Genomic DNA, 57,671 nt, shown 5'->3' with positions numbered 1-57,671 from the left:
GCGAAAGACGTCCCTCCGTTTTTACTATAATTTTTGAACAAAGTAGTTAAAGAGTGCTTGGGATTTGGCATCACGTGCGTACATTAGTTCAGGATGCCATTGAACAGCTAATAAAGGCTGCTGTTCATTTGTTGATTCCACTGCTTCTGCAAGGCCATCAGAGGACCAAGCAGTAACGCGTAAATCTTTTCCTAAAGTATGTAGTGCTTGGTGATGGTACGAGTTGACTTGACCAGTTGTACCATATATGTTTGATAATTGACTGTCTGGTTCAACATCAATACGATGCGTCGCAAAGATTGGTTGAGTGGGTTGTTGTCCGTGCTTAACTGACCATTGAGGATACATCGATAAATCTTGATATAATGTGCCACCTAAAGCAACATTGACTAATTGCATTCCACGACAAACCGCAAAAATAGGTTTGTTTTGTTTTAAGGCTTCTTCAATTAGGGCTAACTCAAACTCGTCACGATCACGATTCGTTTCTTCTAATTTTATATGGGGTTGTTGTCCGTAAAATTCAGGGGCAACATCTTGACCGCCTGCTAAAAGTAGTTTATCAATTTGTTGTATATACGTAGCGGCTAATTCTTTGGGGCCAATTGGCAAAACGAGAGGAACGCCACCTGCGGCTTGAACAGCGCTGACAAAACCTTGTGGGGTGTACGTCACTTGGTTACCGTGAAACACTTCAGCTGCCTGCAAAAGTTGATTGCCAGCGATTCCAATAATTTTTTTTGTCATAATAACATCACATCCTCAATAAATTCATACGTTCTATTGTAGCACTTTTTTTGAAAAAAGTGTTTGAGAAGAAGTCGAGACAAGTTTTGTCTCGGACAGCTCTCAAACACAAAAAGCTCAGTAAGTGAACAAGTGAAACTTTTTAACGTTCACGAATGACTTCGATTTTATAACCATCTGGGTCGACAACAAAGTAATAAGATGGTGCAGTTCCAGGTAAGCCTTTTAAGTCAGTGACAGTAAAGCCAGCCGCTTGATGTTTTTCGTGTAATCCTTCTAAATCATCTGTACTGATGGCGATATGACCATAACCGTTTCCTAAATCGTATGCTTCATGATCATAATTATAAGTTAGTTCTAGTTCGTAGTCGTCTCCTGGTAAAGTTAAATAAACCAAAGTAAATTTATTTTCTGGAAAATCACGACGGCGACTTTCTTCAAAATTGAAGGCTTTTTGATAGAAATCTAATGATGCCTCTAAATCTTTTACACGCACACATGTATGAGCCATTTTCATAGTTAAAAACTCCCTTTCAAACTTAATTATATTTCCAACGTTAATAGTAGCATAGATAAACGTGAAATGTAGAGAAAAACGCTTGGTTTCTGACTTGTTCTAAAGGAATTTCTCAGGTAAAATAGATGAAAAGAGAAGAGGTGCGCCAATGAAAACGCCAACGTTTGGAAAAAGAGAAGAGACATTGACCTATCAAACAAGATATGCTGCATACATTATTGTTTCAAAGTCAGAAAATAACACAATGGTTCTGGTACAAGCGCCAAATGGAGCTTATTTTTTACCAGGAGGCGAAATTGAAGGCACCGAAACGAAAGAAGAAGCGATCCATCGAGAAGTGCTAGAAGAATTAGGAATTAGTGTAGAAATTGGCTGTTATTTAGGGGAAGCTGATGAATATTTTTATTCGAACCATCGCCAAACGGCCTATTATAATCCTGGCTATTTTTATGTAGCGAATACTTGGCGGCAACTTAGCGAACCCTTAGAAAGGACCAATACTTTACACTGGGTTGCACCAGAAGAAGCAGTCCGTTTATTAAAAAGAGGAAGCCACCGCTGGGCCGTTGAAAAATGGCTAGCGGCAGCATCATAAAATAACGAATAACCCTCAATCTATGTTGATTAGATTGAGGGTTATTGTTATTGACAAGAATGTTTAAATTAAAACCATTTTTTCAATAATTTGAGCGACACCATCTTCGTCATTACTAGTGGTATGCACATCGGCAATTGTTTTAACATTTTCTGTCGCATTGCCCATCGCAACACCAATCCCAGCGTAATCAATCATGGATAAGTCATTTTCATTGTCACCAATGGCCATCACTTCGTCTTTATTTAAGCCTAAATGGTCTGCCAATTTTGCTAGAGCATTGCCTTTGCTAGCATTTTTATTCATGATTTCATAGTAAAAAGGCGTACTTTTAACAGTCGTATATTTTTCGGTAAAATGTAATGGTAATTTTGCAATGGCAGGATCTAAAATTTCCGGCTCATCAATCATCATCATTTTAATAATGTTCATCTCTGGTGTCATTTCATCCACCGTACGATATTTCAAAGGCATGTTCACTAAAGATGCTTCGTGAATCGTATATTTACCAATATTGCGATTGGCAGTGTAAATAGCGGAATCATCAATTGTGTGCAAGTGAGCGCCGACTTTACGAGAATACATTTCAATTTCTAAAAAATCCTCATAACTCAAGGTATAGCGTGAAATAATCGTATTATCTTTGGTTGCTTGGACAAGCGAACCGTTGTAGGTAATCACGAAATCATTTTCACCATATAAGGCTAATTCATCCAATTGTTCTTTCACGCCTGGCAAAGGACGGCCTGTACATAAAACAATACGAACGCCTTGATCATTTGCTTTTTGGAGCGCTTCTTTGACCCGTGGGGTAATCTTGTGTTGTGAATTTAGCAATGTTCCGTCGATATCAATAGCAACTAACTTAATTGACATAGAATCCTCCTAGAAAGCCTATTTTTTTAAAACTAACGCACCATTATGAATGTAACTTGAAAACTCACGATACGTCTCATCAAATAAATCGTAATGTTTTTTATTTCCTTGGTCAAGCATTTCTTTAGGAAAATAGAAACGTTCATCTCCTTGACTCTGACCAGCAAGTGCTGCAACTAGGGGACTGACCGTTGCCAATTCCACTAATGAGCCATCTTTTTGCATCAATTCAATTTGTGTACGATGACGGTCTTTATTTGGACGATAAAAATCGTAAGGTAAATCATAGCTTGAATTAATGGCAGTATAATATTTAGGGTTGAAACCAACTTTTTCAATCAATTCCCTTAAATAAGCAATCGTTGCTGCGCTCTCTTTTTCGTTCGTAAAGGTGGCTGACTTCAGAGGCTTACGCATAAGGAAACGTTTGGCTAAATCACCTAGAATTGAATCAGGCACATCCATCCATTGTGTAAAGTACGTAGAGAGGACGCCATCATCCAATTTTAAATATTCTTGTAAGGTGAAGTCCCCTTTAAAGAATGGTACAAGCAGAGAGGCTTGTAAATCATAGTCAAATTCAGGGTTTTCAAATAATTCTTTCGCCCGATGCAATAAATGATCAAGAATCACTTCCATCCCACGAGAAACAGGGTGGAAATAGACTTGGACATACATTTGGTAACGACTAACGATATAGTCTTCCACCGCATGCATCCCATTCATAGCAAAGGCAATGCCTCCTTTGTATGGTCGAATCACACGTAAGATTCTAGTTAAATCGAAGGTTCCGTATTCCGTCCCTGTAAAGTAAGCATCACGTAACAGATAGTCCATGCGATCGGCATCAATTTGACTAGAAATCATTTGCACCACTTGAGGATTTGGGTATTGTTTAGTAATAACGCTGGCGACTTTTTCAGGAAAATCTGCCGAAACACGGTTTAAAATTTGATAGACTTCCGTTTCTGGTGAGGTGATGATTTGGACCGTGATTGCTTCATGGTTTGTATCAAAAATATGCTCGAATGTATGTGAATAAGGACCATGACCGACATCATGTAATAAAGCTGCGCAAAGTGTAATCAGGCGCTCGTCGTCATTCCAGCCGTTTTCACCTAATCGTTCCACAGAGTAGTTACGTTGGAAAATCTCACAAATCCGACGTGTAATTTCGTAAACACCCAAAGAATGGGAAAAACGACTATGTTCGGCACCGTGAAACGTAAAAGAAGAAGTACCTAGTTGCTTAATGCGACGTAATCGTTGCACTTCAGCAGAATTAATAAGGTCTAAAATCACTTGATGTTGGACATGAATATAATTATGGACGGGATCACGAAAAACTTTTTCGATTGGTAATCGTTGCTCTTTATACGGAATCGTCATACGATCTCTCCTTTAATTAAGGCGTTTCGTTGCGCCATTTTTTCCAGCTGGACAGTTAAATTTGTTTGGAACCATTCTGAGGTTATAATTGGTTCGGTTAAGTTTGGATCAATAGATTTTTCAAATTGTTGAGGTAATGCTTCGATTAAACGGGTTTTTACGGCGTCTATTGTTAATGGAGTCTCAATCAGGGTTTCTAAATTTGCCATCACTGCTGGATCAACGGGTGGATAGCCATTTTCACCAAATTGTTCTTGTAACCCAGCAAGGTAAAAGTCTCGAACCACTTCTCCACGAGCAAGTTGATTGCCGTTAACGCTGATGTAAATCATGACAGAAATACCGTCTTTGACGCGTCGTTGGGCAATCCCAGCAAACTTTTGACCGCCAATACTTAAATCATAAGTACCGGGACAATAGGATGTAGTAATTTCAAAGGCGTCAATCTCTTTCTCCGGAAAACTCTGACGGAGCCAAGCCCACATTAATTCATAAGCCGCATCGATACTTAATTTGTGTTCAGAATTATTTGGTAAAATAAGTGAAACATTTAAAATACCCGAATCGGCAATCACCCCTAAACCGCCGGCATTGCGAACGACTACAGAATAATCGTTTTCTTGCAGAGAAGTGATGCCTTCTTTTAGATGTGGTACACGGGTATCTTTCATGCCAAGAATCATTGCTTGATCCAATTGCCAGAAATGAATGATTGGTTGGTGCTGCATTCCTGAAAAAGTAGTTAAAACATCGGTCAAGGCAAAAGGTAAAAAATAGTCACTGTTTGTTAAACAACCTGAATCAAGGAGCATAAATGATTCGGTGTGAAGGGGAAAAGTTGTGCTCATAAAAAACGTCCTGTCTATTTATAATTACGTCATTTAATACGTTTATTTTCTTACTCTCTCTTATATTATATACAAAAAACGCAAAAAAGCATGTTATATAAACGAATTCTGAAGGAATTCTCTAAAATAGTAAACGGTTTTCTTATTAAATAGATGAAACAAATGCTTGCAACCCGTGAAAAGAGCTTATACAATAAGAAAAGGTACATAAACAAGGAAAAATTGACTTTAGTTGACAAATATATTGAAAAAGTCAACAATAAGAAAGTTATATTTTGGAAAAGGAGTGACCATTATGGATTTATCAACAGGCGTTCCTGTATCGATTCAACTAAAAACGATTGTCCAACAAGGCAACGAACAAAAAGATTTTTTCTTTGATTTAGAAGGTCAATTAGTAAAAATGGGTGATACATTATACATTCGTTACAAAGAAGAATTATTAGAGGATACAGAGCCAACCCCCGTAACCATTAAAATTGAACCAGACGGGCATGTTCAGTTGATTCGTGCCGGTGAATTACGGATGCGTTTAAGATTTGGCTATCAGGAAAAATTAGATACAAGTTATCGAACCCCTTATGGCTTGCTACAGATTAGTACGTTTACACATAATTTGCGTGTTAGTTTAAAAGATCAACCAATGTCTGGTAAGATTTTAGTTGATTATGATTTATACTCTCAAACAGAGCGAATCGGAGAATATCATTTAGAATTAGAATTTACTGCATAAATATTGCAGAATAGAATTGATTTTTTTTCAATGTTTTTGTATGATAAGGAGTAGACTGTGAAAGGACGTGTACCTCTTGGAAATTAATGTATTTGAAGGGTTAAACAAAAAAGAATTATCCATGATTGAAGTAGCACACGCTATTTTAGAACAACATGCAGATGTAATGGATTTTTCTGATTTAGTTAACCAAATCCAAAATTATCTTGGCAAGTCTGATAGTGAAATTCGTGACCAATTAGCACAATTTTATACAGATTTAAACATCGACGGTAGCTTTATCTCATTGGGAGACAATCGTTGGGGCTTACGTTCATGGTATCCAATCGATTCAATCGATGAAGAAGTTACACATGGCTTGGAAGAAGACGAAGAAGATGCACCACGTCGTAGAAAACGTAAAAAAGTAAATGCCTTCATCACTAATCCAAACGATGAAGATGTAATTGACTATAACGATGACGATCCAGAAGATGCTGAATTAACAAATGATGATGAAGAAGACATCTTGTACGATGATGAAGAAGATGAAGATGAAGAAATCAAAGCATACAACTCTGACTTACAAGAGATTGGTGCAGATTCAGACGATGATGAAGAAGATATTCCGCAAATCGAAGAAGATTTAACGATCATTGATGACGATGATGTTGAAGATGAAGACGATTTTGATGACGAATATTCTGAAGAGTAAGAAACCAAAAAGCTTGATTCCTAAGAAGGAGTCAAGCTTTTTAGTTGAATGCTTAAGAAAAATGAGAAAATAGAAAAAATTATTTTCTTGAATAGAAGTACTTGACCTGATGTTCGTTTGCTTGTATTATACTACTTGGGCACCTTTAAGAAGGTCAGAAGTTTGAACGAACTTACAAGCTCCCTATTCGTAATGGATAGGGAGCTTTTCTATTTTTGTTTCTTTTTTATTTGGAGAAACGTAAGAGTCTCAAAGTTGTTTTACTTCTCTCTACAAAATATTATCAAAGAAAGGGTTTTTAACTATTATGACAAAATACATCTTTGTTACAGGTGGCGTGGTTTCTTCTATCGGAAAAGGGATTGTCGCAGCATCTTTAGGACGATTATTAAAAAATCGTGGATTAAAAGTAACGATTCAAAAATTCGATCCATATATTAATGTGGATCCGGGGACAATGAGTCCTTACCAACATGGAGAGGTTTTTGTCACAGATGATGGTGCCGAAACAGATTTGGACTTAGGTCACTATGAACGTTTTATTGATATTAACTTAAATAAATACTCAAACGTAACCACTGGAAAAATTTATTCAGAAGTCTTACGTAAAGAACGTAAAGGGGAATACTTAGGTGCAACAGTGCAAGTTATTCCACACATTACCAATGAAATCAAAGAAAAAATCATGCGTGCAGCGAAAATGACGGATGCCGATGTGATTATCACAGAAGTAGGTGGTACTGTCGGCGACATCGAATCATTACCTTTCCTAGAAGCATTGCGTCAAATGAAAGCTGATATGGGTAGTGACAACGTAATGTACATCCATACAACCTTGATTCCTTACTTAAAAGCGGCTGGCGAAATGAAAACTAAACCAACACAACATAGTGTCAAAGAATTAAGAAGTTTAGGGATTCAACCAAATATTTTAGTGGTCCGTACGGAATTACCTGTTTCTCAAAACACTAAAAACAAATTAGCACAATTCTGTGATGTTAATCCAGAAGCGGTAATTGAATCTCGTGATGTTGAAACATTGTACTCCATTCCATTAGCACTTCAAGCACAAAACATGGATCAAATTGTTTGTGATCATTTAAAATTGGATGCACCGGCTGCAGACATGACTGAGTGGCGTGCATTAGAAGAAAAAGTTCTTAACTTGAAAAAGAAAACAAAAATTGCGCTGGTTGGTAAATATGTTGAATTACCAGATGCCTATATTTCTGTTGTAGAAGCATTAAAACATGCTGGGTTTGATTTTGATTCAGATATCGAAATTGATTGGGTTGATTCACAAGAATTAACTGCTGAAAATGTCGCTGAAAGAATTGGCTCAGCAGATGGTATTTTGGTTCCTGGTGGTTTTGGTGATCGTGGAATTGAAGGAAAAATTGAAGCGATTCGTTTTGCTCGAGAAAATGACGTACCATTCCTTGGTATTTGTTTAGGTATGCAAATGGCCTGTGTAGAATTTGGTCGTAACGTTGTGGGCTTAGAAGATGCTGGTTCTGCAGAAACTAATCCTGACGTGACAAATAACATTATTGATTTAATGGCAGATCAAGAAAACATTGAGAATTTAGGTGGCACACTACGTTTAGGTTTATATCCATGTAAATTGAAAAAAGGAACGAAAACTGCGGCAGCATACGGAAATGAAGATGTTGTCCAAGAACGTCACCGTCATCGTTATGAATTTAACAACAAATACCGTCAATTATTTGAAGAAAATGGCTTAGTCTTCTCTGGAGTTTCACCAGATAATCGTTTAGTTGAGATTGTTGAAATTCCTGAAAAACAATTCTTTGTGGCTTGTCAATTCCACCCAGAATTAATTTCTCGTCCAAATCGCCCACAACGCTTAATCAAAGGATTCGTTGGTGCAGCTTTGGCAAATAAAGAAAGTAAATAAGTAAAAATGGACGAAGTGATTCAGTTCACTTCGTCCATTTTTAATCTAAAAAAGTACGGGGCTCATGATGAGCCCCGTACTTTTTATGCTGCTTTATTTTCGTCTGGTTTAGAACTACTTTCAGGTGGTTGCGGTGGTTCTTGTGAACTAGAACTTGATGGTTCAGGTGGTTGTTCCGATGTTGCCGGTTGCTCTGCTGAGGAAGAGCTTGCCGGTTGTTCGGTTGATGGTGGCGCTTCAGAGGAAGAAGGCGCACTTTCTGAACTAGAACTTGATGAACTTTCCGCTTCTTTTGTGGAAGAGGATTCCACCGTACTGCTAGATTCCGGCTGTGGTGCTGAAGAGGTAGTACTTGGTAAAACTTGTACATTTGGTACCTCATAGGCATCTTTTACGTATAATTCATTACCTACCCGCACAACACTGTCTGGCTGCACCCAGTCATCGTTTGAAACATTTTGAGACAAGTAACTCATTATTTCACGATAAACATCTGAGGCAATTCCATAGTATTCTTGATAGATTGGTGTATTTCGATCATTGTATCCAGTCCAAACAGAAACGGCATAGTGTGTTGTATAACCAACAAAGGTACTATCCGGGGCAATTCCTTTTTCTGCTGTGCCCATTCGCGCTAAATCTTCATCAGTATAGTTAGAAGTCCCTGTTTTGGCCGCTTGGATTAAGCCTGGAATGGCGCCGTTAAATCCTGTTCCGCCGTTTAAAACATCTTTTAACATATCCGTCATCATATAGGCGGTAGAGTCTTTCATCGCACGTTTACCATCAGGTTGATAATCAACGCTAGTTCCATCATTGAAAACGACTTTGTTTACGTAATACGGTTTGTTATAAATCCCGTTATTGGCGAAAGCCGCATAAGCTGCTGCTAACTTCAATGAGGAAATCCCGTATTTATCGCCATCTACATCGCTTGTGTTACTTGAAATGGCATTTGACGCTTCTAAGTTTTTATAGTCAATTCCTAGTCCTTTAATGAAAGGCATGATGTTTTCTTTACCAACTTCATCAAACGTCTGGACCGCGGTTGTGTTACGAGAACCCATAATCGCACGGCGCATAGTAATGACGCCTTGATATGTTAAATCAGAGTTGAAGACATCAATGTCGGTACCAGGATATTTCGTTGGTTTATCCACCATGAGGCGACCTGTCGAATAATTTAAATTCTCAATTGCGGGACCATAATCCATGATTGGTTTCACGGTTGAACCAACATCACGTTGGGTGTTAACAGCTAAATTGTTTCCTAATTGCACATCATCAGGAATGTGACGACCACCAATTTGTGCTCGGACTTGTCCAGAGGCAACATCAATAACGGTTGAAGCCACTTGCATTTTATCATCTGGAAACGCAACGTATTGATCACTGTTGACAATATCGTAAAGTTGTTTTTGGGCATTCATATCTAAGTTTGTGTAGATATCTAGTCCGTCTGTGTAAACATTTTTACCAGTTTTTGCTTTCACTTCATTGATTACTTCTTTGACGTAATTATCTACGACTTTTCGATTGTCATCACTGGCTTTTAATGGCACTAAGCCTTCATCGATTGGGGTAGCTTTGGCTTTTTCGTACTCTGCTTTCGAGATTTTTTTATTGTCGTACATTGTGTAGAGTACAACATCCCGGCGTTCTTTAGCAGTATCTGGTTTTGTATAGGGATCGTATGAGTTTGGCGCTTGTGGCATTCCTGCCAGTAGGGCCGTTTGTGGTAAATCAAGTTCAGATAAATGTTTACCATAATAATTTTCAGCCGCTGTTTCCATTCCATAAAAACCATTCGCCATGTAGACTTTGTTAATGTAGTAAGTTAAAATTTCTTCTTTTGATTTTTCACGTTCTAAACGAACAGCCATCCATGCTTCTTGTGCTTTCCGTTTCAAGGTTTGGTCAGATTCTTTTGTAGAGAAGTAGGACAATTTAATTAATTGTTGGGTTAAGGTACTTCCGCCTTGTAATCCACCATTTTTGACATTTGAAAGGGCAGAACCGATAATCCGAATCGGATCCACACCAATGTGTTTATAGAAACGACGGTCTTCGACAGAAACAATGGCATCTTTTAATAATTGAGGCACATCATTTGGTTGAATTAATTCACGCTTTTCTGCGCCTAAATCCTCAAAAATTTCATTATTAATATCGTAAAGCTTCGATGAAACTGTCGCATTCAGTTTGTCATCTTCTAATTTTGGGGCTTGTCGTGCATAGAACCAAAAAAGACCAACGCCTGCTAAAAAAGCGACCATCCCAGCGATAAGTAAGCCAAGAAAGATTTTTAAAACAAGCCGTTTTTTCTTTTTCGGCGGTTGTGTCTTTTTCTTGTAACTCGACTTCGATGAGGTGTTGGATGCATGTCTAGCAGCTCGCGAGCCTGAATTTGAGGTTGGCATAAATAGCAACTCCTTTGTTATACTTTCAAAACTTTATGAATCTAGTGTGTCTGAATATATTGTTCCACTGCGTCGAGATAAGGGATTCGCGGTGCGATTCCAAAAGATAATTCAATTCCTTCTTTCTCGATGAGTGCAAGCGGCATAGTTTTTTTTCCAGTAACTGCTTGGTTTTTCCAATGCGTTATTAGATTTTCACCACTAAAAAAGAAGCAGCGTTTTAAGCTTGAAAACCATAATAGCACAAAACAAATCCCTTGTTGTGCTATACATTGTTCCATATGATCAATTTGATGTTGATGAAAATTTTTAAAGGGAAAGGACGTGGTGTTTTTCGTTTCTTTCGCTTCAAAATCTATGTAACGGCCTTGATATACACCGTTATAATCAGTCGTTGAAGCTTGTCTAAAGTAGGCCTCCTTAATAACAGCCGCACTTCGTTTGGGATAATCTACTTTAACAATTTGAACAGGAGTGGGTTTCTTATGAACGACTGCTTGCTTATTCAATAGATAATATTGATTGCTTTGATTGATCGCTTCTTCGAAATCCATCCCACGATTACCAAATTCAACGGGGCGTTTCTTTTTTACTTGTTTTTTTGGTGATTGTGCTTCATGATGATTATAAGGTATTCCGTTAGGATAATGGAACGTCACGTTTATCACACTCCTAGCCTGTATTATACCAAAAAAAAGACCTGAAAGAAAAGGGATGACTTATGGAAATGATAAAAACCCTCTATGTCACCGGTTATCGCAGCTTTGAATTGGGGATATTTCAAGGAAAAGACCCGAAAATCACAGTTATTAAAAATGTCTTAAAAAAAGAGTTAGCCAGTTATATTGAAACGGGAGTAGAATGGATTTTGATTTCTGGTAATTTAGGTGTTGAACTTTGGACAGCTGAAGTAGTTGGGGAATTAAAAACGGAATATCCAGAAGTTCAGCTAGGTTTACTTTATCCGTTTAAAGACTTTGGCAATAATTGGAATGAACAAAATCGAGAACTGTTAACGAAAGCGGAAAGTTTGGCTGATTATATCAACTCAGTAAGTCACCAGCCCTATCAATCGCCAGCACAATTAAAAATGCATACAAAATTTCTTTTGGAACATTCTGGGGGCAGCTTACTTATTTATGACAAAGAGTACCCTGGCAAAACGGAGTATTTTTTAAAGGATGCACAACATTTTTCGGAACGAGAACCCTATGATATTCGCTTAATTACAATGGATGATTTACAAAACTCGGTGATTGATTAGAGAATCTGTTTGATTTTCTAGCTATTTTTCGTTACAATAGTATTTGTGGAACTATGAAATTTTCTATCGTAAATAAACAAATGAGGTGTAAACATGGCAAATTTAGTATATAGTCCTAAAGACATTTTACAAAAAGAATTTAAAACGAAAATGATGAACGGGTATGACCCAATTGAAGTAGACGAATTTTTAGACAATGTTATTAAAGACTACGAAGCTTATAATAAAGAATTATTAAGCTTGCAAGAAGAAAACAGCCGCTTAATGGCAAAATTAGACCAATTATCAAAAGCCCAACCAACGCCTCGTGTTGCTCAAGAAGTACCAAAAAGTGCAGCAGTGACCAACTTTGATATTTTAAAACGTTTATCAAACTTAGAGCGTGAAGTTTTTGGTAAAAAGTTAGATGAAACACCTTCAACGCCTGTAACGCCTTCTGCACCGTCAATGACTGCAGAACCAGCGAACCATGATGTTGATAATGCACAAACACGTCAATTTTAACAAGACAATTTAAGTCAAGTTTTCACGAGGAACAGAAAGCATTTGTTAGAATAGCGGACACTTGTTGTAGTGTGTAAATTTTTGCTGTTCGTTTAAACAGATTTGTAATTTTCGGGTGATCGCGGTTTGCTTTTGCAAGCTGAGGAAAGTCCATGCTCGCACAAGCTGAGATGCTTGTAGTGTTCGTGCTTAGCGAAATCATAAGCTAAGGTACTCTTTTAGAGTAACGGCAGGAAAAATGACTAAGGTTTCGACTATGTCAAAGTATCCTTGAAAGTGCCACAGTGACGAAGCGATGTGGGAAACTCCATCGGTGGAACGCGGTAAACCCCTCGAGCGAGCAACCCAAACAATGGTAGGGGCGCTCTTCTAAAGGAAATGAACGAGTAGAAGAGGCAGAGTTTACTCTGCAGATAGATGATGACCGTCACCAATTTTTCCTGAAGAATTGGTGATACAGAACATGGCTTATAGAAAATTACAAGTAATTCAGGAAGACCTTCCAACGTAGTTGTGAAGGCTTTTTTTACGAAAAGAATAAAAAAATGTTAAAATAAAGAAACTGAGATAAAAGTAGTAAGCTGTCTGTTCTAAAGAGGCCGGGACAGGACCGTTTAGTTCAGAGAAAGCGGACAATTACAAAAAACAAGCGGAGCAGTAGTCGGCAGGACTGTTAGCTTCAGACAATAAAAAAGAGTCAAGAAGGAGTTTTTATGACGAAAGAAAAAACATTCAAACTTGTTGCAACAGCTGCTAGTGGCTTAGAAGCATTAGTTGGAAAAGAATTGCGTGATTTAGGGATTCCCTGTGAAGTAGAAAATGGCCGGGCCGTCTTTGAAGGCACTGTTGAAACAATTGCTACTGCCAATTTATGGCTACGGACAGCAGATCGGATTAAAATCGTCGTTGGCGAATTTAACGCCTATAGTTTTGATGAATTATTTGAAAAAGTTAAAGCACTTCCTTGGGAAGATTATTTGCCTTTAGATGCAGAATTTCCAGTTGCAGGTAAATCAATTAAGTCAAAATTGTATAGTGTTCCTGATTGCCAAGCCATCACCAAAAAAGCCATTGTTAACCGTTTAAGAGAAGTTTACCATCGTCCAGCGACGGTGCCTTTAACCGAAACAGGAGCTTTGTTTAAATTAGAAGTGGCTCTTCTAAAAGATAAAGTGACGTTGACGTTGGACACGACTGGGCCAAGTTTATTTAAACGGGGCTATCGCATTGAAAAGGGGGGCGCACCTCTTAAGGAAAACATGGCAGCTGCTTTAGTGATGTTGACCAATTGGCGCAAAGATCGTCCTTTTTATGATCCAGTTTGTGGTTCTGGAACAATTTGTATTGAAGCAGCATTAATTGGCCATAACATTGCCCCTGGCTTTAATCGTAGTTTCACTTGTGAAACATGGGATTGGGTTGATCCAGCAATTTTTGAAAAAGTACGTAACGAAGCCGAGGCAAAGGCAGACTACGATGTTGAGTTAGATATCTGTGGTTCAGATGTTGATGGGCGAATGATTGAAGTCGCACGAGCGAATGCTGAGGAAGTTGGTTTAGGTGATTCAATTACCTTTAAACAATTGGCCTTAAAAGATTTTACAACCGAGAAGGAATATGGTGTAATGGTAGCTAACCCGCCTTATGGTGAGCGTTTAGGAGAAGAGGAAAGTGTTCGTCGTTTGTATAAAGAAATGGGCCATGTTTTCCGTCCGTTAACTACTTGGAGCAAGTATATACTGACGAGTGATCTTGCTTTTGAAGAATATTATGGTGCCAAAGCTACTAAAAAACGGAAGCTTTACAACGGAGCCTTACGAACAGATTTATTCCAATACTGGGGAACACGTCCACCAAGAAAACCACGGGAAGACTAAGAAAGCTGGTGTAAAAAAATGAAGGAAGCTGTATTTTTACAAGAAGTGAAAGAAATTCAATTACTAAAAAATGCCTTGACATTATTAGACTGGGATTCATCAACTGGGATGCCAGAAAAAAGTAGTCCTTTTCGAGGAGAAGTAGAAGGGTATTTAACCGGATTATATTTTGAACGAAGTATTGGCCCAGTTATTCAAGAAGCATTGGCCTATTTTGAGACACGCCCTGAAGAATTATCTGAATTAGGGAAACTGGTTTTTGAAAAAGTAAAAGAAGAATATGCTTTGAATAAAAATGTTCCAGCTGAACGTATGCAAGAATATGTTAAAGTATTAAACCAAGCACATACAGATTGGCTAAAAGCACGCGCTGCACAAGATTTCGGCTTGTTAGAAGAAACCTTAACGAAGGTCGTTGCGTTCCAAAAAGAGTTCATTCCTTATTGGCAAAAAGAAGAAAAAACACCGTACGATGTGTTATTAAATCAATTTGAACCGGGGATGACGGTTGAGAAGCTAGACCAAGTATTCGACCAAGTAAAACAAGGGATTCAAGAGATTCGGACCGTTTTAGAGGAAAAAGGTACGCCGCCTAGAACTGACTTTTTATCTAGAAAAATGACCAAAGAACAACAACGTCGTTTTGTGATTGGTGTGGTTGAGCAATTAGGCTATGATTTTTCAAAAGGCCGATTAGATGATACAGTTCATCCATTTATGACAGCTCTAAATCGAAATGATGCGCGGATTACTACGCGCTGGGAAGAAAATAATTTCTCAATGGCAACATTTGGTGTGATTCATGAAGCGGGTCATGGGATGTACGAACAAAATTTTGATCCTAAATTTGACTTTACGCCACTAAGTGAAGGCGCCTCTATGGGGATTCACGAATCACAATCGCTCTTTAATGAAATTATCATTGGTAGCAACCGGGCTTTTTGGCAAAAACAATACCCGTTTTTCCAAGACTGCGCAGAAGGTACTTTTGATGATATTGCTTTTGAAGATTTCTATGCTTCTTTAAAAGAAACGAAAGCAAGTTTGATTCGGATTGATTCCGATAGTCTCACCTATCCTTTGCATATCATTATTCGTTATGAAATTGAGAAAATGTTGTTTAATGGTTCTTTGGAAGTCGCTGATTTGCCAACAGTGTGGAACGAAAAATACCAAGAGTACTTAGGCGTATCACCTGAAAATGATTTAGAAGGTGTCCTTCAAGATGTTCATTGGTCTGGAGGTAGCTTTGGTTATTTCCCATCTTATGCCTTGGGTTATATGTATGCCGCGCAACTATTTCACGCAATGAAAAAAGAATTATCTGTTGATGAAATTTTAGCTTCGGAGGATTATTCTGATATCCGTAAATGGTTAACACAACATATTCATCAGTACGGCGCTTCACGTAAACCAAATCAATTAATTTATGATGCAACGGGAGAAGAATTGAATCCTAGTTATTTAATTGATTATATGAAAGCTATTTATTTTGATGTTTATCAAGTGCAATAAGTGAAACAAGCAAGGGGAAGTGGACAACAACAATGTTATCAATTCGTGAATATTTAGAAGCTGGTGAAACAACAATCTCAAACTTACTATTTGATCATTACCAAAAAATTGGTTTGAAAGATGATGAATTTCTCTTTTTACTGCAACTTTTTCGTTCGCAAAATGCAGGCGATTTATTTCCAGACTTAATGGCGATTGCAGAGACGATGGGTAAAACGCCAGATACGATTTATAAGTTGTTAAATCAATTGGTTTCTCGCGGATTTATTCGAATTGAAACACAACAAAACCAAAAAGGTCAAATGATGGATACGTATGATTTACTGCCTGTTTTTCAAAAGATTCAATTATTTTTACAAACGAGCAAAGAAAAACAAGTTGTCGCAAACCACGAAGATGAAATTAAACAGCTTTACCAAGGCTTTGAAAAAGAATTCGGACGTCCACTTTCACCAATTGAATTAGAAATGATTGGTCAGTGGTTGAACACGGACCATTATTCCCCTGAATTAATCCGGTTAGCGTTGCGAGAAGCCGTTTTAAATCAGGCCTATAGTTTGAAATATATTGATCGTATTTTACTTGCGTGGGAGCGTAAAAATATTACCACCAAAGAACAAGTGGCTGCTGATCAGAAAAAACGAAAAGATTCTATGATTCAAAATGAGATTGAACAACAAGGTCAGACACAAGAATCGTTGCCAAAGGTTACATTACACAATTGGTTAAATCCAGAAGACAGTGAATAAAAAGGAGGTGGGCCATGCTATCAAAAGAGAAAACGATGGAAGCTATTGAAATTATGTATGAGATGTTTCCAAATGCAGAATGTGAATTAAAACATAAGAATCCTTTTGAATTATTAATTGCTGTGATTTTAAGTGCGCAAGCAACCGATGTATCGGTAAATAAAGCGACTCCTGGTTTATTCGCAGCTTTTCCAACACCAGAAGCTTTAGCAGCTGCGCCGGTGGAGGAGATTATTGCTAAAATAAAAACCATTGGCTTATATCGCAATAAAGCAAAAAATATTAAAGCATGTGCACAACAACTTTTAGAACGTTTCAATGGAGAAGTTCCGCAAACCAGAGATGAACTGGTCAGTTTACCTGGCGTGGGGAGAAAAACAGCCAATGTAGTAATGGGAGATGCTTTCGGCGAACCGGCTTTTGCAGTAGATACACACGTGGAACGAGTGTCCAAGCGCCTTAGAATTTGTAAGCTAAATGCGAATGTTACTGAAGTTGAGCAGACCTTAATGCGTAAAGTTCCGAAAGAACTCTGGGTGAAAACGCACCATACCATGATTTTCTTTGGACGTTATCACTGCCTAGCAAGAGCGCCTAAATGTGAAGCCTGTCCGCTACTCTATATGTGTCAAGAAGGCAAAGAACGGATGAAAGGGAAATAACACATTTTTTCCTAAAAAAGCGAGCCACAAGTCCAACCGACTTGTGGCTCGCTTTCTTTTTTTTGATTTTTAAGAAACGCAACAAATGATTGCGGTTTCTTAAAAATTGATTTAGTATAGACAGTGTGGTATATACTAGAAAATTTATTTTTTTGAAGAAAGATAGGCGATGAAATGACAGAAAATGCACCCAAATTTAAGCAAATTTCTGCAGAAATTGAAAAGAAGATTCGAGACGGTCTGTATGTAAGTGCACAAAAATTACCTTCAGAATATGATTTAGCTAAAGAATATAACTGCAGTCGCTTGACCATCCGTAAAGCGATTGATGATTTGATCCGCAAAAATATTTTGGTAAAACGACATGGTAAAGGTAGTTATGTGATGTCGCAAGCGAAAATTCAAAGTGGTCGCGCTGGCTTACAAGGTTTTACTGAGGCAGCCAAAGCTTACGGGAAAAAAAGTCAGACAGAAGTCATTTCCTTTGAAGAAGTAGTACATCCCGCTGAGAAAATTCGGGAGGCGCTCCAAGTAGGCAAAAATGAGGCGATTTATGAACTGATTCGCCGCCGAATGTTAGACGGCGAGCCAATGACAGTTGAAAAAATTTATTTGCCACAGGCATACGTACAAGGCCATACGAAGCAAGACTTCGAGGGCTCTCTTTTCTGCTTAATCGAGAAGAACGTCGAGATTGCTTATTCGCATCAAGAAATTGAAGCAATCTTAGTTGAAGCGGAAATTTCAGAATTATTGAATGTTCCTGTGGGCCAACCACTTTTACAAGTCCACTCTATCACCTATGCGCTTGATGCAACTCCTATTTTATATGATGTCTCTTTATATCGAGCAGATCGGTACACGTTTAAAAACACACTGACCCGCTATAGCCCGTCTGAAAACAACCAAGTGGAGCTAGGAGGTTCTTGGAACGAATGAAGATAAAAGAAGAAATAGCCGCTCAAAAAGATTTATTTTATGAAGACTTAAACAAAATTATCGCGATTCGAAGTGTGAAAGGGTCGCCTAAAAAAGAGGCGCCTTTTGGCGAAGAACCGAAAAGAGCCTTGGAAGAAACGCTGAAACTGGCAGAGCGTTATGGCTTTCAAACTGAGATTGTCAATGACGCAGTTGGCTATGCGCAATGGGGAACAGCGGAAGAATATCTGGGAATTATTGGTCATTTAGACGTAGTACCAGAAGGGTCTGGCTGGTCAGTGCCGCCCTTTCAATTAACGAAAAAAAATCAACGTTTGTATGGTAGAGGAATTCTAGATAATAAAGGTCCTATCTTGGCTTGCCTGTATGGAATGAAATTACTGAAAGAACTTGGTTACCAACCAAAGAAAACCATTCGCTTAATGTTTGGCACGGATGAAGAAAGTGGGAGTGGAGATATCCCCTTATATTTAGAGAAGGAAAACGCACCCGTTTTTGGATTTACTCCAGATTGTAAATATCCAGTAGTTTATGGGGAGCGAGGGATTGTTAATTATGAAATCACAACGACCATCCCAGATGATTCAAGTGAACAAATTGGTCAGATTATGGGTGATCAAGCAAAAGACCACGTACCTGATCAATTAAGTGTGGTGATTGCGGGAAAAACAACAGCAATCATGGGAAAACGCGCCCCTTCCAATGCGCCAGAACTAGGCAAGAACGCGATTACTTTATTGGCACAGAAAATTAGCGAGGAACAGTTAGTCAAAGGAAATTTATTACAGTATTTCGACTGGTTAACCGCTAGTTTTCACGAAAAGCACTATGGCGAAGGAGTAGCTCTAGACTTTAAGGATCAGGATAGTGGGCAATTGATTTTAACGCCCTATGCGTTGGAAAAACGAGGACAGCAATTGGTGTTATCATTGGCCGTGCGTTATCCTGTTTCTATTACAGAAAACGAAGTAACCACGCAGCTAACGAAGGCACTATTTCCAGAAAGTGAAGTGACCGTCATCCGCCGCCTCCCTAGTACGCTGTTTCCAAAAGATGAGCGCAATGTTCAAAAATTAACCAAGGTTTATGAACAAATTACTGGCTTAGATGGGACGCCAGTCACAACTACAGGTGCTACGTATGCTCGTTTTATGCCGAATATCGTTGCTTTTGGTCCATCATTTCCTGGTCAAAAAGGCATTGCGCATAACCAAGATGAATATATGGATGAAAAAGATTTACTGCTTAATCTGGAAATCTATATGCAAGCGATGATTGCATTAACAGAAGCGTAAAACCAATAGAAGATACACGTATGAGAAGAAGCCAATGTGTTTCGTAGAGGTCGCATACGTGTATCTTCTATTTTTCTGTATAAAATTTCATTTTCAGTATATACAAAACAGTATATACTAGTTTATAATGGTGGAGAAATGTAAGCGTTAACGAAAGGGCGGATGGAAAATGACTTGGGGTGCAATTGCGACATGGCGGATGGCACATGATGGGTTACTAAAAGCTACAGAAGAATTACAACAAGGAGGTGCTGCAGGCACGGCCGTGGAACAATTAATTAAAGAAGTAGAAGACTATCCTTTTTATAAGTCAGTGGGCTACGGCGGTTTACCTAATGAGGAAGGGATTTTAGAAATGGATGCTGCCTATATGGATGGAGACACATTTGCAATTGGTGCTGTGGCAGGAATTACAGATGTTAAAAATCCGATTTCAGTGGCTAAAGCATTAAGTAAAGAGAAGTTTAATAGTTTTCGTGTTGGCACAGGTGCAACGAAATATTCAATGTTGCACGGTTTTGAAAGAAAGAATATGTTGACAGAACGCGCTAATCAATGGTGGCAAAAGCGTTTAAAAGAAATTCAGGAAAATCAGTTGAACCCCTATGATGGGCATGATACCGTCGGCGCTATTACGTTAGACCAAACAGGATCAATGGCAGCTGGCACTTCCAGTTCGGGACTCTTCATGAAAAAAGCAGGACGTGTTGGTGATTCACCACTGTCAGGTTCTGGTTTTTATGTTGATAGCGAAATTGGTGGTGCTGCGGCTACAGGCTTAGGTGAAGATTTAATGAAAGGCTGTCTTTCTTATGAAATCGTTCGTTTAATGGGGGAAGGGAGCTCGCCACAACAAGCATGTGATCAAGCCGTCTATGCTTTTCACGAAAAATTGACCCAACGTTATGGGAAAGCAGGAGCTTTTTCACTGGTGGCCATGAACAAACAGGGAGACTGGGGCGTAGCTACGAATGTGGAATTTACTTTTACGGTTGGTACTGATATGCAGCAACCAGAAATCTATATTGCAAATCCAGGCAAGAATCATACCACAGAGATTCAGCCGATTTCACAAGAATGGTTAGCGGCCTATGAAAAAAGAATCAAAGCACCAATTGAATAAATGAGGAGAGTGAAGGAACATGAGTAAAAAACAAATTTATCTTTTTTGTGATGCAGGGATGTCTACAAGTATTATGGTGAATAAAATGATGGAAGTGGTGGAAAAACATCAAATGCCTTTAATGATTACTGCTTTTCCTATTGCAAGAGCACAAGAAGTGGTTGAAGCAGAGAAGCCTGTTGCTATTTTATTAGGACCACAAGTCCGTTTTTTATTAGAAAAAACAAAAGAACAATTTGCTCCTCAAGGGATTCCTGTCGCTGCAATTGCGCCAGAAATTTATGGCATGATGGATGGCGAAAAAGCATTGAAAGAAGCGCTGCGGTTAATTAAGCAAAATAAAAAATAATAGATAGGAGTGACGACCGTGCAAAAATTTTTGGATTGGTTAGAGCGCGTATTGACCCCTTTGGCAAAAGTGATAGGAGAAAATAAGTATTTAGTAGCGATTCGTGATGGCTTCCTTTTATCAACGCCCTTGTTGATTGTTGGTTCGGTCTTCTTATTAATTGCTAATTTTCCTTTGCCACAATGGGATACTTGGATGTCTCATTTGCTTGGTAAAGACTGGGCGACAATGATGTCTGTTCCAGCTAGTGCTAGTTTTGATGTAATGACTATTCTGGCCGTTGTCGGTATTGCCTATAGTTTAGGGAAACAATTCAATGTGGATGCAATGCAAGCAGGAATTATCGCATTGGTTTCATTTTTTATTGTAACGCCTTATCAAACATTATTTACACCGGAAAATAGTTCAAAGGTTTATGAAGTTACTAGTTTACCTTTAAAATGGATGGGTTCCAGTGGCTTGTTTTTAGGAATGATTGTCGCATTAATTGCGACTCGTTTATTTGTGGCCATTGTTCGTAAAGGGTGGACAATAAAAATGCCAGAAGGAGTGCCACCAACAGTGGTTAAGTCTTTTGAGGCCCTGATCCCGAGCTTTTTAGTTGTTACTCTCATGTTTTTAGTCAATTGGCTGGCTGCTTTAACTCCTTATGGTAATTTACAAGATGTTATTTTTGAATTTCTACAAACGCCCTTATTGAGTCTTGGTAATACCTTAGGTGCAATGAGCATTGCTTATTTATTTTTACACTTCTTTTGGTTCTTTGGCATTAACGGAGGTAGTGTGGTTGGCGCAGTCTTTAATCCTGTTTTGCGGGCATTATCTGTTGAAAATTTACAAGCATTTAAAGACGGTCATGAAATTCCCAACATCATCACTGGACAATTTCAAGATATGTTTGCAACATTTGGTGGCGCCGGTTCCACACTCTCATTAATCATTGTGATGGTCTTATTCTGTAAAAGTCAACGAATTAAAAAGCTTTCGCAACTTTCACTAATTCCTGGTGTTTTTGGGATTAACGAACCAATCATTTTTGGGTTACCAATTGTTTTAAATCCAATCCTTTTAATTCCATTTGTATTAGTACCTGCGATTAATATTATTATTGCCTATTTTGCTATGGATTGGGGCTTAGTTCCATTGACGAACGGTATTCAATTGCCGTGGACGACCCCGCCAATTATCTCAGGATTTTTAGTCAGCGGTTGGCAAGGATCAATTCTGCAAGCTCTCTTATTGGTACTAGGAATGTTCATTTATTATCCTTTTATTCGAGTTATGGATGACCAATATTTACGTGAAGAATGGAAAGCACAAGAAGAAGAGAGTGAAGAAATTGATTTTGATTCCTTTGACTTCGATGATTTATAAAAAAGGAGGAAATAGGCGTGAAAAAAATCCTTTTAGTCTTAAACCACAGTTTAGCAGGATTTGGCAGTGATGAACAAGCTCAGCTGAAACCAAGTGGTAAAAAAGCTCCCTTAGGTCCAGGGGTAACATTGCTACCATTTTTACAGAAGCAAGGAGCGGAAATTGTTGCGACACTTTATTGTGGTGACCAATATTATTTGGAAAACGAGGAAGAGGTAGCAAAGAAATTTATTGGCTTTGCAAAAAAGTTTCATGCCGATGCGGTTCTTTGCGGACCTGCCATGCATTATCCTAATTTTGGAGAAATGGCCGCTCATCTAGCTTGTAAGTTTAATGCTGCAGGCATTCCTGCAATTGCAGCGATGGCAGAAGAAAATCCAGCAGTTAGTCACTATTATCAGCAAGTACCGATTGTGAAGATGCCCAAAAAGGGCGGCATTGGTTTAAATAATTCGTTTAAACAAATGGCGCAATTGGTCGTGGCAAAAGCAAATGGAAAAGAAACCAAACAGTTAGAAGAAACAAGTTGTTTTTAATTGTTGATAATCTAAAGAGAAATCCAGAATGAACACATGATTGTGTTCGTTTTGGATTTTTTGCTTTTGTTTAGCGAATGTATGTTCTATAATAGGGAGGCAGATAGGTGGGATTACGTGAAATCAACGAGAAAAATTGCGGTTCGTCAAGTGGTCGAATTTATTTTAAGGCGGGGAAGTATCGATTCTCGCCATGTGAGTGAACATACACCACAAGAAGGTAGTCGCCTTCATCGAATGTTGCAAAAGGAAGCGGGGAGCCTTTATCAAAAGGAAGTATCTTTAAAAATTGAGGTGCCTTTAAATGGCCATAATTATTGTGTAGAAGGTCGTGCAGACGGCATTTTTGTGAAAGAAACTGGGCAAGTGGTCATTGATGAAATTAAAACATCCGAGCCAGCGTTTGAAGAATTGCCGCCAGAAAAGGTCGAATTGTTTTGGTATCAAGCGATGTGTTATGGTCACATGTATTGCCAGCAAGAACAACTTTCTGAAATAATGCTGCAACTCACTTATTATCAGACCACCACAAAACAAATCACACGACAAGAACGCCATTTTACAGAAGCTGCATTAGCGGAGTTTTTTACTGATTTGATGAAGCGCTATGAACAGTGGGTAATTTTTAAAGAAGAGTGGCGTATTTTGAGAAATAAATCATTAAAAAATCTTAGTTTTCCTTACGGGGAGTATCGCAAAGGGCAACGAGAATTGGCGGTAGCCGTTTATAAAACAATTCTTAGTAAACAGCGGCTCTTCGTGGAAGCACCAACTGGAACAGGTAAGACAATGTCCACTCTTTTTCCAGCGATGAAAGCAATTGGTGAAGAAGAAGGTGAACGGATTTTTTATTTAACAGCTAAGACCATTACGCGGCAAGTGGCTGAAGATGCTGTCAAAGCGCTGTCCGAAAAACAAGCGCAAACTAAGAGTATTACGTTAACAGCAAAAGATAAAATTTGTTTTTTAACTGAACGAAATTGTACACCAGAATATTGCCCGTTTGCTGACGGCTATTATGATCGTTTAAATGAGGGACTGTGGGATTTATTGCAACATGAAAATCATTTAACGAGAGAGGTTATTGAACGGTATGCACAAAAGCACCAATTGTGTCCATTCGAGTTGTCGCTAGATGCAAGTCTTTGGTGTGATTTAATTATTGGCGATTACAATTATCTATTTGATCCAACGGTTTATTTACGGCGCTTCTTTGAAGAACCCCAAAGTGCAGAAGAGAATATTTTTTTAGTGGATGAAACCCATAATTTGGTTAATCGTTCACGGGAGATGTATTCGGCCGCTATTTCTAGGAATGCGGTTTTGCAAATTCAAAAAAGATTGCAAAAAGAATCTGTTCAATTAAAAAGAGCTTGTCAAAAAGTCTTAACTACGTTTGATGATATTGAAGCAATCTGTGAAGAAAAAGACACGGATTTTTTTGCCCAACGCGCGCCAATTGATTCATTAGTTAAACAGATACATCGATTAACAGAAGTAATTGCAGAATGGTTGCCAGAAAATCAACACATTGAGGAATTGGCGTCGATTCTCAGTTTTTATTTTGATTGTTTAAGTTATCTTCGAATCAGCGAGTATTACGACAACGGCTTTTATACGTCTATTTCTTTGCGAAACTATGACTGCGTTGTGAAACAATTTTGTGTCGATCCTGCTTATTTATTGTCACAACGATTAGATAAAGGGAAAGCGAGTATCTTATTTTCGGCAAGTTTAACACCTCTGAATTATTATCAAGAAGTGCTTGGTGGAGGTGAAGAAAGCCTACGTTATAGGATTCCGTATCCTTTTCCAGAAGAAAATCAATTGTTGATGATTGGTAGTCATCTTCAAACAACCTATAAAAACCGTGAAAAAAGTTATCCACAGATTAGTGAACTTTTAGGGAAGTTAAGTGAAACAAAAACAGGTAATTATTTAATTTTCTTCCCTTCTTATGCCTATATGGATGATGTCTATCAAGTATTTAGCCAACGCTACCCGCAAGTAAAAACTCAAATTCAGGGAACGGACTTAAACGAAAAAGAGCGAGAAGCATTTTTAGCTGAATTTAAAGAGAATCCTCAAGAAACTTTCATCGGTTTTTGTGTTTTAGGTGGTATATTTTCAGAAGGAATTGACTTGAAAGGTACCCGATTGATTGGTACGATAATTGTTAGTGTCGGGCTACCACAAATGAATCCGGAGCAAGAACTGATTCGCACTTTTTATCAAGAAGAGCGAGGGCAAGGGTTTCAATTTGCGTATCAAATTCCTGGCATGAATAAAGTCTTGCAAGCGGCTGGACGTGTCATTCGAGATGCGCAAGATAAAGGCTTTGTGTTGTTATTAGACGAACGATTTGAATTACCAAGTGTCCAGCGTTTCTTTCCGCCGCATTGGTTGGCGCATCGAAAGGCAAACACCAATGAACAACTCATTCAACAAGTGAAACAATTTTGGTTAAAAAATAAAGAAAACAAAGGAGGAAACAAATGAAGACCATTTTAGTCCTTCATACAGGTGGGACCATTTCCATGTCGAAAGTAGCAGGAGGAAGTGTTGCCCCGAATGAAAAAAATCCGTTGATGGAACAAGAAGCATTATTTTCTGGCAAGGTTCATTTAGTTGTCGAAGATATTTTTAATATTCCCTCACCACACGTGACCTTAGAACGGATGTTTCAATTAAAAGAACGGATTCAAAAAGCTTATTCTGAACCAATTGATGGCGTGGTTATTACGCATGGAACAGATACATTAGAAGAAACAGCTTATTTTTTAGATATAACCTTAGAGAAAAAAATCCCCATTGTTTTAACAGGAGCAATGCGGTCAAGTAACGAAATCGGTAGTGATGGCTTGTATAATTTCATCAGTGCTATTTGGACTGCTTGTTCAGACGAATCGTACGATAAAGGTGTTTTAGTCGTGATGAATGATGAAATTCATACGGCGCGTTATGTGACAAAAACACATACAACGAACGTAGCGACGTTTCGGACGCCAACTTTTGGACCAATAGGAACCATTGCGAAAGAACGTGCTTTTTTTGCGAAAGAGGTCTTACCGCAAGAAGTTTGCGATGTTTCTTCTGTGAAAGGAAATGTTCACGTAGTGAAGGCCTATGCGGGGATGGGTGAACGAATGTTTGAATTATTAAACACCCCAGAAACGGATGGGTTAGTAATTGAAGCGCTAGGCGCGGGTAATTTACCGCCAGAAACGCTCCCAGCATTACAAAAAATGCTAGACAACGGGATTCCAGTCGTTTTAGTTTCTCGTTGTTCCAATGGCATTGCTGAAGATATCTATGATTATGCTGGTGGTGGCGTTGGCTTGAAAAAAATGGGGGTCGTTTTTGCCCGTGGTTTAAACGGACCGAAAGCGCGGATTCGTTTAATTGTTGGTTTAAACAGCGAAAAAAATCCTACAGAGTTAAAAGAATTTTTGGAACAGTAACTAATTTTAAGGAGAAAATAAATGAAGCTGTTTGAACGCATTCATCAGGATACTGAAATTCGACAAATTTATGATGCAATTGGTCAAATGGAAGATGAAGAAGCTGGGTGGGCATACCATAATTGGTTTCATGTAACCAATGTCGTAGCCATGACGGAAATGATTTTGAAACAACTTGCTGTTTCAGAGGAGTATTTAGAGGCGGCAAAAATTGCGGCACTGCTCCATGATGTGGGTGCGCTACAAGGAAAAGCAGGACATGCACTTCGTGGGAAACAATTTGCAGAAGCATATTTTCGTAAGCAAAAGATTTGTTTGCCTTATCAAGAAGAAATTTTATCTTCTATAGAAAATCATAGTAATGGCTTTGATTCGGAAGAGTTAATGACACTAGCGCTAATCATTAGTGATAAATTAGATATTACAACCTCTCGTGTTGCCAAGGCTGGTTATTTCGTGCCAGGAATGCGGCAATTTCAATTTTTAAAGAAAATTGAAATTATGCTTTCAGAACAAGAGGTTTGTGTCTCGTTTACGGCAGAAGAAGAACTGGATTTAGAAGAATTAAATGCGTTTTATTTTATGCCAAAGGTTTTCAAAGCAATTGCCGCTTTTTCAGAAAAAATCCAACGCCGACCAATCGTTTTATTGAATAATCAAGAATGGCCGGTACCAAAACTAAAAAATCCTTCAACTGTTAATGAACAGTTGAAGGATTTTTTTAGCGATAATTATTAAACTCAAGAGCCATTGGTAAATCTAATTCTCGTAAAAGAGCCATGACTTTTTGTAAATCATCCCGACTTTTTCCAGTTACCCGAATTTTGTCTTCTTGGATTTGTGACTTAACTTTAATACCAGAGTTTTTGATAGCTGTGTTGATTTTTTTCGCATTTTCTTTATCAATACCACTGATTAAATCACCATATTGGCGAGCAGTACCGCCTAAGGCTTTTTCACTTTCTGAGAAATGAATATTTTTAATCGGAACATTGCGTTTGACTAATTTTCCAAATAAAATATCCTTCACTTGCTCGACTTTATAATCATCTTCAGCTACGACTACTAGTTTATCGTTTTCCAATTTAATATCAGCAATTGACCCTTTAAAGTCAAAACGATTTTTCAATTCTTTCAAGGCAATTTGAATTGCGTTTTTGACTTCCTCCATATTGACCTCTGAAACTACATCAAAACTTGCTTCTTTTGCAGCCATGTAAAAACCTCCTAAAATATTCTTTGCTTCATCATATCATGAAATAGTAAAAAAGGTTAGGCTAGAATCATTTTGAATAGAGAAATAAGAAGATCAATTTTTAGGGATATCTTCTCGCATTCTTTCATGGAAACGTTGCAAAAAAATTTTTTTCAATGTTCGCTTTTAGCCCCTTTTCTTTTAGGATAGAACCTGTTATTCTAAGTCAGAAGAATAGCGAAGGAGCGAAGAAAAATGAGTCGATTGGTTAGTACTTACCAAAGGAATGAATCGATAAAAAAAATAGCAGTGATGGCGATAACCGCTTTGACTTCTGCGGTCGGTTTGAATTTCTTTTTGATTCCGGCAAAAGTTTTTTCGGCAGGGATGAACGGAATTGCGCAAATCATTGCTACATTATTATATACAAATTTAGGAATCCATATTAATACAGGGATCTTCATTTTATTTTTAAACATTCCCGTCTTCATTCTAGGGTTTGTAAAATTAGGGAAACAATCAACGATTCTTAGTTTCATCAATGTTATTGGCATTTCCGTTGTCACTATGTTTGTGCCAATCGTAACAGTCACAACGAATCCTTTGATGAACGCAATTATGGGTGGTGTCTTAGTCGGCGTTGGCGCAGGGCTTTCATTGAAAATGGGCTTTAACACTGGCGGCATGGACATTATTTCACTGATTCTTTCAAAAACAACAGGGAAAACCGTTGGTAATTTTATGTTCTTATTAAATGGTATTATTGTGCTGTTGGCTGGTTTTGTATTTAACTGGGAAAGTGCGTTGTATACTATTATTTCTATTTACTGTTTGAGTCAGGTGGTCGACATGATTCATACCAGTCACCAAAAAGTCACAGCAATGATTGTCACTACGAGACCAGAAGCCGTTGCCTTAGAAGTTTCTCAACAAATCGCTCGTGGCATGACCTTGTTGCCTTCAATCGGCGGCTATTCAGGTGCAGAAGGTCGGATGATTATGATGGTCATTACTCGCTACGAACTCTATGATTTAGAACAAGCAGTTTACAGTATCGATGAGAATGCCTTTGTAAATATTTTACCAACACAATCGGTTTTAGGGCGTTTTGCCAATGAAGATGAACAACGGATTTTTCATAGTACAGGAACATTTCCTGAGCTTCAATCCTACAAGGTGAAACGTTATCCGCCAAAGAAAAAATTAAAATAGCAAGTCGGCCTTCAGGTCCCAAAGTCTTAACGGGAAAACTGGAGGTTTTTTTATAAAAATGAAGGTTATGTGAAAGAATAGACAAAAATTTTCTGAAAAAGGGAATTTTACTAGAAAAGTGTCAGGAATTCTGCTAAAATAGAACCGTTGGTTAGGGAACACCTAACAAATAAAGTTTTTAAAAACTTAGGAGGAATTTTTTATGCCAGTAGTATCAGGAGCAGAATTCTTAAAAGCAGCACGTAAAGGCGGCTATGCAGTAGGTGGCTATAACACAAATAACTTAGAATGGACACAAGCGATTTTAGAAGCAGCAGAAGCTAAAAAAGCACCAGTTCTAATCCAAACATCAATGGGCGCTGCTAAATACATGGGCGGCTACAAAGTAGCTAAAGACATGATTACTAATTTAGTAGACTCAATGAATATCACAGTTCCAGTAGCAATTCACTTAGACCACGGTGACTACGAAGCTGCTTTAGAATGTATCGAAGTTGGCTATACTTCAATCATGTTTGATGGTTCTCACTTACCATTCGAAGAAAACTTAAAATTAGCAAAAGATGTAGTTGAAAAAGCTCACGCTAAAGGTATTTCTGTCGAATGTGAAGTTGGTTCAATCGGTGGTGAAGAAGACGGAATCATCGGTACTGGCGAATTAGCTGATATCGAAGAATGTAAACAAATGGTTGCTACAGGTATTGACTACTTAGCATGTGGTATCGGTAACATCCACGGTCAATATCCAGAAAACTGGAAAGGTTTAGCATTTGATCACTTACAAGCAATTGCTGAAGCTGTCGGTTCTGATGTACCTCTAGTATTACACGGAGGTTCTGGTATTCCTCAAGAACAAATTGAAAAAGCAATTTCAATGGGTATCTCAAAAGTTAACGTAAATACAGAATTCCAATTATCATTCGCTAAAGCAACACGCGAATATATTGAAGCTGGTAAAGATTTAGAAGGTAAAGGATTTGACCCTCGTAAATTATTAGCACCAGGTAAAGCTGCAATCATCAAAGATGCAGAAGAACACATTGATTGGTTCGGTTCAGCTAACAAAGCTTAATCAACTAGTTACGTTAAAGACAGCCACAGCACGTGGCTGTCTTTTTTATTTTTTGTTATTTTTTCATTCTATTAAAATACCTGAGAAGTTTTCTTTTTTCTTAAGCTTGATTATGATAGAATGATTGGGTAGTTTATTTAGAAAACGTATATTACAGATAGGTGAGAATATAAATGAAAAAAATCGTAATCAATGGGAATCGTCCATTAAAAGGCGAAGTAACCATTAGCGGCGCCAAAAATAGTGTGGTCGCTTTAATTCCAGCTGCTATTTTAGCAGATTCGCCCGTGACTTTAGATGGCGTTCCTGACATTCAGGATGTTCACTCATTAATTGAAATTTTAGAAATTATGGGTGCTAAAATTACTTTTGAAAATAATACATTAATTATTGACCCAACAGAAGTTGTTTCTGTGCCAATGCCAAAAGGAAAAATCAATAGCTTACGTGCGTCCTATTATTTTATGGGCTCACTTCTTGGTCGATTTGGGGAAGGCGTTGTCGGCTTACCTGGCGGTTGTTACTTAGGACCTCGTCCAATTGATTTACATATCAAAGGATTTGAAGCATTAGGCGCTCATGTAACCAACGAACATGGGGCGATGTACTTGAGAACAGACGAAGCTGGCTTACAAGGAACACGAATTTTTATGGATATGGTATCTATTGGCGCTACAATCAATGTCATGTTAGCCGCAGTTAAAGCCAAAGGCAAAACGATTATTGAAAATGCTGCGCGTGAGCCAGAAATTATTGATATTGCTACATTATTAAATAACATGGGTGCAAAAGTTCGAGGAGCTGGAACGGATGTTATTCGGATTGAAGGTGTCGAAGAATTACATGGCTGTCGTCACTCGATTATTCCAGATCGAATTGAAGCTGGGACTTATTTAGCTATGGCAGCAGCTATGGGTGAAGGAATCAAGGTTCGAAATGTTATTTATGAGCATTTAGAAAGCTTCATTGCGAAATTGCAAGAAATGGGCGTTAAGATGACAATTGAAGAAGACATGATTGAAGTTCATCCATCACATGATCTGAAAATGACGACGGTGAAAACCTATCCGTATCCTGGGTTTGCCACAGACTTGCAACAACCGTTAACGCCATTACTTTTAAAAGCGCAAGGAACTGGTGAAATTATTGATACGATTTATGCTCAACGAAATAAGCATATTCCTGAGTTGGTGCGGATGGGGGCCGATGCTTCGGTTGAAGGCAATATGATTATTTTAAATGGTCCAAATCAATTGCACGGTGCAGAAGTAGTCGCCTCTGATTTACGGGCAGGCGCTTGCCTAGTCACTGCCGGCTTGATGGCTGAAGGTACGACCACGATTTATAATGTAGAATATATTTTACGTGGGTACGACCACATTATCGAAAAGTTAACTGCTTTAGGCGCTGATATTCAAATGCTAGAAACCGAAGAACAAGAAGGTCCGTTTGAGGTGGATCAATGAGCGACTATTTAACAATGGCTGAATTGGAAAACAGTACGTTAAAAGATATTTATGCGTACGCGAAAGAGTTTAAAATTCCTTATTATAGCCAAATGAACAAAAAAGAATTGTCTTTAGCTGTGATTCGTGCACAAGCTGAGAAGCAAGGGTTTTTCTTCATGGAAGGAATTTTAGATATTGTTTCTCAGGATGGTTATGGCTTTTTGCGGCCAATTAATTATGGACCAAGTGCAGAAGACATTTATATTTCTTCTTCTCAAATTCGTCGTTTCGGATTGAGAAATGGGGACAAAGTAGCTGGCAAGGCGCGTCCGCCAAAGGAATCAGAACGTTACTATGGACTCATGCATGTTGAAAGTGTCAATGGGAAAGATCCTGAAGAAGCGAAAGAGCGGCCACATTTTCCAGCGCTAACACCGTTGTATCCTGAAAAACAATTAACGTTAGAAACAACGGCTGGCAGATTATCAACACGAATGATTGATGTATTTGCCCCAATTGGTTTTGGGCAACGTGGTTTAATTGTAGCGCCGCCAAAAGCGGGGAAAACAAGTGTTTTAAAGGAAATTGCTAATGGGATTACAGAAAATCATCCTGATGTGGAATTGATTCTGTTGTTAATTGACGAGCGTCCTGAAGAAGTGACTGATTTAGAGCGAAGTGTTAAAGGCGATGTGGTTTCTTCAACTTTTGATCAACAACCACAAAATCATACGCGAGTTGCTGAATTGGTTCTGGATCGAGCAATGCGCTTAGTTGAAGACAAACGGGACGTAGTTATTTTAATGGACAGCATCACTCGTTTAGCAAGGGCCTATAATTTAGTGGTCCCGCCTAGTGGTCGAACCTTAAGTGGCGGAATAGATCCAGCTGCGTTTTTCAAACCTAAACGATTTTTTGGTGCTGCCAGAAATATCGAAGAAGGGGGTAGTCTGACTATTTTAGCCACGGCATTGGTGGATACAGGTAGCCGAATGGATGATGTCATCTATGAAGAATTCAAAGGTACAGGCAACATGGAGCTCCATTTATCTCGTGAATTAGCAGAACGCCGTATTTTCCCAGCAATTGATATTAAAAAATCAAGTACGCGAAAAGAAGAGTTGCTAATGACACCAGAACAACTAGAAGAAACGTGGAAATTGAGAAATAATATGTCAGGAGACTCGCTGGAATATACGGATCAATTCATAAAAATGTTGAAACGGACCCAAAATAATCAACAATTATTTGAAGTTTTCCATGATGTTTCGTTTGGCAAACAAATTAAAAGAAATCCAAAAAGATAATTGCATACCAACTGAAAACATGGTAAGATAGCATTGTTGTATACCGACAAAATAACTCTGATACAGCAAATGGATCAGGGCAAAGGAGCGAAAAAACGTATGAAACAAGATATCCATCCAAATTACCAACCAGTAGTATTCATGGATTCAACAACAGGTTTCAAATTCCTTTCAGGTTCAACTAAAGGATCTTCAGAAACTGTTGAATGGGAAGATGGCAACACTTATCCATTATTACGTGTTGAGGTTACTTCAGACTCACACCCATTCTACACTGGTCGTCAAAAATTCACACAAGCCGACGGACGTGTGGACCGTTTCAACAAAAAATACGGTCTCAAAGACGAAAACGCAAATCCAGACGCATAGTCTTTCAAAACATTGTTATGACAAGGTTTATAGAGGTTTTCCACTGTGGTGGGAAACCTCTTTTTTTGCGTTAAATATGTAGTTTTAATTCAGAGAAAAGAAATAAAGCAACTTACCAATCTTTTCCTCTTTCTTTTCAAGATTATCCTTCCCAAAAGTCAAAGATTGATCAGCATTGTTTCGCTGATTTGTTAGACTAGTAGGTACATTCAGCTTTATAAAGGAGATCTTGAAGAAATGAGTAGAAAAAAAGTCGGTGTTTTCTGTCTATTTCTGTTTTTCACATTTTTTATTATTGTTCCAAAAGTAGAAGCTACAGAAGAAATGAAGACTAAATTTACAGTAACGCCTGTTTTACCAGAAAATCAAGTGTCAGGAACATCAAGTTATTATGATTTAATTCTGGCACCAAAGCAATCTTCCACTATTGTCTTAGATATAAAAAATAAGACAGACGAAAAATTGTCCATCGTATTGACTCTAGCAAATGCATCAACAAATGATAACGGGTTGATTGTGTACAATGATTTTGATAAACCACTTGATTCATCGTTAAAGGTTCCGCTGACAGACTTGGTTACTTTAGAAAATGAGGAAGTGAGTGTGCCGCCTCATCAAACAGTATCAGCAAAGATGAAGGTGAAGGGACTTGATCAGCCTATCAAAGGAGTTGTTTTAGGCGGGGTTTATGCGCATCTCAAAGATGAAAAAACAGAGGAAGAGAACCAAACAACGGGATTAACCAGTCGCTACGGGTTTAATGTTGCGATTGCCATGAGGAGTGCTGAGAATGCTCCTTTAACAGAGGTGAACCAACTGAAATTAGCGAAAGTAACACCTACAATTGCTTTAGGGGCCAAATCACTAAAGGCGGTCATTCAAAATCCATATGCTGCTATTTTTCCAGAAGTTCGTTTAGAAGGTCAAGTGATAAAAAAAGGATCCTCTAAAAAAATTGCACAACGGACACTAAAAAATGTTCGCTTTGCCCCAAATAGTTCCATGAATTTTCATCTTGATTTGGGCAAACAACCGCTAGATGCTGGGACTTATATATTTACAGGACGTGCTATTTTACAACAAGATGAACAACAGTCTTGGCCTTTTCAACAAGAATTTACGATTAACACTCGTGAAGCAAAAAAATTGAATCAAGAAGCTACGGTCAAATGGATCCTACCTACATGGTTGTTACCGACTTTCTACACATTGTTAGTGATCACAATCGGGGCAATTTGTAGTGTCGTTTGGCGCAATAATTACCAAAAAACAAGCGAAAAGGAGAGTGAGAATAATGGCTAGTTGGTTTTGGTTGTCTGGCGGTTTAGCGGTCATTTGTTTTATGTTTTTCCTCTTTTCTTTGCTGACTAGTATGAGTTTTATTCAGCATGCAAAAGAACCCAGAAGTATTCTAAAAGAAACGCTTTTAAGTTGGTTAATGCTTTTACTTAGTGGTGGCTGGATTACAATCGGACTATTGTTATATTTTTCGCTAAAGAATCAATAAACAAAAAACGAGCATTCATTGTTAGATAACCGTGAATGCTCGTTTTTTTGTTTTAGAAAAATGCTCTTTAGCAACTTGCCAGATTTCATTGGGCAACCTGACTGAAATTGTTAAATTGTTCTGTCGAAACGACAAAAAAGTGGTAAACTAAACGTGTATGTTAGTTATTTAATCAAAAGTAATGTATCCGCTTACTTATGAAATGGAAACGAAGGAGCATATTGCAATGACAGAAAAACTTTTAGGAAGTATCGAAGCCGGTGGCACAAAATTTGTATGTGGCGTTGGGACAGATGATTTGACCATTGTGGAACGTGTCAGTTTTCCCACAACAACCCCAGAAGAAACAATGAAAAAAGTAATAGAATTTTTCCAACAATATCCTTTAAAAGCGATTGGGATTGGTTCGTTTGGTCCGATTGATATTCACGTTGATTCTCCTACGTATGGTTATATCACTTCTACACCAAAATTAGCTTGGCGTAACTTTGACTTGTTAGGAACTATGAAACAACATTTTGATGTGCCAATGGCTTGGACAACGGATGTGAATGCTGCGGCATATGGTGAGTATGTTGCTGGAAATGGGCAACATACATCTAGTTGTGTATATTATACAATTGGAACTGGTGTTGGCGCTGGAGCGATTCAAAACGGTGAGTTTATTGAAGGCTTTAGCCACCCAGAAATGGGGCATGCGTTAGTCCGTCGTCATCCTGAAGATACGTATGCAGGAAATTGTCCTTATCATGGAGATTGTTTAGAAGGGATTGCAGCAGGACCAGCAGTTGAAGGTCGTTCTGGTAAAAAAGGTCATTTATTGGAAGAGGATCATAAAACTTGGGAACTAGAAGCTTATTATTTAGCGCAAGCAGCGTACAATACTACTTTATTATTAGCGCCAGAAGTGATCATTTTAGGTGGCGGCGTCATGAAACAACGTCATTTGATGCCGAAAGTTCGTGAAAAATTTGCTGAATTAGTCAATGGATATGTGGAAACACCGCCTTTAGAAAAATACTTGGTGACGCCTCTTTTAGAAGATAATCCAGGAACAATTGGTTGCTTTGCCTTGGCAAAAAAAGCTTTAATGGCTCAAAAATAACCATTTATTCGTAGTTCATGCATTATATTTGAAGGAAATGGCTAAGAATGATACTCTTATTATGTAATTAATTATTTAGGAGGGATTAGCATGGCAGATTTAAAAGGACGTTTTGACGATGCAAAAGATAAAGTAGAAGGTACTGCAAAAGAAGCGCAAGGCAAAGTTACGGATGATAAAGGCAAAGAACTTGAAGGAAAAGCTCAATCAACCTTTGCTGACGTAAAAGACAAAGCACGTGATGCCGGCGACGACCTTAAAGAAGGCGCTGAAAAATTAACTGATAAAGTTAAAGAAGGCTTTGAAGACTTAAAAGACAAATTTAGTAAAGATAAATAAAAATTAACAAAAGAGCGTGGGCTTACGTTGAAATAACGTAAGCCCACGCTCTTTTGTTTAGACATCAAATCCTTGTTTTTGCAAGAAAATTTTTACTTCTGGGCGACGATTATAAGAAAAATAGGACAAAGACTTCTGTGACCAATCCGCTGTTTGGGCGTTACTTGAGCGGCTGGCATAATAATCTTTTAATAATTCATCATATGTGTGCATATCTGTCAATTTGTCTGATTGGTAGTGATTTTCGCTTAAAATATTTTCAAAAGGCATCCGTGGTTTTACACCATTTAACGTTTCTGGTACACCGATTGTTAATCCGAAAAGTGGTACAGTTAATTCAGGCAAAGATAAGCGTTTGGCTACTGTGTCTAAGTCATTTCGAATGCCACCAATATAACAAATCCCTAAATCCATAGATTCAGCCGCAATGGCCATGTTTTGCGCAGCAATCGTTGTATCAACGGCAGCTACTAATAATGATTCTGGTGTCTTTAAGGGTTCCAATGATTGCCCCTCTTTTGACAAAATCGTTGCATGACGATACAAATCAGCAACAAAAACATAGAACACACCAGTGTTAACGACATAGTCTTCACAATTCGCTAAACGTCCCAATTCTCTGCGTAGCTCAGGATCTTTGATTTCTATAATTGTATAAGCTTGTAAAAAATTGGAGCTTGATCCTGCTTGAGCTGCAGTAATTAACTGTTGTTTCTGCTTGTCCGTTAACGCTTGCTTTTTAAAATGACGAACGGAACGGTGACTTAGTAATTGTTCAATTGTTTGATTCATAAAAAACCTCCGTTTAAATTAAGAAAGAGAACAGAAAAACCCACAGCTTAATAGTGGGTTTCTCTGTCGTTAATTGCTAAAGATTACAGAATACGTTCAAATGGATCTAAACTAATTCCTTGGTCTAAAACGATTTTTGCGTATTCTTTCGCTGCAAATAAAGAATGATCTTTGTAGTTGCCACACTCTTTTGCAGAGACTGCTGGAACAACTTCTGTATTGATTACTTTGTTTAAAACGTTGACTAATGCATCACGGATTTCTTGTGGTGAATGTTGATCCCACATAATCATATAAAAACCAGTGCGGCAACCCATTGGCGAAATGTCAATGATTCCTTTTAATTCATCACGCATGTTAACTGCTAATAAATGTTCCAACGTGTGTAATGCGCCTGTTGGTAGGGCATCTTTGTTTGGTTGTAAGAAACGTAAGTCATATTTTTCGACTAACGCATCACCATTTTGTTCTGTGCCAGCAAGGCGAACATATGGTGCTTTTACTGTGTTGTGATCTAATTCAAAACTTTCTACGCGTGCCATGAAATTTCGCTCCCTTTATAATTAAATTCGTTTTAACTATAACAAATTTAAGTCAAAAGTCAATGGATAGTCCTTTGATGGGTAATAGTTTTAAAATATCATGGGAAAATAAAAAAATCATTTTTTTGACTATGTAGGTTTTTTCAATACTATGGTAAAATAGGACAAGTAGCTTTTACAAGAAGGTAAGAGGGGAGTATGAAAATATGGGAAAAGAATATCATGTTGCCGTGGTAGGAGCAACAGGTGCTGTCGGGACAAGAATGATTGAATTGTTAGCAGAAACAAGTTTGCCAATTGCCAGTGTGAGGTTATTGGCGTCTAAGCGTTCTGCCGGACAAGAGATTCAGTTTAAAGGGCAACCTCTTATCGTGGAAGAATTAGTCCCGGAATCATTTGAAGGAATCGATTTAGCATTATTTAGTGCTGGTGGGAGTATTTCCGAAAAGTTTGCACCAGAAGCAGTTAAGCGCGGAGCTGTTGTTGTTGACAACACTAGCCATTTTAGAATGGCAAAAGATGTTCCTTTAGTTGTTCCAGAAGTGAACCCAGAAGCCTTGAAAAATCATCAGGGAATCATCGCAAATCCCAATTGTTCTACGATTCAAATGATGGTGGCCTTAGAACCAATTCGGCAAGCGTTTGGCTTAGAACGAATCATCGTTTCAACGTATCAAGCTGTGAGTGGCGCAGGTATCCGTGCAATTAATGAGCTAAAAGAACAAGCTGAAGATTTTTTAGAGGGAAAACCTGTCAGTGAATGGTCAGCTGAAATTTTACCAGCTGGCAGTGACGAAAAACATTATCCAATTGCTTTTAATGCGTTGCCTCAAATTGATGTTTTTTCAGAAGCAGGGTATACCTACGAAGAATGGAAAATGATGAATGAAACAAAAAAAATCATGGGAGACAACAAGCTAAAAGTCGTTGCCACCTGTGTCCGTATTCCGGTAATTTCAGGACATTCTGAATCTGTTTATATAGAAGTGAAACAAGCAGATGCATCGGTCTCAGCCATCCAAGAATTAATGGCGCAAGCTCCAGGTGTAATTTTGCAAGATGAGCCAAGTGAACAACTATATCCACAAGCGCTAAATAGCGTCAACCAGAAAGAAACATTTGTCGGCCGTATTCGTCAAGACGTTGACGTGAAGAACGGTTTCCATTTATGGATTGTGTCAGACAACCTATTAAAAGGAGCTGCTTGGAACTCGGTCCAAATTGCTGAAACGCTACACGAAATGAATTTGCTTCGTGTACCTGAAAACGACTAGAAGGTTTGTATTGTATACTCGGGAGGGAATAGGATGGATTTAACGAATGCAACAATTATTACGGCAATGGTTACGCCGTTTCAAGAATCGGGAGAAATAGATTTTGATAAACTACCGCAATTGGTAGACTATTTATTGGCCAATCATACAGAAGGCGTTATTTTAGCAGGAACAACTGGTGAATCACCCACGTTAACTCATGAAGAAGAATTACAATTATTCCAGCGAATGATTGAACTGATCGATGGACGTATTCCGATTATTTGTGGTGTAGGTACGAATGATACACGTGACTCAGTCGCTTTTGTGAAAGAGTTAGCGACAATCGCTGGTATCGATGCTGTTTTGGCGGTTGTTCCTTATTATAATAAACCAAATCAAGAAGGTATGTATCAACATTTTAAAACCATCGCAGAAGCAAGTGAACTACCAATTATTTTGTACAATGTTCCTGGTAGAACGGCTGCATGTCTAGAAGTGGAAACTACTTTGCGCTTAGCACAATTGGAAAAAATTGTGGCGATTAAAGAATGTGCAGGGTTAGATGCAATTACTGAGTTGATTGAAAGAGCGCCAAAAGACTTTCTAGTGTATACTGGAGAAGACGGGTTGGCTTTTGCCACCAAGGCACTTGGCGGACAAGGGGTTATTTCGGTAGCCAGTCATGTCTTCGGTTCGTCAATGTATGAGATGTATCAAGCGCTGGAGCAGGGGAACTTGCCGGAAGCGGCTAAAATTCAACGACAGTTATTACCAAAAATGAACGCCTTGTTTTCAGTGCCTTCGCCGGCACCCGTGAAAGCGGCCTTAAATCATTTAGGTATTCCTGTTGGAAATTTACGTTTACCTCTAGTTGCTTGTACACCAGAAGAAGAGCAAAGAATTATTCGCACGTTAGAGATTTAAAGAACGTGTAATCATAGAGAGGTGAAAAGAGTGAGTACAATAAAAATCGTTCCATTAGGCGGCGTTCGTGAAAATGGAAAAAATATGTACGTTGCTGAAGTGGAAGATGAAATTTTTGTACTGGATTGTGGATTACAATATCCAGAGAACGAACTTTTAGGAATTGACGTCGTCATTCCGGATTTTACGTATTTAGAAGAAAATAGTGAACGAATTGCAGGGGTCTTTTTAACACATGGCCATGCAGATGCAATTGGGGCCTTACCGTATTTGCTTTCAAAAATTCAAGTGCCTGTTTTTGGGACAGAATTAACGATTGAACTAGCAAAACTAAGTGTCAACAGTCATGCGGAAACGAAGAAATTTAAAGATTTCCATGTGATTGACCCGCATACAGAAATTGATTTTGGTCAAGCAACGGTGAGCTTCTTTAAAACAACGCACACCATTCCAGATTCGATTGGTGTTAGTATCAAAACAAAAGAAGGCAACATTGTTTATACTGGTGATTTTAAATTTGATCAAAGTGCGATTGAGATGTATCAAACCGATTATGGCCGCTTGGCTGAAATTGGGAAAGAAGGCGTCTTGGCGCTACTTAGTGATTCATCAAATGCTGAAAACCCAGTCCAAGTTGCTTCCGAAGCCCAAATCGCTGATGAAGTGTTCGACACGATTCGCTATTGGGAAGGACGAATCATCGTGGCATGTGTGGCAAGTAATTTGCAACGGGTCCAACAAGTATTGAATGCAGCGGATTGTTCTGGTCGTAAAGTCGTTTTGACAGGCCAAGATTTTGAACGGATTATTCGGACGGCGATGAAATTGGAAAAATTACAATTGCCAAGCGAAGATCTATTAGTGAAACCAAAAGAAATGAAAAAATATGCACCCGAACAGTTATTAATTTTAGAAACAGGCCGGATGGGAGAACCTATTAAGTCACTTCAAAAAATGGCTAATAATACACATGGTGTCGTTCGAATTGAAGAAGGCGATTTAGTTTATATTACGACAACGCCGACAACGGCCATGGAAACAACGGTTGCCAAAACAGAGGATATTGTCTATCGGGCCGGTGCTACGGTGAAGCAAATTTCCGACAATTTACGTGTGTCTGGTCACGCTAATCCAAATGACTTGCAATTGATGCTGAACTTAATGAAACCAAAATATTTCATTCCTGTCCAAGGTGAATACCGCCAGTTAGCTGCGCATGCGGACTTAGCACATGAAATTGGCATGCCTTATAAAGATATCTTTATTACAGGTCGTGGGGACATTCTAGAGTATACAAAAGGTAGAATGTCGGTAGCTGGCAGCACAACGGCCGAAAATATTATGATTGACGGGATTGGTGTCGGCGATATTGGTAATATCGTTTTACGGGATCGTCGTATTCTTTCCGAAGATGGTATTTTTGTGGCTGTTGTGACAATTAATCGCCGAGAAAAACGAATTGTTTCCCCAGCTAAAATTACTTCTAGAGGTTTTGTTTACGTTAAAACAAGTAAAGACCTAATGAAAGAAAGTAGCAATATTGTTACAGAAATTGTTGAAAAGCATTTAGAAAGTGACGATTTCGAATGGAGCAAACTGAAACAAGAAATCCGCGAAAACTTAAGCCGTTATTTATTTGAACAAACCAAACGTCGTCCTGTGATCTTACCAGTTATCATGGAAGCGACGCAACGCAAGCGTCCCAAAAATAACGCATAGTTCGTCCCGATAAAAGCAGGTGATTTTAGGAGAAATTCTTCTAAAGTCATCTGTTCTTTTTTGTAACTTTCTTCTATAAATATGGTACTATTAATCAGAGCGCTGAATAAAGGAGGCGATTTTAGTGGAAGAGATTGTGTTGTTCCATACCAATGATCTTCATTCTCACTTTGAAAATTGGCCCAAAATACGGCGTCTGGTTAAAGCCAAACGTTCGCTGTACCAAAAAGAGGGCAAAACAGTCGTAACCATTGATTTAGGTGACTTTTCAGATCGGTGTCATCCTTTGACCGAAGCAACAGATGGTCGAGCAAATGTAGCTATAATGAATACATTAGCGTATGATCTGGTTACAATTGGAAATAATGAAGGAATCGGCAATTCAAAGAAACAATTAGAGCAATTATATGATCAGGCAACATTTGAAGTGGTCTTAGCTAATTTAGAAGATCCAAAAACCCAAACGTTACCAGATTTTTGTCAAGCATATAAAATTATGACAACTAAAGAAGGCACAAAGTTAGGGTTTATTGGCTTAACCGCACCATTTCCTTTAACGTATAATCCCAATGGCTGGACAATCAAACAAGTGGAAGCAGTCCTTCCTCAACTGATTACAGAAGTTGCGCCTCAATGTGATGTTCTCATTTTGCTTAGTCACTTGGGGATAGATACTGATTTTATGATTGCGGCGAATTATCCTGAAATTCAAGTGATTTTAGGTTCCCATACACATCATTTATTTAAAGATGGTGAAAAAATTAATCATGTGCAACTAGCAGCTGCTGGCAAATATGGACAGTATATTGGTGAAGTGCATCTGTTTGTGGATGCCGACACGAAGCAAGTCACAAGTTATGCAAAAACGATTGAAACAGCAAGTTTAGAAGAGCAAGCAACTGATGCCAAGGAAATTGCGGGTTACTTAACGGAAGGTCATCGACTATTGCAAGCGCAGCAAATTGCACAAATCCCTGAAACCTTGTCAACGGACTTACGGCAACCGCATGCCTTTATAACTGTTGCCTTGAAGGCGTTAAAAGAAGCGGGGCAGACCGAAGCGGCTGTGTTGAACAACGGGTTATTTTTAGCAGATTTACCAGAAGGAATAATCAATGCAGACCAATTACATGAGGCCTTGCCTCATCCAATGCATTTAATCAAGGTTACCTTGAAAGGGTCAGACATGAGCCGTTTGATTCGTGAAATGGAAAAAAGTCGTCAATTTCTGCGGAAATTTCCGATTCGCGGGATGGGCTTCCGCGGGAAAATTTTTGGCGAATTATGTTATGATGGGATTCGTTTTGAGCGAAATAGCCAGACCGTTTTTTGGCAAGGGAAACCTATTCAGCCAGAGCAGAAATATACGCTGACAACAGTGGATCACTTTCAATTTGTTCCGTTTTTCCCAACGATTGAGTTAGTTGGAGAAGTCGAATTTTTATTTCCAGACGTTTTAAGAACTGTCGTGGCGAACTATCTGCATGCCCACTATCCAATCAAATAAAAACAAGGTATAATAAAAACTAGGTGGTGAAAAAATGACAGACAAAAAGACAACCGAAAAAAAAGAAACAGAAACAGAAACAGAAACTGCTGCAACCTTTACAGAAGAACTAACAGCAGTTCTTGAAGAAATAAAAGAAGAACCTGTAAAAGAAAAGAAAAAAGGGGAAATTGTCACCATTGTGAATGAAACAGATATTCAAATTGGTGAAAGAGAGTACCGAATTGTTAAAAATCATCGTGATGCCTTTGATCCTGAACGCTTAGGTGAACGGTTTAGTGAAGTATTAGCGCGTTATGATTATATCGTAGGAGACTGGGGCTATGAACAGTTACGCTTGCGTGGCTTTTTTGATACTTCTAATCGTCGGGCAGCGCCGGATCAACGCATTGATACACTAGAAGACTATTTGTATGAATATTGTAATTTTGGCTGTGCCTATTTTGTAATTGAACGAACAGGGGAACGTAAAGAAAAAACAACGCATCGTCGTCGTCGCCATAAAAAGAATAATCGTTCTAACGTGTTTGTCGAGGAAAAGAGTGCGCCCGCTAATAAAAATAGCAAGCCAGTGATTCGTACGCGAAAAGAAGAAAATAAAAAAACGACTACACCCAAACAGCCTAGTCCCAAAAAATCTGGCAAAGGCTTTACGATTCGTCAACGTGAGGAGTAAACAGAGTGAAAAAAGACTATCAAGGATATTTAATTGATTTAGATGGAACGATTTATTTAGGAAAAGAACCAATTCCAGCCGGAAAACGTTTTGTCGAGCAGTTACAGGAAAAAGATTTGCCTTTTTTATTTGTAACGAATAATACCACTAAATCTCCTGAAACAGTGGCACAACGTTTAGCAAATGAATTTGATATTCATGTCCCAGCATCCCTTGTTTATACAGCGACTTTAGCGACGATTGATTACATGAAAGAAACCAATCGAGGCAAGAAAGTCTTTGTCATCGGCGAGGCTGGTTTAATTGACTTAATTTTAGAAGCAGGTTTTGAATGGGATGAAACAAATCCTGATTATGTTGTCGTGGGACTTGATACAGAATTATCTTACGAAAAAGTGGTTTTAGCTACCTTAGCCATTCAAAAAGGGGCGTTGTTTATTGGGACCAATCCAGATAAGAACATTCCGACAGAAAGAGGCTTATTACCTGGTGCAGGTTCAGTTGTGACGTTTGTGGAGACAGCTACTCAAACAAAACCAGTTTATATTGGCAAACCAAAAGCGATTATCATGGAACGAGCGATTGCGCATTTAGGCGTGGAAAAAGAGCAAGTAATTATGGTTGGAGATAATTATGAAACCGATATTCAATCAGGGATTCAAAATGGTATTGATAGCTTGTTAGTTACATCAGGTTTTACCCCTAAGTCAGCTGTTCCAACTTTACCAACGCCACCAACCTATGTTGTTGATTCCTTAGATGAATGGACTTTTTGAGTATGATGAGGTCGAAATTGCGTTTAAGGGAAACACTTGGACTCATTTGTTTGTTTTTAACGATTGTGGCTTTAAGTATCACGATCACGATTAATTTTCGTCCATTGTATCTTTTTGATATCCAACACTTAAATATTTTAAAAGACGTAGAGGTTGATCGTGTGACCTTGATTAAAAATTACGATCATTTAATGATGTACTTAAACAATCCTTTTGAAAAAACATTAGTATTTCCTGATTTCCCAATGTCTGATAGCGCGGCTTTTCATTTTTATGAAGTGAAAAAATTGTTTTTATTGTGCTACGGCGTATTATTAGTTACGTTGTTGCCTAGTGTCCTTTATTTAAAATATTTGGTAAAAAATCAGCGTTTATGGACATTGATACGGCCATTTCAGTGGGGAATGTTTTTGCCTGTGCTTTTTGGCTTTTTCATGCTGATTGGCTTTGATCAATTTTTTATTGCGTTTCATGGATTATTTTTTAACAACGATGCTTGGTTATTTAATCCGCTGACTGATCCGATTATCAATGCCTTACCTGAAGCCTACTTTATGCATTGTTTTATCTTGTTTTTTGTTTTATTAGAAGGCCTGTTTTTGATAGGTATTTTAATCGGAAAACGTTCTTTAAAAAAATAAAGAGAGAAAAGTGAACAATTCCAAAATTGCTCGCTTTTCTTTTTTATTCAATCTAGTTTTAAAAACTAGATTGAATAATTGTCAAAAGTATGATATTCTTTTTTAGAAATGGCTAGGAGGGTTTTTATGGACGAGATAGAAAAATCACTGCAAAATTGGGGCCAACAATTGGAAAACGTTCATTTGCCAAGATGGCATGAGTTACCAGACATTGAATTATATATGGATCAAGTGATTACTCTGATAGAAAAATACTTATCCCCATTGATTACACTGGAAAAACATACTTTGTTAACGTCCTCAATGGTTAATAATTATGTCAAACACGGGTTAATCCCGGCCCCAGTGAAAAAACGCTACAATCAAAAGCATTTAGCGTTTTTAATTGCGATTACGTTGTTGAAACAAGTGTTAACATTGCCAGAAATTAAGCAAGGCATTTTATTCCAAGGAGCCACGGTTGGTATTCGTGAAGCGTACAATTTATTTTGTCAAGAACAGGAACGAGCGATTTATGTGATTGCTGCTCAAGCGCAAGAAAAAGAAGTTCAGGCCAAATCACAAGAACCTATGGGGATTGAATATTTGGCTGTAAAAGCAGCGACAATGTCTTTTGCTACTAAAATGTTTAGTGAAAAAGTGATTGAATTGGAACAAGAATACTTAAAAGAAATGGATGAGATGACACATGAATAAAGAAAAAATCGCACTACTAGTTGATTCTGGGACAGATGTTCCAGAGGCATTAGTCAAACAATACGGCATGTATGTCTTGCCCTTACAGATTATTTATCCTGAAAAAACCTATACAGATAAGGTAGATATTACACCAGAAGAAGTGTATCAACGTTTAGAGAAAGAAATCCCTAGTACTTCATTACCTGATGGTGCAACAATTCAAGCTATTTTTGACAAAATTAAAGAAGCGGGTTACGAAAAAGTCTTAGCGGTGACCATTTCTAGTGGCTTAAGTGGAACGTATAATGTGGTTCGCTTGCTTGGAGAACAAACCGAAGGACTAGATGTATTTGTTTTAGATACAAAGAACATTGGTATCGGGGCTGGCATTCAGGCGATACGAGCAGCAGAATTAATTGAAACAGGATTAGGATGGCAAGAATTACAACAAAAATTAACAGAAGAAGTAGCCAACGCAAAAGTATTTTTTAATGTAGCCACTTTAGAATATTTACAAAAAGGTGGACGAATTGGTTTAGTCACTTCTATTTTAGGCAATGCGCTAAAATTAAACCCCATTATTTCTTGTAATGAAGAAGGCATTTACTATACGGTGGCTAAGTCTCGCGGCTGTAAAAAAAGTCTTGATAAAACGTTTGAGTTGGTGACGAACTTTATAGGTGAGGCACCCCGTTTTCGTTTGGCAGTCGCTCACGGTGCGGCAGAGGAAGAAGCAAAAGCAATGATGGAACGCTTGAAAGCAGCTTTTCCACAAGCAGAAGAAATTTACTTTGGAACGATTAGTCCGGCATTAGTTGTTCATACAGGACCAGGACTTTTAGGTGTTGGTATACAGTTATTAAATGATTAATTAAATGAAAAATCTCCTCAAATTTTTTTGAGGGGATTTTTCATTTAAGATTTCTCTTTTTCATAGAAATATCATTTTGCTGAAAAAACAACGAAAATTATATTGAAAATTTCACGAATGTGTTACAATTTGTCTACAAAGGGGGAATTTTTTGTGAAAAAAGCAATAGCAGAATGTTTAGGAACATTTATTCTTGTCTTTTTTGGGACAGGAACAGCCGTTCTAGGAAATGGTATGGAAGGGATTGGAACAACGGGGATTGCCTTAGCATTTGGGTTAACAATCGTTGCTGCTGCCTATAGTATTGGCACAATTTCAGGTGCACATCTAAACCCAGCTGTTTCTATAGGAATGTGGCTTAATAAACGAATGACAACAATGGAACTAATCTACTATGTAGTGGGACAAATTGTTGGTGGCTTGATTGCCTCATTTGCATTATTAAGCATTCTAAAAGGTGCTGGTAAAAGTATTGAGAACTTAGGTCAAAATGGCGTAGGGGAATTAAGTGTTGCTGGTGCATTGATAGTCGAAATTATTTTAACATTTATTTTTGTTTTAGTTGTCATGACAGTTACAAGTGCTAAGAAAGGCAATGCTTCATTAGCAGGAATCGTAATTGGGTTAACACTAACAATGATTCACTTAGTCGGCATTCCTTTGACAGGAACTTCTGTCAACCCAGCTCGTAGCATCGCGCCAGCCGTTTTTGCGGGTGGTTCAGCGTTATCTGAGTTGTGGATTTTTATCGTTGCGCCATTAATTGGTGGATTATTAGCCGCTCTTGTAGCAAAATTCGTCTTAGATACGGAAGAATAGATTAGCGAAAGAAGAATCTTTGATAACAAGCGTCAATTGTTGTCAGAGATTCTTTTTTTGTTATACTAGGAGAACCTAAAGGCGCATTTTTAACCAAAGATGAAAACATCATCAAAATAAGGTATAATAGGAAAGTATCAAATAAGATTAGAAGGAAAAAGAGGTGTCTCTTTGTGAAGAAAATTTTAGTAGTTGATGACGAGAAGCCAATTTCAGAGATCGTTAAATATAATTTGGTTAAAGAAGGATATGAAGTATTTACTGCTTACGATGGAGAAGAAGCACTTGAAAAAGTGGAAGAAGTGGAACCAGACTTAATTATTTTAGACTTAATGCTCCCTAAAATGGATGGCTTAGAAGTCGCGCGAGAAGTGCGCAAAACACATGATATGCCAATCATTATGGTGACTGCCAAAGATTCTGAAATCGATAAGGTTTTAGGATTAGAATTAGGAGCCGATGACTATGTAACGAAACCATTTTCAAATCGTGAATTAGTTGCTCGTGTAAAAGCCAATTTACGGCGAGGTGCAACCAATGCGAAAGAAGCCGAGGTGACAACGCAATCTGAATTAACGATTGGTGATTTAACCATTCATCCTGATGCATACATGGTCTCAAAACGGGGTGAAAAAATTGAATTAACCCACCGTGAATTTGAGTTACTTTATTACTTAGCAAAACATATCGGACAAGTCATGACTCGTGAACATTTATTACAAACCGTTTGGGGTTATGATTATTTTGGTGATGTGCGGACAGTGGACGTAACCGTACGTCGTTTAAGAGAAAAAATTGAAGATAGTCCAAGTCATCCAACGTATTTAGTTACTCGTCGTGGGGTTGGTTATTATCTAAGAAATCCTGAACAGGAGTAATCAGGTATGAAGAAAAAAGTTCACTTTTTTCAATCTGTTAATTTTAAGATTGCTTTATCATTTATTCTGCTGTTACTGATTGCGATTCAAATCATTGGTGGCTATTTCATTCGTGAATTGGAAGCCACTACAATTTCCGATTTTAAGAAAAATATGGATTCTCAGGTTGTCCAATTGTCAAATACGTTAAGTACGCAGATGAGCAACAAAGATCTCGAACGTAGTGACGTTGATGCAAATTTAAAAAAAGCGTTATCTGATTTTTCAAATGCAGACATTTCTGAAGCGAGAATTGTCGATGATAAAGGGATTATTCGGGCAACCAATGATTTAAATCAACAAAATATTATTGGGAAAAAGAATGATTATCGTGATTTAAATGACTTTACGAGTAAAAAATATCAAGCTTTAGATAATGATAAACGCGTGTATGTGAATGTCCAGCCGATTCAATCGCCTACTGGAGAAACAGTGATTGGTGTCCTTTATGTGAAAAGTAATTTAGAAAATAAATACCAAGAAATTACCAACACAGCAAGTATCTTTTTCACTGCTTCTATTATTGCCGCAGCAATCTCGATTATTGTGACCTTACTGATTGCACGATCAATCACGAAGCCGATTGGTGAAATGCGCGAGCAAGCCATTCGAATCGCTCGTGGTGATTACGCTGGAAAAGTAGAAGTCCATGGAAAAGATGAATTAGGCCAATTAGCAGAAACATTTAATCAATTATCAGAACGGATTGAAGAAGCACAAGAAACAATGGAAGCAGAAAGAAATCGTTTAGATAGTGTCTTAACGCATATGACAGATGGTGTCATTGCGACGGATCGCCGCGGAAAGGTGATTACGATTAATGAAATGGCCCTTTCATTATTAAATGTAAAAAATGAAAATGTGATTGGGACCTCGTTATTAGAGTTGTTAGATATTGAAGAAGATTACACATTGCGGAAGCTGTTAGAAGAGCCAGATGAACTGCTGATTGATCGCTCAACGTCTGATCGTGAAGAAGACCAAATGATTATCCGGGTAGACTTTACGATGATTCGTCGGGAATCAGGATTTATTACTGGCTTAGTTTGCGTACTTCATGACGTTACAGAACAGGAAAAAAACGAACGGGAAAGACGGGAATTTGTTTCCAATGTTTCTCATGAGTTGCGAACGCCTTTGACAAGTATGCGTAGTTATATAGAGGCTTTGAGTGAAGGAGCTTGGGAAAACCCTGAGATTGCGCCGAATTTCTTAAAAGTTACGTTAGAAGAAACCGACCGGATGATTCGTATGATTAATGATTTGTTGAATTTATCTCGGATGGACTCTGGGAATACACATCTTCAATTAGAGTATGTGAATTTTAACGAATTGATTAATTTTGTCTTGGATCGCTTTGATATGATGATTGAAAATGAGCAAAAAAATTACAAAATTCGCCGTGAATTTACTAAACGCGATTTATGGGTAGAGTTAGATACAGACAAAGTAATTCAGGTTTTAGACAACATTTTGAACAATGCGATTAAGTATTCGCCAGATGGCGGCGTCATTACCTGCCGACTAGTTGAAACACATAATAATGTCGTCTTTAGTATCTCGGACCAAGGTTTGGGCATCCCTAAAAAAGATCTCGGGAAAGTCTTCGAGCGTTTTTATCGTGTGGATAAAGCCCGTGCGCGAGCACAAGGTGGGACTGGTTTAGGTTTAGCAATTTCTAAAGAAGTAATTCGGGCCCATAACGGGAGTATTTGGGTGGAAAGTACAGAAGGTGAAGGATCGACTTTCTATATTTCACTACCATATGAACCTTATGAAGAGGATTGGTGGGAATGATGAAATTATCAGAATGGATTACAAGAATTGGCTTGATTTTGATGGTCATTTTAAGTATATATTTTTCAGTCAATATCTGGCTGAATTCTGCCAAAAAAATACCAGAAATGAAGTCGGGAAGCCAAGTCACAACAGCTGTCAATGAAAAAGCCATTGGCGATGTCTATTTACCTTTGCAATTGATTCGAATAACTGATGGAAAAGCGATGCAAAGTAATCGTGAAACATTAATTAGTAATGTTCAAAATGATATTAAAATGGCTACGTTTGGTAAATTGACACAAGTTGTGACAAAAAATGCAGAGCAACTTAAGCGCTACAACCAAATGGAACAAGGCATTGAACTTCTTTATCAAGGTCCCTTTTTAATCTCGGACTATGCTTCGATTTATAATCTATCCATTAATTTTACTAACTTTAATGAGTTGACGGACCAGTATTTTACGAAAATTCAATTGGATTTTAACGAAAATAAGATACGTTTTTTAGATTATGACCAAGCCAACGTCTATGAAGCGCCCATGACTGTCAATAAGGCGCGCTTAATGGGAATTATCAATAAAGAGGGATTACAATATCAAGACGTTTCCGAAAATACGCTAACCAAACAAGGGCAATGTTATTTAACCAATGATATGAAGTTGAAAAAGTACAGTTATATCTTAGCTTCGCAACCAGTTACTCGTTTTAGGAATGCTTTTTTCAATGAAACGGAAGATATCCAAACCAATGAAGACAGTCAAGACTTAACCTATACGAGTAAAGAAGAACGATTGTTTGCAGAAGAAAAACTGGGAAAAATTGATTTTAAAGGGACCTTGCCAGAAGAGAATAAACGGGATTCAATCTATAATCAAAGCTTTTCTTATGTAAAACGTTTAGGAACCAATATGGGGAATTTACGTTACTTTGATCGAACGAAAGATAGTGTCAATTATCGGACTTTTGTGGAAGGTTTCCCAGTGTTCAGTAATGATTTAAAAGGCCAAGTGGATATCCGCATCACGAACAACGATGGTGCTGCGCCAAGCGTAACCATTAACACAAGTGTGAATACGATCCAAGTGCCGATCCCTTCAGAAGAAGAAGTGACGCTGGAAAGCACGGAAAAATTGATTAAGCGTTTAGAAACAGCTGGTGCTAAAAAGGAAAAAATCCAATCGGCTGTTATTGGTTATACGTGGCAGACAATTGAAGAAGTCAAACAAGTCGTTGATTTAAGTCCGGAATGGTATGTCCTTTATAACAACAATTGGTACACTGCAACGGACTTGGTAAAACAATTACCAAGCTTGGAGGTGGGCTAATGGATTTTAAACGAATTGAGTGGATTTTCTTCTTAGCATTTTTAGGATTAAATATCTTTTTATTTGGAATTTATCGGGAAGGTCAACAAGAGGAGAGCAACGTCTCTTCTTCCAGCCAAACAGAATCGATTGAAAGTCGGTTGGAAAAAGATAACATCTCGTATAAAGGGACACTTTCTTCAGAACGATTGGAAGGCTATTATTTAAGTGGCGAACAAACCAATTTTTCTGCTGCTTTAAAAATCCAACGTGAAAAGAATAAAAATTTTTTGAGAAATGGGCTGCAAATTGCGGATAATACTTTAACGAGTGTACCTAGTAAAAACTATTTTATTGATCCTAAGAAAATTGATAAAGATTTAAGTACCTTTTTAAATGAAAAAAATGCTTTATTATTCGGAGACGAATATCAATACTTACCAGAATTTTCTCATTTAAAAGAGCCGACGGCAGAAATTGTGGCTGCACAATCGTATAAAGGAATTCCTTTTAGAGACGACACGGCAAAATTAAGTATTTTAGCAGATACGTCAGGTGAATTATGGAAAATTAGTAAATATTCGCAAACGCACATTGAAAATATTGAAGAGTTACGGGACAAAACGGATTTATATTCCAATCGTGATGCGATAGACACGCTCTATATGAATAACCGGATTCCTAGTAATTCCAAAATAACATTCATTAAATTGGCCTATTCAAGAATTTATAAAATTCGTGAGAAAAATGTATACGTTCCAGTCTGGTTTGTAGGAATTTCTACTGGTGAAGATTCAGTTGAAATTGAACAGGTGAATGCCGTAAGTAATACCATCATCACAAATAATACTGTGCCAAAGGTGGAAAAACATTAAGGTCCGTTGTATAATGAAACACGTTAATGTTGTAATGTAGAAGGGAAGAGTTTTAAATGGATTCAGAGTTTGCTTTTAATATCAGTGTTCTTGCCAGTGGCAGTACAGGCAATTCCCTTTTTATTGAAACCAACCAAAAGAAAGTATTAGTAGATGCGGGTTTAAGTGGCAAAAAAATCACTTCACTGTTAGCAGAAGTCAATCGCAAACCAGAAGATTTAGATGCGATTTTAGTTACACATGAACATCGGGATCACATTCATGGCGTTGGCGTGTTAGCGCGAAAATATAAGTTAGATGTCTATGCCAATGAAAAAACGTGGCAAGCGATGGATCCCATGATTGGCAAAGTCGATGTCGCTCAAAAACATATTTTTGAAATGGGCAAAGTTTTGACCTTGGGAGATATGGACATTGAAAGTTTTGGTGTCTCACATGATGCGATTGCGCCTCAATTTTATCGTTTTCATCGCAATAATCGTTCCTTTGTTGTTCTAACGGATACAGGTTATTGTAGCGATCATATTCGTGGTACGATTGAAAATGCAGATGCTTATTTAGTCGAAAGCAATCATGAAATTGAAATTTTGCGAGCAGGACCTTATCCATGGAGTCTTAAACAACGGATTTTAGGAGATAAAGGCCATTTATCCAATGATGATGGTGCTCTTGTGATGGCGGATGTGTTAGGTGATAAAACAAAACGCATTTATTTAGGTCATCTTAGCAAAGAAAATAATACGAAACTTCATGCGCGAATGGCCATGGAGTCTACTTTGAAGCAAAAGGATTTAGGCGTCGGTGAAGCATTTAAGGTATATGATACAGACCCCGATTCAGCCTCAGAGTTATTTCAAATTTAGAATAATGGTGGTTTATCAGTTTTTGAGCGTGGAGCAAAAATCCAAAGTGATTTTTGTCCCATGCTCATTTTTTTTCTTTTATCCAGCTGGTTTGACAGAGACATCGGTGATAATACTTTTAAACTCTTAGTTAATTTTTTGACAAATACTTGTGTTTGTCTGGTGTTAGGAGTATAGTTAACTAGATTTTTACTAGTGGGAGGTCTATAATGTTTCAATTTTTACCAAACTCTGTTTTACAGATGAGCACTATTTTTCTTTCGATTATTATCGAAGCATTGCCTTTTGTCATGTTAGGTTGCTTGATTTCAGGCGCTTTACATGTTTTTTTAACACCAGAACGAGTAAAAAAAGTGTTACCTAAAAATAAATTTTTATCAATTTGTGTAGGGAGTTTCCTAGGGTTTTTCTTCCCTTCTTGTGAATGCGGGATCGTCCCAATTGTGCATCAATTTGTTAAAAAAGATGTACCAACACATACCGCTTTTGCTTTTATGTTAACGGCACCAATCATTAATCCAATTGTGCTATTTTCAACATACGTAGCCTTTAGTGGCGCAACAAAATTTGTGATTTGGCGAGTTTTAGGTAGTATGATTGTCGCGTGGGTTATCGGCATTTGGTTAGCTTATTTTCGAAAAGAATCAATTTTAACAGAAAAAGAGTTGGCGCAGATTAAAGAAGAGCAGGTTGCTCATACGCATGAACACGTTGATGAAGCTCGTTCATTTTGGAAAAACGGCTGGTCAGCGTTAACCCATAGTATTGATGAATTTTTTGATACGGGTCGTTATTTAATTTTTGGTTCTTTGTTAGCAGCAATCATGCAAACCTATATCCCGACTGGTGCGCTTATGCAATTAGGCCATTCAAAGATTTTAGCGATTCTAGTCATGCTAGTCATCGCTGCCACTCTATCACTTTGTTCAGAAGCAGATGCATTTATTGGTTCTTCTCTTTTGAGTTTATTTGGCACAGGACCAATTGTCGCCTTCTTAGTTTTTGGTCCAATGGTAGATATTAAAAATTTATTGATGATGAAACGTTATTTTAAAATGTCATTCATTGTACAATTTGTTTTGATAGTGGCGCTTGTCGTAACTATTTATGCGGCAGTAGTTTAGAAAGGAGGCCTACAATCGATGATACGATTTATTATTTTAATTGGATATATGGGGTTGATGATGTATCTTCAAATTTCAGGTGAACTGAACCAATATATCAATATTCATTATAATTACTTAGCTGTTTTATCAATGGTTTTAGCTTTTATTATGGCGATTGTCCAATTGATTTTGTGGAACCAAGCAGATCCATCAATGCAAAAAAAACATGAAGACATGCACCAACATGGGGGACATGAACATCATGGCCATCAGCATAATTTGGAAAAACCCAGCCAAAGAGGGCTTGCCTATTTACTACTTTCTTTACCATTGATTGTTGGCTTATTATTTCCGACAGTTAGTTTAGACACAACAATTGTTGAAGCAAAAGGATTTAACTTTCCAGTAAGTAAAGAATCAGTAGGGGATCCTGATATGCAAACGCAATATTTGAAACCTGATACAAGTATGTATTTCAATAAGACGGATTATGACAAGCAGATGGCAAAAGCCATGAAACAATATGATGGCCAATCTGTGATTTCAATTACGGATGAAAACTATTTGGAAATTATGGAACTAATCTATAATTATCCAAGTCAATTTGCAGGGAAAAGGATTTCTTATAAAGGCTTTGTCTATAATTCAAAACGAGAAGAAAGTGTTGACCAATTTGTCTTCCGTTTTGGGATTATTCATTGTGTCGCTGATTCTGGCGTTTTTGGCTTGTTGGTTCATTTTCCTGAACATACCCAATTTCAAAACAATGATTGGGTAACGATTACCGGCACGGTTGAGTTGTCCTATTATCCACCGTTTAAACGACAAATACCAACTGTGCAAGTGGAGAAAGTCAAAGCAGATCAAGCACCAAAAAATCAATATGTCTATCGTTCCTTTTAAAAAAAGTTGGTTGCTTCCTTATCAAATGGAAGCAACCAACTTTTTTGCTGTCTATTTTTTAATTTTGTTGCGTTTACGACGAATAAAACCCAAAGATTCTCTTTTTTCCCGAAAGCTGCGGATATTCTGATTGAAAACCTCAGAAGCGACTAAGCCTAACGCAATTGCCCCAGCAATCATTACAGCTTGCACGGTAAAATAGGCGCCTTTTTCATAATTGCCAATTACGATATTCCGAACAGCTTGATAAGCTAAGCCACCAGGTACCAATGGAACAATACCAGGAATATTAAAAATCGTGACAGGCATTTTCAATATTTTTGAGAATAGGTAGCTTACTGCCGCAACACCGACAGCACCGATGAGGGAACCTAATGCCGCATTTCCACTAAAAGCTTCAACGATTACCCAATAAAGCATCCAGCTTACACTACCAGTTAGACCACAAGCCACCAGTGATCGTCGAGGAACATTAATAATAATTGCAAACGCCGCAGAAGCTAAAAAACTAAAGATAAATTGTACCAAAACGATTCCTAGCAAGTAAGTCACTCCTTTTAATAGAAAAGTTGAAAGACAAAAGCAATGCCAAAACCAATCATTCCTGAAGTCATTAATGCTTCAGTCCCACGAGAAACACCCGATAAGTAGTGTCCAGCTAGCAAATCGCGAAGAGCATTGGTAATTTGCACACCAGGCACTAAAGGCATGACACAACCAATGATGATTAAATCTTGTGATTGTCCGAGTCCCAATTTGACTGAAAGAATAGCAGCTGCACCAATGAACAGCGAAGCTAAAAATTCAGATAAAAATTTAATCTTGAGAAACTTTAAACTAAAATAATAAAGACTATAGCCGCAACCACCAATCAGAAAAGTCAAGAATAAATCGGACCAGACACCACCAAAAAGAATCATAATTGTAGCGCTGACAACGGCCGCACTAACAATGCGTGCGCTAATTGGAAAATGTCGGTGTTCACTATCTATCACTTTTAGTTTATTCAGTAATTCCTCTAAAGAAAAATCACCAGCCACATAAGCACGAGACAGCTGATTCACACGAGAGATTTTTTCTAAATCAATGCCACGTTTCATTACTTGAACCATACGAATCGTGGAGGTTCCATCTATGCCAACAAATAACCCGGTTTGTGTCACATAGCTAACCATTCGATAGTTGCCAGAAGCAAGCGCAATTCGGCTCATTGTATCTTCAACACGGTACATTTCTGCATCGCTTTCTATCATAATTTTACCAGCTAACAAACAGGTTTCTAAAAGTAAATCCAAATGAGCAGGAGTCATTGAGCAAGCCTCACTTTATGTATTTTCTTCTAGTGTACTACAAACGAACCAAAAAGAGGAAATAAATAACAGCTGCAATCGAAAATTTACATCGTAAACAGATTGTTAGCGAATTGTAACATTAAAAGGCTGATATTATTTAATCATAGATATTTAAAAGTTTTCAAAAGAGAAACGTCGATTTTTTCGCAAAATGAATTGGAGGGAAAGGTGATATTCTGGCGATTTAGCAGAGCTTTATTCTTGTTTTATAAAGTTGTGTATTTGTTTTTATAATTTTAAAATTATCGATGGCTGTCATTTTTTTACGAAGCCTTTATTAATAAAAGACTAAGAAATAACAAAAAAGAGAGAAGGAGAAGAAATTTTGTTTGTAGTTTCGGTTCTTTTCTAGTAAAATGAAATTGTATAAAAGTAGAAGTGAGGTGTAGTAAAATGGGTTTTACAGACGAAACAGTACGCTTTGATTTTGATGATAATCGAAAAAAAGCAATCAGTGAAACGTTAGAAACCGTATATCGGGCATTAGAAGAAAAGGGATACAATCCTATTAACCAAATAGTAGGGTATTTACTTTCTGGGGACCCGGCTTACATTCCTCGTTATCAAGATGCTCGAAACTTAATTCGTCGTCATGAACGTGATGAAATCATGGAAGAATTAACCAAATATTACTTAGCGAACCACGGAATCGATATCAAATGAGGATCATGGGGCTAGATGTAGGTTCACGGACAGTCGGTGTGGCTGTTAGTGATTTATTAGGTTGGACAGCGCAAGGCATCGAAATTATTCGCATCAATGAAGAGGAAGAGAACTTCGGCTTTGAGCGATTAGGTGAATTGGTGAAAGAATACGAAGTCACGAAATTTGTCGTAGGTTTACCGAAAAACATGAATAATTCCATCGGTCCTAGAGCTGAAGCATCCATGGCATATGGTGATAAGATTCAAGAATTATTTCAATTACCTGTTGACTATCAAGATGAACGATTAACAACTGTCCAAGCAGAGCGTTTCTTGGTGGAGCAAGCAGATGCTTCCAGAGCCAAAAGAAAAAAAGTCATTGATAAACTAGCGGCAGTAATGATTCTACAAAATTATTTAGATGCACATAGCCGATAATTATCGAGCTTTGAATACATCAAGGGAGAGAAGAAGAATGACAGAACACAACCACGATCATGATCACGAAGGACATGAACACATTACTTTAGTAGACGAACAAGGAAATGAAACATTATACGAGATCTTACTAACTGTTGACGGTCAAGAAGAATTCGGTAAAAATTATGTTTTATTATATCCAGCAGGAATTCCTGAGGATGAAGATGTTGAATTGCAAGCTTACTCATATGTGGAAAATGCAGAAGGTACAGAAGGCGATTTACAGCAAATCGAAACAGACGCTGAATGGGATATGATTGAAGAAGTTTTCAATACATTCATGGCTGAAGAAGAAGAGTAAAACTGTA

Annotated in this window: 60 protein-coding genes and 1 other RNA gene; 49 read left to right on the top strand and 12 right to left on the bottom strand. The window is 38.0% G+C overall.

What is annotated here, in order from left to right:
• Window positions 1-24: 24 nt before the first annotated feature.
• Both IGI97_RS09290 and gloA read right to left on the bottom strand, forming a co-directional pair.
• Window positions 25-747, bottom strand: coding sequence for a gamma-glutamyl-gamma-aminobutyrate hydrolase family protein (locus tag IGI97_RS09290; RefSeq protein ID WP_282897286.1), 723 nt, complete (start codon window positions 745-747; stop codon window positions 25-27).
• A gap of 142 nt (window positions 748-889) precedes the next feature.
• Window positions 890-1,264, bottom strand: a complete 375-nt coding sequence (gene gloA, locus IGI97_RS09285) for a lactoylglutathione lyase (protein ID WP_002369612.1) — start codon at window positions 1,262-1,264, stop codon at window positions 890-892.
• Window positions 1,265-1,412: 148 nt separating this feature from the next.
• Here gloA and IGI97_RS09280 point away from each other — a divergent pair, with 148 nt between their 5' ends.
• Window positions 1,413-1,859, top strand: a complete 447-nt coding sequence (locus tag IGI97_RS09280; RefSeq protein WP_033595298.1) for an NUDIX hydrolase — start codon at window positions 1,413-1,415, stop codon at window positions 1,857-1,859.
• A 63-nt stretch (window positions 1,860-1,922) separates the two neighbouring features.
• Here IGI97_RS09280 and yidA read toward each other — a convergent pair whose 3' ends face one another.
• The 3 genes from yidA to IGI97_RS09265 are packed head-to-tail and all read right to left on the bottom strand — an operon-like array spanning window position 1,923 to window position 4,936.
• Window positions 1,923-2,735, bottom strand: a complete 813-nt coding sequence (gene yidA / locus IGI97_RS09275) for a sugar-phosphatase (protein ID WP_002394991.1) — start codon at window positions 2,733-2,735, stop codon at window positions 1,923-1,925.
• Window positions 2,736-2,753: 18 nt separating this feature from the next.
• On the bottom strand, window positions 2,754-4,124 hold the full coding sequence (locus IGI97_RS09270; protein WP_002357999.1) for a dNTPase: 1,371 nt from the start codon (window positions 4,122-4,124) through the stop codon (window positions 2,754-2,756).
• Window positions 4,121-4,936: a lipoate--protein ligase family protein gene (locus IGI97_RS09265; protein WP_016629983.1), complete on the bottom strand. Its 816-nt coding sequence runs from the start codon at window positions 4,934-4,936 to the stop codon at window positions 4,121-4,123. The genes IGI97_RS09270 and IGI97_RS09265 overlap by 4 nt, the downstream gene beginning before the upstream one ends.
• A gap of 331 nt (window positions 4,937-5,267) precedes the next feature.
• Here IGI97_RS09265 and IGI97_RS09260 point away from each other — a divergent pair, with 331 nt between their 5' ends.
• The 3 genes from IGI97_RS09260 (at window position 5,268) to IGI97_RS09250 (ending at window position 8,317) form a co-directional block, all read left to right on the top strand.
• Complete coding sequence (locus IGI97_RS09260; protein ID WP_002382132.1) at window positions 5,268-5,705, top strand: DUF1934 domain-containing protein; 438 nt, start codon at window positions 5,268-5,270, stop codon at window positions 5,703-5,705.
• A gap of 76 nt (window positions 5,706-5,781) precedes the next feature.
• Complete coding sequence (gene rpoE / locus IGI97_RS09255; protein WP_002357996.1) at window positions 5,782-6,399, top strand: DNA-directed RNA polymerase subunit delta; 618 nt, start codon at window positions 5,782-5,784, stop codon at window positions 6,397-6,399.
• A gap of 307 nt (window positions 6,400-6,706) precedes the next feature.
• On the top strand, window positions 6,707-8,317 hold the full coding sequence (locus IGI97_RS09250; protein WP_002357995.1) for a CTP synthase: 1,611 nt from the start codon (window positions 6,707-6,709) through the stop codon (window positions 8,315-8,317).
• A gap of 83 nt (window positions 8,318-8,400) precedes the next feature.
• Here IGI97_RS09250 and IGI97_RS09245 read toward each other — a convergent pair whose 3' ends face one another.
• Both IGI97_RS09245 and recU read right to left on the bottom strand, forming a co-directional pair.
• Entirely contained in the window at window positions 8,401-10,737 is a 2,337-nt protein-coding gene (locus tag IGI97_RS09245; protein ID WP_438738483.1) for a PBP1A family penicillin-binding protein, read from the bottom strand.
• A 41-nt stretch (window positions 10,738-10,778) separates the two neighbouring features.
• Window positions 10,779-11,396 (bottom strand): Holliday junction resolvase RecU, encoded by a 618-nt coding sequence (gene recU, locus IGI97_RS09240; RefSeq protein WP_438738481.1) that lies wholly within the window; start codon window positions 11,394-11,396, stop codon window positions 10,779-10,781.
• A 62-nt stretch (window positions 11,397-11,458) separates the two neighbouring features.
• On the opposite strand from recU, the gene IGI97_RS09235 reads away from it, so the two are divergent.
• From IGI97_RS09235 to IGI97_RS09160, 16 genes are all read left to right on the top strand, one after another.
• Window positions 11,459-12,001 carry a DUF1273 domain-containing protein gene (locus tag IGI97_RS09235; RefSeq protein ID WP_002369608.1) on the top strand — a complete coding sequence of 181 codons (543 nt, stop codon included), beginning with the start codon at window positions 11,459-11,461 and terminating at the stop codon, window positions 11,999-12,001.
• 93 nt (window positions 12,002-12,094) lie between these two features.
• Window positions 12,095-12,505 carry a cell division regulator GpsB gene (gene gpsB, locus IGI97_RS09230; protein ID WP_002357990.1) on the top strand — a complete coding sequence of 137 codons (411 nt, stop codon included), beginning with the start codon at window positions 12,095-12,097 and terminating at the stop codon, window positions 12,503-12,505.
• 107 nt (window positions 12,506-12,612) lie between these two features.
• Window positions 12,613-12,981, top strand: an RNA gene (gene rnpB, locus IGI97_RS09225) — RNase P RNA component class B.
• 237 nt (window positions 12,982-13,218) lie between these two features.
• Window positions 13,219-14,382, top strand: coding sequence for a THUMP domain-containing class I SAM-dependent RNA methyltransferase (locus tag IGI97_RS09220; protein ID WP_002357989.1), 1,164 nt, complete (start codon window positions 13,219-13,221; stop codon window positions 14,380-14,382).
• A gap of 18 nt (window positions 14,383-14,400) precedes the next feature.
• Window positions 14,401-15,897, top strand: a complete 1,497-nt coding sequence (locus IGI97_RS09215; protein WP_438738478.1) for a carboxypeptidase M32 — start codon at window positions 14,401-14,403, stop codon at window positions 15,895-15,897.
• 32 nt (window positions 15,898-15,929) lie between these two features.
• Window positions 15,930-16,646 carry a DnaD domain protein gene (locus tag IGI97_RS09210; RefSeq protein WP_002357986.1) on the top strand — a complete coding sequence of 239 codons (717 nt, stop codon included), beginning with the start codon at window positions 15,930-15,932 and terminating at the stop codon, window positions 16,644-16,646.
• Between the two features lie 14 nt (window positions 16,647-16,660).
• On the top strand, window positions 16,661-17,308 hold the full coding sequence (gene nth, locus IGI97_RS09205; protein WP_002357985.1) for an endonuclease III: 648 nt from the start codon (window positions 16,661-16,663) through the stop codon (window positions 17,306-17,308).
• A 174-nt stretch (window positions 17,309-17,482) separates the two neighbouring features.
• Entirely contained in the window at window positions 17,483-18,247 is a 765-nt protein-coding gene (locus IGI97_RS09200) for a GntR family transcriptional regulator, LSA1692 subfamily (protein WP_002357984.1), read from the top strand.
• The gene (locus tag IGI97_RS09195) at window positions 18,244-19,542 is read left to right on the top strand and encodes a Sapep family Mn(2+)-dependent dipeptidase (protein WP_438738476.1); all 1,299 of its coding nucleotides are present in this window, start codon (window positions 18,244-18,246) and stop codon (window positions 19,540-19,542) included. Before IGI97_RS09200 ends, IGI97_RS09195 begins: the two co-directional genes overlap by 4 nt.
• 169 nt (window positions 19,543-19,711) lie before the next feature.
• On the top strand, window positions 19,712-20,665 hold the full coding sequence (locus IGI97_RS09190) for a N(4)-(beta-N-acetylglucosaminyl)-L-asparaginase (protein ID WP_375804682.1): 954 nt from the start codon (window positions 19,712-19,714) through the stop codon (window positions 20,663-20,665).
• 19 nt (window positions 20,666-20,684) lie between these two features.
• A complete protein-coding gene (locus tag IGI97_RS09185) occupies window positions 20,685-21,014 on the top strand; it encodes a PTS sugar transporter subunit IIB (protein WP_002357981.1) in 330 nt (109 codons plus the stop codon).
• Between the two features lie 18 nt (window positions 21,015-21,032).
• The gene (celB, locus tag IGI97_RS09180; protein WP_002384702.1) at window positions 21,033-22,388 is read left to right on the top strand and encodes a PTS cellobiose transporter subunit IIC; all 1,356 of its coding nucleotides are present in this window, start codon (window positions 21,033-21,035) and stop codon (window positions 22,386-22,388) included.
• A 17-nt stretch (window positions 22,389-22,405) separates the two neighbouring features.
• Complete coding sequence (locus IGI97_RS09175; RefSeq protein WP_002360563.1) at window positions 22,406-22,924, top strand: GrdB-related putative oxidoreductase; 519 nt, start codon at window positions 22,406-22,408, stop codon at window positions 22,922-22,924.
• A 36-nt stretch (window positions 22,925-22,960) separates the two neighbouring features.
• A complete protein-coding gene (locus tag IGI97_RS09170) occupies window positions 22,961-25,423 on the top strand; it encodes a helicase C-terminal domain-containing protein (RefSeq protein WP_375804683.1) in 2,463 nt (820 codons plus the stop codon).
• Window positions 25,420-26,385 carry an asparaginase gene (locus IGI97_RS09165; protein WP_438738474.1) on the top strand — a complete coding sequence of 322 codons (966 nt, stop codon included), beginning with the start codon at window positions 25,420-25,422 and terminating at the stop codon, window positions 26,383-26,385. Before IGI97_RS09170 ends, IGI97_RS09165 begins: the two co-directional genes overlap by 4 nt.
• A 21-nt stretch (window positions 26,386-26,406) precedes the next feature.
• The gene (locus IGI97_RS09160; protein WP_438738472.1) at window positions 26,407-27,123 is read left to right on the top strand and encodes an HD domain-containing protein; all 717 of its coding nucleotides are present in this window, start codon (window positions 26,407-26,409) and stop codon (window positions 27,121-27,123) included.
• Here the strand turns inward: IGI97_RS09160 and IGI97_RS09155 are convergent.
• A complete protein-coding gene (locus IGI97_RS09155) occupies window positions 27,107-27,601 on the bottom strand; it encodes a YajQ family cyclic di-GMP-binding protein (protein ID WP_002357974.1) in 495 nt (164 codons plus the stop codon). The two genes, IGI97_RS09160 and IGI97_RS09155, sit on opposite strands and share 17 nt — an antisense overlap.
• A 234-nt stretch (window positions 27,602-27,835) precedes the next feature.
• On the opposite strand from IGI97_RS09155, the gene IGI97_RS09150 reads away from it, so the two are divergent.
• The 9 genes from IGI97_RS09150 to IGI97_RS09110 all read left to right on the top strand — a co-directional run bounded on the left by IGI97_RS09150 (window position 27,836) and on the right by IGI97_RS09110 (window position 35,939).
• Window positions 27,836-28,792 (top strand): YitT family protein, encoded by a 957-nt coding sequence (locus IGI97_RS09150; protein ID WP_002381974.1) that lies wholly within the window; start codon window positions 27,836-27,838, stop codon window positions 28,790-28,792.
• Window positions 28,793-28,994: 202 nt separating this feature from the next.
• A complete protein-coding gene (locus IGI97_RS09145) occupies window positions 28,995-29,864 on the top strand; it encodes a class II fructose-bisphosphate aldolase (protein ID WP_002357972.1) in 870 nt (289 codons plus the stop codon).
• 173 nt (window positions 29,865-30,037) lie between these two features.
• Window positions 30,038-31,330, top strand: coding sequence for a UDP-N-acetylglucosamine 1-carboxyvinyltransferase (locus IGI97_RS09140; RefSeq protein ID WP_002357969.1), 1,293 nt, complete (start codon window positions 30,038-30,040; stop codon window positions 31,328-31,330).
• Window positions 31,327-32,619, top strand: a complete 1,293-nt coding sequence (rho, locus tag IGI97_RS09135; RefSeq protein ID WP_002357968.1) for a transcription termination factor Rho — start codon at window positions 31,327-31,329, stop codon at window positions 32,617-32,619. Before IGI97_RS09140 ends, rho begins: the two co-directional genes overlap by 4 nt.
• Before the next feature lie 99 nt (window positions 32,620-32,718).
• Complete coding sequence (locus IGI97_RS09130) at window positions 32,719-32,988, top strand: type B 50S ribosomal protein L31 (protein ID WP_002357967.1); 270 nt, start codon at window positions 32,719-32,721, stop codon at window positions 32,986-32,988.
• Window positions 32,989-33,225: 237 nt separating this feature from the next.
• On the top strand, window positions 33,226-34,290 hold the full coding sequence (locus IGI97_RS09125; protein WP_438738470.1) for a DUF916 and DUF3324 domain-containing protein: 1,065 nt from the start codon (window positions 33,226-33,228) through the stop codon (window positions 34,288-34,290).
• Window positions 34,283-34,495, top strand: a complete 213-nt coding sequence (locus tag IGI97_RS09120) for a hypothetical protein (protein ID WP_002357965.1) — start codon at window positions 34,283-34,285, stop codon at window positions 34,493-34,495. Before IGI97_RS09125 ends, IGI97_RS09120 begins: the two co-directional genes overlap by 8 nt.
• A 226-nt stretch (window positions 34,496-34,721) precedes the next feature.
• On the top strand, window positions 34,722-35,600 hold the full coding sequence (gene scrK / locus IGI97_RS09115; RefSeq protein ID WP_002361643.1) for a fructokinase ScrK: 879 nt from the start codon (window positions 34,722-34,724) through the stop codon (window positions 35,598-35,600).
• 90 nt (window positions 35,601-35,690) lie between these two features.
• Entirely contained in the window at window positions 35,691-35,939 is a 249-nt protein-coding gene (locus IGI97_RS09110) for a YtxH domain-containing protein (protein ID WP_002357962.1), read from the top strand.
• 57 nt (window positions 35,940-35,996) lie between these two features.
• On the opposite strand, the gene nfsA is transcribed toward IGI97_RS09110, so the two are convergent.
• Window positions 35,997-36,731 carry an oxygen-insensitive NADPH nitroreductase gene (gene nfsA, locus IGI97_RS09105; RefSeq protein ID WP_002360554.1) on the bottom strand — a complete coding sequence of 245 codons (735 nt, stop codon included), beginning with the start codon at window positions 36,729-36,731 and terminating at the stop codon, window positions 35,997-35,999.
• Window positions 36,732-36,814: 83 nt separating this feature from the next.
• Complete coding sequence (locus IGI97_RS09100; protein ID WP_002357960.1) at window positions 36,815-37,273, bottom strand: S-ribosylhomocysteine lyase; 459 nt, start codon at window positions 37,271-37,273, stop codon at window positions 36,815-36,817.
• A 206-nt stretch (window positions 37,274-37,479) separates the two neighbouring features.
• Here IGI97_RS09100 and IGI97_RS09095 point away from each other — a divergent pair, with 206 nt between their 5' ends.
• The 17 genes from IGI97_RS09095 to IGI97_RS09015 all read left to right on the top strand — a co-directional run bounded on the left by IGI97_RS09095 (window position 37,480) and on the right by IGI97_RS09015 (window position 54,887).
• Entirely contained in the window at window positions 37,480-38,547 is a 1,068-nt protein-coding gene (locus IGI97_RS09095; RefSeq protein ID WP_002381968.1) for an aspartate-semialdehyde dehydrogenase, read from the top strand.
• A 33-nt stretch (window positions 38,548-38,580) separates the two neighbouring features.
• Window positions 38,581-39,453, top strand: a complete 873-nt coding sequence (dapA, locus tag IGI97_RS09090; RefSeq protein WP_002357957.1) for a 4-hydroxy-tetrahydrodipicolinate synthase — start codon at window positions 38,581-38,583, stop codon at window positions 39,451-39,453.
• A 30-nt stretch (window positions 39,454-39,483) separates the two neighbouring features.
• The gene (locus tag IGI97_RS09085; RefSeq protein WP_016634113.1) at window positions 39,484-41,172 is read left to right on the top strand and encodes a ribonuclease J; all 1,689 of its coding nucleotides are present in this window, start codon (window positions 39,484-39,486) and stop codon (window positions 41,170-41,172) included.
• A 124-nt stretch (window positions 41,173-41,296) separates the two neighbouring features.
• Complete coding sequence (locus IGI97_RS09080) at window positions 41,297-42,679, top strand: bifunctional metallophosphatase/5'-nucleotidase (protein ID WP_438738467.1); 1,383 nt, start codon at window positions 41,297-41,299, stop codon at window positions 42,677-42,679.
• A gap of 34 nt (window positions 42,680-42,713) precedes the next feature.
• Window positions 42,714-43,355, top strand: coding sequence for a YutD family protein (locus IGI97_RS09075; RefSeq protein ID WP_438738465.1), 642 nt, complete (start codon window positions 42,714-42,716; stop codon window positions 43,353-43,355).
• Window positions 43,356-43,360: 5 nt separating this feature from the next.
• Complete coding sequence (locus IGI97_RS09070; RefSeq protein ID WP_002357953.1) at window positions 43,361-44,131, top strand: TIGR01457 family HAD-type hydrolase; 771 nt, start codon at window positions 43,361-43,363, stop codon at window positions 44,129-44,131.
• Window positions 44,119-44,772 carry a TIGR01906 family membrane protein gene (locus IGI97_RS09065; RefSeq protein WP_002382167.1) on the top strand — a complete coding sequence of 218 codons (654 nt, stop codon included), beginning with the start codon at window positions 44,119-44,121 and terminating at the stop codon, window positions 44,770-44,772. Before IGI97_RS09070 ends, IGI97_RS09065 begins: the two co-directional genes overlap by 13 nt.
• A 126-nt stretch (window positions 44,773-44,898) precedes the next feature.
• Entirely contained in the window at window positions 44,899-45,468 is a 570-nt protein-coding gene (locus IGI97_RS09060) for a DUF1836 domain-containing protein (RefSeq protein ID WP_002357951.1), read from the top strand.
• Window positions 45,461-46,321 (top strand): DegV family protein, encoded by an 861-nt coding sequence (locus tag IGI97_RS09055; RefSeq protein ID WP_438738463.1) that lies wholly within the window; start codon window positions 45,461-45,463, stop codon window positions 46,319-46,321. The genes IGI97_RS09060 and IGI97_RS09055 overlap by 8 nt, the downstream gene beginning before the upstream one ends.
• Window positions 46,322-46,438: 117 nt before the next feature.
• Complete coding sequence (locus tag IGI97_RS09050; RefSeq protein ID WP_180758922.1) at window positions 46,439-47,140, top strand: MIP/aquaporin family protein; 702 nt, start codon at window positions 46,439-46,441, stop codon at window positions 47,138-47,140.
• Window positions 47,141-47,313: 173 nt separating this feature from the next.
• Window positions 47,314-48,018 carry a response regulator YycF gene (gene yycF, locus IGI97_RS09045; RefSeq protein WP_002357947.1) on the top strand — a complete coding sequence of 235 codons (705 nt, stop codon included), beginning with the start codon at window positions 47,314-47,316 and terminating at the stop codon, window positions 48,016-48,018.
• A 6-nt stretch (window positions 48,019-48,024) separates the two neighbouring features.
• Window positions 48,025-49,854 carry a cell wall metabolism sensor histidine kinase WalK gene (gene walK / locus IGI97_RS09040; RefSeq protein ID WP_002357946.1) on the top strand — a complete coding sequence of 610 codons (1,830 nt, stop codon included), beginning with the start codon at window positions 48,025-48,027 and terminating at the stop codon, window positions 49,852-49,854.
• Window positions 49,851-51,161 (top strand): YycH family regulatory protein, encoded by a 1,311-nt coding sequence (locus tag IGI97_RS09035; RefSeq protein ID WP_002385989.1) that lies wholly within the window; start codon window positions 49,851-49,853, stop codon window positions 51,159-51,161. Before walK ends, IGI97_RS09035 begins: the two co-directional genes overlap by 4 nt.
• Window positions 51,161-52,015: a two-component system regulatory protein YycI gene (locus IGI97_RS09030; protein WP_002365516.1), complete on the top strand. Its 855-nt coding sequence runs from the start codon at window positions 51,161-51,163 to the stop codon at window positions 52,013-52,015. Before IGI97_RS09035 ends, IGI97_RS09030 begins: the two co-directional genes overlap by 1 nt.
• 56 nt (window positions 52,016-52,071) lie before the next feature.
• A complete protein-coding gene (locus tag IGI97_RS09025; protein ID WP_002357943.1) occupies window positions 52,072-52,878 on the top strand; it encodes an MBL fold metallo-hydrolase in 807 nt (268 codons plus the stop codon).
• Window positions 52,879-53,087: 209 nt separating this feature from the next.
• Window positions 53,088-54,002, top strand: coding sequence for a permease (locus tag IGI97_RS09020; RefSeq protein ID WP_002357942.1), 915 nt, complete (start codon window positions 53,088-53,090; stop codon window positions 54,000-54,002).
• 18 nt (window positions 54,003-54,020) lie between these two features.
• The gene (locus IGI97_RS09015; RefSeq protein WP_002357940.1) at window positions 54,021-54,887 is read left to right on the top strand and encodes a TIGR03943 family putative permease subunit; all 867 of its coding nucleotides are present in this window, start codon (window positions 54,021-54,023) and stop codon (window positions 54,885-54,887) included.
• A 51-nt stretch (window positions 54,888-54,938) separates the two neighbouring features.
• On the opposite strand, the gene IGI97_RS09010 is transcribed toward IGI97_RS09015, so the two are convergent.
• On the bottom strand, window positions 54,939-55,439 hold the full coding sequence (locus IGI97_RS09010; RefSeq protein WP_438738461.1) for a threonine/serine exporter family protein: 501 nt from the start codon (window positions 55,437-55,439) through the stop codon (window positions 54,939-54,941).
• Between the two features lie 5 nt (window positions 55,440-55,444).
• On the bottom strand, window positions 55,445-56,197 hold the full coding sequence (locus IGI97_RS09005) for a threonine/serine exporter family protein (protein WP_002357938.1): 753 nt from the start codon (window positions 56,195-56,197) through the stop codon (window positions 55,445-55,447).
• A 435-nt stretch (window positions 56,198-56,632) separates the two neighbouring features.
• Here IGI97_RS09005 and ireB point away from each other — a divergent pair, with 435 nt between their 5' ends.
• From ireB to IGI97_RS08990, 3 genes are read left to right on the top strand one after another with little or no spacing between them, the layout of a single operon-like run.
• Complete coding sequence (ireB, locus tag IGI97_RS09000) at window positions 56,633-56,902, top strand: regulatory phosphoprotein IreB (protein WP_002357937.1); 270 nt, start codon at window positions 56,633-56,635, stop codon at window positions 56,900-56,902.
• Window positions 56,899-57,321 (top strand): Holliday junction resolvase RuvX, encoded by a 423-nt coding sequence (ruvX, locus tag IGI97_RS08995; protein WP_002357936.1) that lies wholly within the window; start codon window positions 56,899-56,901, stop codon window positions 57,319-57,321. Before ireB ends, ruvX begins: the two co-directional genes overlap by 4 nt.
• A gap of 37 nt (window positions 57,322-57,358) precedes the next feature.
• Window positions 57,359-57,664, top strand: coding sequence for a DUF1292 domain-containing protein (locus IGI97_RS08990; protein WP_002357933.1), 306 nt, complete (start codon window positions 57,359-57,361; stop codon window positions 57,662-57,664).
• Window positions 57,665-57,671: the final 7 nt, after the last annotated feature.

This window comes from Enterococcus sp. DIV2419, assembly GCF_051711865.1.
GTDB classification, from domain to species: domain Bacteria; phylum Bacillota; class Bacilli; order Lactobacillales; family Enterococcaceae; genus Enterococcus; species Enterococcus faecalis.
Note: the sequence above shows the minus strand (reverse complement) of the source record. Positions and strands in the feature narration are given on the sequence as shown.

Coding starts and splice junctions, on each gene's coding strand:
- IGI97_RS09290 (WP_282897286.1), bottom strand. CDS start 747: ATGACAAAAAAAATTATTGGAATCGCTGGCAATCAACTTTTGCAGGCA.
- gloA (WP_002369612.1), bottom strand. CDS start 1,264: ATGAAAATGGCTCATACATGTGTGCGTGTAAAAGATTTAGAGGCATCA.
- IGI97_RS09280 (WP_033595298.1), top strand. CDS start 1,413: ATGAAAACGCCAACGTTTGGAAAAAGAGAAGAGACATTGACCTATCAA.
- yidA (WP_002394991.1), bottom strand. CDS start 2,735: ATGTCAATTAAGTTAGTTGCTATTGATATCGACGGAACATTGCTAAAT.
- IGI97_RS09270 (WP_002357999.1), bottom strand. CDS start 4,124: ATGACGATTCCGTATAAAGAGCAACGATTACCAATCGAAAAAGTTTTT.
- IGI97_RS09265 (WP_016629983.1), bottom strand. CDS start 4,936: ATGCTCCTTGATTCAGGTTGTTTAACAAACAGTGACTATTTTTTACCT.
- IGI97_RS09260 (WP_002382132.1), top strand. CDS start 5,268: ATGGATTTATCAACAGGCGTTCCTGTATCGATTCAACTAAAAACGATT.
- IGI97_RS09250 (WP_002357995.1), top strand. CDS start 6,707: ATGACAAAATACATCTTTGTTACAGGTGGCGTGGTTTCTTCTATCGGA.
- IGI97_RS09245 (WP_438738483.1), bottom strand. CDS start 10,737: ATGCCAACCTCAAATTCAGGCTCGCGAGCTGCTAGACATGCATCCAAC.
- IGI97_RS09235 (WP_002369608.1), top strand. CDS start 11,459: ATGGAAATGATAAAAACCCTCTATGTCACCGGTTATCGCAGCTTTGAA.
- gpsB (WP_002357990.1), top strand. CDS start 12,095: ATGGCAAATTTAGTATATAGTCCTAAAGACATTTTACAAAAAGAATTT.
- IGI97_RS09220 (WP_002357989.1), top strand. CDS start 13,219: ATGACGAAAGAAAAAACATTCAAACTTGTTGCAACAGCTGCTAGTGGC.
- IGI97_RS09215 (WP_438738478.1), top strand. CDS start 14,401: ATGAAGGAAGCTGTATTTTTACAAGAAGTGAAAGAAATTCAATTACTA.
- IGI97_RS09210 (WP_002357986.1), top strand. CDS start 15,930: ATGTTATCAATTCGTGAATATTTAGAAGCTGGTGAAACAACAATCTCA.
- nth (WP_002357985.1), top strand. CDS start 16,661: ATGCTATCAAAAGAGAAAACGATGGAAGCTATTGAAATTATGTATGAG.
- IGI97_RS09200 (WP_002357984.1), top strand. CDS start 17,483: ATGACAGAAAATGCACCCAAATTTAAGCAAATTTCTGCAGAAATTGAA.
- IGI97_RS09195 (WP_438738476.1), top strand. CDS start 18,244: ATGAAGATAAAAGAAGAAATAGCCGCTCAAAAAGATTTATTTTATGAA.
- IGI97_RS09190 (WP_375804682.1), top strand. CDS start 19,712: ATGACTTGGGGTGCAATTGCGACATGGCGGATGGCACATGATGGGTTA.
- IGI97_RS09185 (WP_002357981.1), top strand. CDS start 20,685: ATGAGTAAAAAACAAATTTATCTTTTTTGTGATGCAGGGATGTCTACA.
- IGI97_RS09170 (WP_375804683.1), top strand. CDS start 22,961: ATGATTGTGTTCGTTTTGGATTTTTTGCTTTTGTTTAGCGAATGTATG.
- IGI97_RS09165 (WP_438738474.1), top strand. CDS start 25,420: ATGAAGACCATTTTAGTCCTTCATACAGGTGGGACCATTTCCATGTCG.
- IGI97_RS09160 (WP_438738472.1), top strand. CDS start 26,407: ATGAAGCTGTTTGAACGCATTCATCAGGATACTGAAATTCGACAAATT.
- IGI97_RS09155 (WP_002357974.1), bottom strand. CDS start 27,601: ATGGCTGCAAAAGAAGCAAGTTTTGATGTAGTTTCAGAGGTCAATATG.
- IGI97_RS09150 (WP_002381974.1), top strand. CDS start 27,836: ATGAGTCGATTGGTTAGTACTTACCAAAGGAATGAATCGATAAAAAAA.
- IGI97_RS09145 (WP_002357972.1), top strand. CDS start 28,995: ATGCCAGTAGTATCAGGAGCAGAATTCTTAAAAGCAGCACGTAAAGGC.
- IGI97_RS09140 (WP_002357969.1), top strand. CDS start 30,038: ATGAAAAAAATCGTAATCAATGGGAATCGTCCATTAAAAGGCGAAGTA.
- rho (WP_002357968.1), top strand. CDS start 31,327: ATGAGCGACTATTTAACAATGGCTGAATTGGAAAACAGTACGTTAAAA.
- IGI97_RS09130 (WP_002357967.1), top strand. CDS start 32,719: ATGAAACAAGATATCCATCCAAATTACCAACCAGTAGTATTCATGGAT.
- IGI97_RS09125 (WP_438738470.1), top strand. CDS start 33,226: ATGAGTAGAAAAAAAGTCGGTGTTTTCTGTCTATTTCTGTTTTTCACA.
- IGI97_RS09120 (WP_002357965.1), top strand. CDS start 34,283: ATGGCTAGTTGGTTTTGGTTGTCTGGCGGTTTAGCGGTCATTTGTTTT.
- scrK (WP_002361643.1), top strand. CDS start 34,722: ATGACAGAAAAACTTTTAGGAAGTATCGAAGCCGGTGGCACAAAATTT.
- IGI97_RS09110 (WP_002357962.1), top strand. CDS start 35,691: ATGGCAGATTTAAAAGGACGTTTTGACGATGCAAAAGATAAAGTAGAA.
- nfsA (WP_002360554.1), bottom strand. CDS start 36,731: ATGAATCAAACAATTGAACAATTACTAAGTCACCGTTCCGTTCGTCAT.
- IGI97_RS09100 (WP_002357960.1), bottom strand. CDS start 37,273: ATGGCACGCGTAGAAAGTTTTGAATTAGATCACAACACAGTAAAAGCA.
- IGI97_RS09095 (WP_002381968.1), top strand. CDS start 37,480: ATGGGAAAAGAATATCATGTTGCCGTGGTAGGAGCAACAGGTGCTGTC.
- dapA (WP_002357957.1), top strand. CDS start 38,581: ATGGATTTAACGAATGCAACAATTATTACGGCAATGGTTACGCCGTTT.
- IGI97_RS09075 (WP_438738465.1), top strand. CDS start 42,714: ATGACAGACAAAAAGACAACCGAAAAAAAAGAAACAGAAACAGAAACA.
- IGI97_RS09065 (WP_002382167.1), top strand. CDS start 44,119: ATGGACTTTTTGAGTATGATGAGGTCGAAATTGCGTTTAAGGGAAACA.
- IGI97_RS09060 (WP_002357951.1), top strand. CDS start 44,899: ATGGACGAGATAGAAAAATCACTGCAAAATTGGGGCCAACAATTGGAA.
- IGI97_RS09055 (WP_438738463.1), top strand. CDS start 45,461: ATGAATAAAGAAAAAATCGCACTACTAGTTGATTCTGGGACAGATGTT.
- IGI97_RS09050 (WP_180758922.1), top strand. CDS start 46,439: ATGTGTTACAATTTGTCTACAAAGGGGGAATTTTTTGTGAAAAAAGCA.
- walK (WP_002357946.1), top strand. CDS start 48,025: ATGAAGAAAAAAGTTCACTTTTTTCAATCTGTTAATTTTAAGATTGCT.
- IGI97_RS09035 (WP_002385989.1), top strand. CDS start 49,851: ATGATGAAATTATCAGAATGGATTACAAGAATTGGCTTGATTTTGATG.
- IGI97_RS09030 (WP_002365516.1), top strand. CDS start 51,161: ATGGATTTTAAACGAATTGAGTGGATTTTCTTCTTAGCATTTTTAGGA.
- IGI97_RS09025 (WP_002357943.1), top strand. CDS start 52,072: ATGGATTCAGAGTTTGCTTTTAATATCAGTGTTCTTGCCAGTGGCAGT.
- IGI97_RS09020 (WP_002357942.1), top strand. CDS start 53,088: ATGTTTCAATTTTTACCAAACTCTGTTTTACAGATGAGCACTATTTTT.
- IGI97_RS09015 (WP_002357940.1), top strand. CDS start 54,021: ATGATACGATTTATTATTTTAATTGGATATATGGGGTTGATGATGTAT.
- IGI97_RS09005 (WP_002357938.1), bottom strand. CDS start 56,197: ATGACTCCTGCTCATTTGGATTTACTTTTAGAAACCTGTTTGTTAGCT.
- ireB (WP_002357937.1), top strand. CDS start 56,633: ATGGGTTTTACAGACGAAACAGTACGCTTTGATTTTGATGATAATCGA.
- ruvX (WP_002357936.1), top strand. CDS start 56,899: ATGAGGATCATGGGGCTAGATGTAGGTTCACGGACAGTCGGTGTGGCT.
- IGI97_RS08990 (WP_002357933.1), top strand. CDS start 57,359: ATGACAGAACACAACCACGATCATGATCACGAAGGACATGAACACATT.